General features: G+C 69.5%; 54 protein-coding genes and 2 pseudogenes (2 of these 56 cut by a window edge). 30 read left to right on the top strand and 26 right to left on the bottom strand.

Translation table 11 applies throughout. The annotated features are described in order from the left end of the window. On the top strand, positions 1-315 hold the end of the coding sequence (locus tag ACWBNA_RS05725; protein ID WP_482702932.1) for an SDR family oxidoreductase. Its footprint begins 639 nt before the window's first position; the window shows 315 of its 954 coding nt (coding positions 640-954); the start codon falls outside the window, past its left edge; the stop codon is at positions 313-315. Positions 316-420: 105 nt separating this feature from the next. On the opposite strand, the gene ACWBNA_RS05720 is transcribed toward ACWBNA_RS05725, so the two are convergent. Next, positions 421-1,017 (bottom strand): GAF and ANTAR domain-containing protein, encoded by a 597-nt coding sequence (locus ACWBNA_RS05720; protein ID WP_482702989.1) that lies wholly within the window; start codon positions 1,015-1,017, stop codon positions 421-423. A 27-nt stretch (positions 1,018-1,044) separates the two neighbouring features. Here ACWBNA_RS05720 and ACWBNA_RS05715 point away from each other — a divergent pair, with 27 nt between their 5' ends. Beyond that, a complete protein-coding gene (locus ACWBNA_RS05715) occupies positions 1,045-1,827 on the top strand; it encodes a phosphotransferase enzyme family protein (RefSeq protein ID WP_482702930.1) in 783 nt (260 codons plus the stop codon). Positions 1,828-2,038: 211 nt separating this feature from the next. Then, a pseudogene (locus ACWBNA_RS05710) lies at positions 2,039-3,435 on the top strand (NF041680 family putative transposase); the annotation flags it as partial. Here the strand turns inward: ACWBNA_RS05710 and ACWBNA_RS05705 are convergent. After that, positions 3,366-3,644, bottom strand: coding sequence for a hypothetical protein (locus ACWBNA_RS05705; protein WP_482702995.1), 279 nt, complete (start codon positions 3,642-3,644; stop codon positions 3,366-3,368). The pseudogene ACWBNA_RS05710 and the gene ACWBNA_RS05705 overlap by 70 nt on opposite strands. Before the next feature lie 310 nt (positions 3,645-3,954). Between ACWBNA_RS05705 and ACWBNA_RS05700 the strand changes: the two genes are divergently transcribed. Continuing rightward, complete coding sequence (locus ACWBNA_RS05700) at positions 3,955-4,593, top strand: hypothetical protein (protein WP_482702928.1); 639 nt, start codon at positions 3,955-3,957, stop codon at positions 4,591-4,593. Here ACWBNA_RS05700 and ACWBNA_RS05695 read toward each other — a convergent pair. The 4 genes from ACWBNA_RS05695 to ACWBNA_RS05680 form a co-directional block, all read right to left on the bottom strand. Then, positions 4,526-5,332 carry a DUF6461 domain-containing protein gene (locus ACWBNA_RS05695; protein ID WP_482702926.1) on the bottom strand — a complete coding sequence of 269 codons (807 nt, stop codon included), beginning with the start codon at positions 5,330-5,332 and terminating at the stop codon, positions 4,526-4,528. The genes ACWBNA_RS05700 and ACWBNA_RS05695 overlap by 68 nt on opposite strands. 82 nt (positions 5,333-5,414) lie before the next feature. Continuing rightward, a complete protein-coding gene (locus tag ACWBNA_RS05690; RefSeq protein WP_482702924.1) occupies positions 5,415-5,639 on the bottom strand; it encodes a hypothetical protein in 225 nt (74 codons plus the stop codon). A gap of 135 nt (positions 5,640-5,774) precedes the next feature. Beyond that, complete coding sequence (locus ACWBNA_RS05685) at positions 5,775-5,921, bottom strand: hypothetical protein (protein WP_482702923.1); 147 nt, start codon at positions 5,919-5,921, stop codon at positions 5,775-5,777. A gap of 329 nt (positions 5,922-6,250) precedes the next feature. Continuing rightward, on the bottom strand, positions 6,251-7,123 hold the full coding sequence (locus ACWBNA_RS05680; protein ID WP_482702921.1) for an alpha/beta fold hydrolase: 873 nt from the start codon (positions 7,121-7,123) through the stop codon (positions 6,251-6,253). Between the two features lie 245 nt (positions 7,124-7,368). On the opposite strand from ACWBNA_RS05680, the gene ACWBNA_RS05675 reads away from it, so the two are divergent. Both ACWBNA_RS05675 and ACWBNA_RS05670 read left to right on the top strand, forming a co-directional pair. Next, positions 7,369-7,527 carry a hypothetical protein gene (locus ACWBNA_RS05675; protein ID WP_482702920.1) on the top strand — a complete coding sequence of 53 codons (159 nt, stop codon included), beginning with the start codon at positions 7,369-7,371 and terminating at the stop codon, positions 7,525-7,527. Then, a pseudogene (locus ACWBNA_RS05670) lies at positions 7,467-7,661 on the top strand (GNAT family N-acetyltransferase); the annotation flags it as partial. The gene ACWBNA_RS05675 and the pseudogene ACWBNA_RS05670, both read left to right, overlap by 61 nt. Before the next feature lie 91 nt (positions 7,662-7,752). Here ACWBNA_RS05670 and ACWBNA_RS05665 read toward each other — a convergent pair. Together ACWBNA_RS05665 and pip are read right to left on the bottom strand one after the other, a co-directional pair. Beyond that, a complete protein-coding gene (locus ACWBNA_RS05665; protein ID WP_482702918.1) occupies positions 7,753-8,232 on the bottom strand; it encodes an HIT family protein in 480 nt (159 codons plus the stop codon). Positions 8,233-8,486: 254 nt separating this feature from the next. Next, complete coding sequence (gene pip / locus ACWBNA_RS05660) at positions 8,487-9,491, bottom strand: prolyl aminopeptidase (protein WP_482702916.1); 1,005 nt, start codon at positions 9,489-9,491, stop codon at positions 8,487-8,489. 46 nt (positions 9,492-9,537) lie between these two features. On the opposite strand from pip, the gene ACWBNA_RS05655 reads away from it, so the two are divergent. The 5 genes from ACWBNA_RS05655 to ACWBNA_RS05635 all read left to right on the top strand — a co-directional run bounded on the left by ACWBNA_RS05655 (position 9,538) and on the right by ACWBNA_RS05635 (position 12,421). Further along, positions 9,538-10,035 carry a MarR family winged helix-turn-helix transcriptional regulator gene (locus ACWBNA_RS05655; RefSeq protein ID WP_482702914.1) on the top strand — a complete coding sequence of 166 codons (498 nt, stop codon included), beginning with the start codon at positions 9,538-9,540 and terminating at the stop codon, positions 10,033-10,035. A gap of 78 nt (positions 10,036-10,113) precedes the next feature. After that, complete coding sequence (locus ACWBNA_RS05650; RefSeq protein WP_482702912.1) at positions 10,114-10,542, top strand: hypothetical protein; 429 nt, start codon at positions 10,114-10,116, stop codon at positions 10,540-10,542. After that, entirely contained in the window at positions 10,536-10,787 is a 252-nt protein-coding gene (locus ACWBNA_RS05645) for a helix-turn-helix transcriptional regulator (protein ID WP_482702910.1), read from the top strand. The genes ACWBNA_RS05650 and ACWBNA_RS05645 overlap by 7 nt, the downstream gene beginning before the upstream one ends. Then, positions 10,784-11,764: an NAD(P)-dependent alcohol dehydrogenase gene (locus ACWBNA_RS05640; protein ID WP_482702908.1), complete on the top strand. Its 981-nt coding sequence runs from the start codon at positions 10,784-10,786 to the stop codon at positions 11,762-11,764. The genes ACWBNA_RS05645 and ACWBNA_RS05640 overlap by 4 nt, the downstream gene beginning before the upstream one ends. 123 nt (positions 11,765-11,887) lie before the next feature. Then, positions 11,888-12,421, top strand: coding sequence for a hypothetical protein (locus ACWBNA_RS05635; protein ID WP_482702906.1), 534 nt, complete (start codon positions 11,888-11,890; stop codon positions 12,419-12,421). Positions 12,422-12,460: 39 nt separating this feature from the next. Here the strand turns inward: ACWBNA_RS05635 and ACWBNA_RS05630 are convergent, their stop codons facing one another. Next, positions 12,461-13,978 carry a hypothetical protein gene (locus tag ACWBNA_RS05630; RefSeq protein WP_482702904.1) on the bottom strand — a complete coding sequence of 506 codons (1,518 nt, stop codon included), beginning with the start codon at positions 13,976-13,978 and terminating at the stop codon, positions 12,461-12,463. 261 nt (positions 13,979-14,239) lie between these two features. Beyond that, a complete protein-coding gene (locus ACWBNA_RS05625; RefSeq protein WP_482702902.1) occupies positions 14,240-15,469 on the bottom strand; it encodes a PP2C family protein-serine/threonine phosphatase in 1,230 nt (409 codons plus the stop codon). Positions 15,470-15,943: 474 nt separating this feature from the next. On the opposite strand from ACWBNA_RS05625, the gene ACWBNA_RS05620 reads away from it, so the two are divergent. The 5 genes from ACWBNA_RS05620 (at position 15,944) to ACWBNA_RS05600 (ending at position 20,577) form a co-directional block, all read left to right on the top strand. Then, positions 15,944-16,714, top strand: coding sequence for an SDR family NAD(P)-dependent oxidoreductase (locus ACWBNA_RS05620; RefSeq protein WP_482702901.1), 771 nt, complete (start codon positions 15,944-15,946; stop codon positions 16,712-16,714). A gap of 126 nt (positions 16,715-16,840) precedes the next feature. Next, positions 16,841-17,458, top strand: coding sequence for a TOPRIM nucleotidyl transferase/hydrolase domain-containing protein (locus ACWBNA_RS05615; protein ID WP_482702899.1), 618 nt, complete (start codon positions 16,841-16,843; stop codon positions 17,456-17,458). A gap of 178 nt (positions 17,459-17,636) precedes the next feature. Further along, positions 17,637-18,311, top strand: coding sequence for a ribonuclease FAU-1 family protein (locus ACWBNA_RS05610; protein ID WP_482702897.1), 675 nt, complete (start codon positions 17,637-17,639; stop codon positions 18,309-18,311). A 128-nt stretch (positions 18,312-18,439) separates the two neighbouring features. Continuing rightward, positions 18,440-19,225: a hypothetical protein gene (locus tag ACWBNA_RS05605; protein WP_482702895.1), complete on the top strand. Its 786-nt coding sequence runs from the start codon at positions 18,440-18,442 to the stop codon at positions 19,223-19,225. Positions 19,226-19,233: 8 nt separating this feature from the next. Then, on the top strand, positions 19,234-20,577 hold the full coding sequence (locus ACWBNA_RS05600; protein WP_482702893.1) for an alpha/beta fold hydrolase: 1,344 nt from the start codon (positions 19,234-19,236) through the stop codon (positions 20,575-20,577). A 58-nt stretch (positions 20,578-20,635) separates the two neighbouring features. Here ACWBNA_RS05600 and ACWBNA_RS05595 read toward each other — a convergent pair whose 3' ends face one another. The 3 genes from ACWBNA_RS05595 to ACWBNA_RS05585 all read right to left on the bottom strand — a co-directional run bounded on the left by ACWBNA_RS05595 (position 20,636) and on the right by ACWBNA_RS05585 (position 26,633). Beyond that, complete coding sequence (locus ACWBNA_RS05595) at positions 20,636-22,129, bottom strand: family 43 glycosylhydrolase (protein ID WP_482702891.1); 1,494 nt, start codon at positions 22,127-22,129, stop codon at positions 20,636-20,638. Beyond that, positions 22,126-25,416 carry a discoidin domain-containing protein gene (locus ACWBNA_RS05590; protein ID WP_482702890.1) on the bottom strand — a complete coding sequence of 1,097 codons (3,291 nt, stop codon included), beginning with the start codon at positions 25,414-25,416 and terminating at the stop codon, positions 22,126-22,128. Before ACWBNA_RS05590 ends, ACWBNA_RS05595 begins: the two co-directional genes overlap by 4 nt. Before the next feature lie 188 nt (positions 25,417-25,604). Next, a complete protein-coding gene (locus ACWBNA_RS05585; RefSeq protein ID WP_482702888.1) occupies positions 25,605-26,633 on the bottom strand; it encodes a LacI family DNA-binding transcriptional regulator in 1,029 nt (342 codons plus the stop codon). Positions 26,634-26,916: 283 nt separating this feature from the next. Here ACWBNA_RS05585 and ACWBNA_RS05580 point away from each other — a divergent pair, with 283 nt between their 5' ends. The 4 genes from ACWBNA_RS05580 to ACWBNA_RS05565 all read left to right on the top strand — a co-directional run bounded on the left by ACWBNA_RS05580 (position 26,917) and on the right by ACWBNA_RS05565 (position 32,148). Further along, positions 26,917-28,230, top strand: a complete 1,314-nt coding sequence (locus ACWBNA_RS05580) for an ABC transporter substrate-binding protein (RefSeq protein ID WP_482702886.1) — start codon at positions 26,917-26,919, stop codon at positions 28,228-28,230. Positions 28,231-28,316: 86 nt separating this feature from the next. After that, positions 28,317-29,279 (top strand): carbohydrate ABC transporter permease, encoded by a 963-nt coding sequence (locus ACWBNA_RS05575; RefSeq protein WP_482702884.1) that lies wholly within the window; start codon positions 28,317-28,319, stop codon positions 29,277-29,279. A gap of 14 nt (positions 29,280-29,293) precedes the next feature. After that, positions 29,294-30,115 (top strand): carbohydrate ABC transporter permease, encoded by an 822-nt coding sequence (locus ACWBNA_RS05570; protein ID WP_383864138.1) that lies wholly within the window; start codon positions 29,294-29,296, stop codon positions 30,113-30,115. A gap of 107 nt (positions 30,116-30,222) precedes the next feature. Continuing rightward, positions 30,223-32,148 (top strand): glycoside hydrolase family 127 protein, encoded by a 1,926-nt coding sequence (locus tag ACWBNA_RS05565; protein ID WP_482702987.1) that lies wholly within the window; start codon positions 30,223-30,225, stop codon positions 32,146-32,148. Positions 32,149-32,227: 79 nt separating this feature from the next. Here the strand turns inward: ACWBNA_RS05565 and ACWBNA_RS05560 are convergent, their stop codons facing one another. Next, positions 32,228-33,004: a polysaccharide lyase family 7 protein gene (locus tag ACWBNA_RS05560; RefSeq protein ID WP_482702882.1), complete on the bottom strand. Its 777-nt coding sequence runs from the start codon at positions 33,002-33,004 to the stop codon at positions 32,228-32,230. Between the two features lie 236 nt (positions 33,005-33,240). Between ACWBNA_RS05560 and ACWBNA_RS05555 the strand changes: the two genes are divergently transcribed. Then, complete coding sequence (locus ACWBNA_RS05555; RefSeq protein ID WP_482702880.1) at positions 33,241-36,255, top strand: glycosyl hydrolase; 3,015 nt, start codon at positions 33,241-33,243, stop codon at positions 36,253-36,255. A gap of 402 nt (positions 36,256-36,657) precedes the next feature. Continuing rightward, the gene (locus tag ACWBNA_RS05550; RefSeq protein WP_482702879.1) at positions 36,658-37,512 is read left to right on the top strand and encodes a maleylpyruvate isomerase family mycothiol-dependent enzyme; all 855 of its coding nucleotides are present in this window, start codon (positions 36,658-36,660) and stop codon (positions 37,510-37,512) included. Positions 37,513-37,627: 115 nt separating this feature from the next. Here ACWBNA_RS05550 and ACWBNA_RS05545 read toward each other — a convergent pair whose 3' ends face one another. Beyond that, positions 37,628-38,005 (bottom strand): winged helix-turn-helix transcriptional regulator, encoded by a 378-nt coding sequence (locus ACWBNA_RS05545; RefSeq protein ID WP_482702877.1) that lies wholly within the window; start codon positions 38,003-38,005, stop codon positions 37,628-37,630. A 121-nt stretch (positions 38,006-38,126) separates the two neighbouring features. On the opposite strand from ACWBNA_RS05545, the gene ACWBNA_RS05540 reads away from it, so the two are divergent. After that, positions 38,127-39,026, top strand: a complete 900-nt coding sequence (locus ACWBNA_RS05540; RefSeq protein ID WP_482702875.1) for an NAD(P)-dependent oxidoreductase — start codon at positions 38,127-38,129, stop codon at positions 39,024-39,026. A 69-nt stretch (positions 39,027-39,095) separates the two neighbouring features. Next, positions 39,096-40,463: a pyridoxal phosphate-dependent decarboxylase family protein gene (locus tag ACWBNA_RS05535; protein WP_482702873.1), complete on the top strand. Its 1,368-nt coding sequence runs from the start codon at positions 39,096-39,098 to the stop codon at positions 40,461-40,463. A gap of 40 nt (positions 40,464-40,503) precedes the next feature. Here the strand turns inward: ACWBNA_RS05535 and ACWBNA_RS05530 are convergent, their stop codons facing one another. The 4 genes from ACWBNA_RS05530 to ACWBNA_RS05515 all read right to left on the bottom strand — a co-directional run bounded on the left by ACWBNA_RS05530 (position 40,504) and on the right by ACWBNA_RS05515 (position 44,519). Beyond that, the gene (locus ACWBNA_RS05530; protein ID WP_482702871.1) at positions 40,504-41,469 is read right to left on the bottom strand and encodes a YihY/virulence factor BrkB family protein; all 966 of its coding nucleotides are present in this window, start codon (positions 41,467-41,469) and stop codon (positions 40,504-40,506) included. 172 nt (positions 41,470-41,641) lie between these two features. Continuing rightward, entirely contained in the window at positions 41,642-42,109 is a 468-nt protein-coding gene (locus ACWBNA_RS05525; protein ID WP_482702869.1) for an SRPBCC family protein, read from the bottom strand. A gap of 170 nt (positions 42,110-42,279) precedes the next feature. Then, positions 42,280-43,347, bottom strand: coding sequence for a tetratricopeptide repeat protein (locus ACWBNA_RS05520; RefSeq protein WP_482702867.1), 1,068 nt, complete (start codon positions 43,345-43,347; stop codon positions 42,280-42,282). Continuing rightward, a complete protein-coding gene (locus ACWBNA_RS05515; RefSeq protein ID WP_482702865.1) occupies positions 43,344-44,519 on the bottom strand; it encodes a DUF4331 family protein in 1,176 nt (391 codons plus the stop codon). Before ACWBNA_RS05515 ends, ACWBNA_RS05520 begins: the two co-directional genes overlap by 4 nt. Before the next feature lie 300 nt (positions 44,520-44,819). Between ACWBNA_RS05515 and ACWBNA_RS05510 the strand changes: the two genes are divergently transcribed. Beyond that, entirely contained in the window at positions 44,820-45,428 is a 609-nt protein-coding gene (locus ACWBNA_RS05510; RefSeq protein WP_482702863.1) for a hypothetical protein, read from the top strand. 11 nt (positions 45,429-45,439) lie between these two features. Further along, positions 45,440-46,774: a Dyp-type peroxidase gene (locus ACWBNA_RS05505; RefSeq protein WP_482702861.1), complete on the top strand. Its 1,335-nt coding sequence runs from the start codon at positions 45,440-45,442 to the stop codon at positions 46,772-46,774. Between the two features lie 199 nt (positions 46,775-46,973). Here ACWBNA_RS05505 and ACWBNA_RS05500 read toward each other — a convergent pair whose 3' ends face one another. Further along, positions 46,974-47,996, bottom strand: coding sequence for an ArsR/SmtB family transcription factor (locus ACWBNA_RS05500; RefSeq protein WP_482702859.1), 1,023 nt, complete (start codon positions 47,994-47,996; stop codon positions 46,974-46,976). Between the two features lie 68 nt (positions 47,997-48,064). On the opposite strand from ACWBNA_RS05500, the gene ACWBNA_RS05495 reads away from it, so the two are divergent. Then, positions 48,065-49,285 (top strand): MFS transporter, encoded by a 1,221-nt coding sequence (locus ACWBNA_RS05495; RefSeq protein ID WP_482702857.1) that lies wholly within the window; start codon positions 48,065-48,067, stop codon positions 49,283-49,285. Positions 49,286-49,476: 191 nt separating this feature from the next. Here the strand turns inward: ACWBNA_RS05495 and ACWBNA_RS05490 are convergent, their stop codons facing one another. The 3 genes from ACWBNA_RS05490 to ACWBNA_RS05480 all read right to left on the bottom strand — a co-directional run bounded on the left by ACWBNA_RS05490 (position 49,477) and on the right by ACWBNA_RS05480 (position 51,427). Continuing rightward, entirely contained in the window at positions 49,477-49,737 is a 261-nt protein-coding gene (locus tag ACWBNA_RS05490) for a hypothetical protein (RefSeq protein WP_217238459.1), read from the bottom strand. 244 nt (positions 49,738-49,981) lie between these two features. After that, positions 49,982-50,371, bottom strand: a complete 390-nt coding sequence (locus ACWBNA_RS05485) for a VOC family protein (RefSeq protein WP_482702855.1) — start codon at positions 50,369-50,371, stop codon at positions 49,982-49,984. Between the two features lie 252 nt (positions 50,372-50,623). Further along, complete coding sequence (locus tag ACWBNA_RS05480) at positions 50,624-51,427, bottom strand: SDR family oxidoreductase (RefSeq protein WP_482702853.1); 804 nt, start codon at positions 51,425-51,427, stop codon at positions 50,624-50,626. A gap of 117 nt (positions 51,428-51,544) precedes the next feature. Here ACWBNA_RS05480 and ACWBNA_RS05475 point away from each other — a divergent pair, with 117 nt between their 5' ends. Continuing rightward, positions 51,545-51,913 carry a MerR family transcriptional regulator gene (locus ACWBNA_RS05475; RefSeq protein ID WP_099946741.1) on the top strand — a complete coding sequence of 123 codons (369 nt, stop codon included), beginning with the start codon at positions 51,545-51,547 and terminating at the stop codon, positions 51,911-51,913. 70 nt (positions 51,914-51,983) lie between these two features. On the opposite strand, the gene ACWBNA_RS05470 is transcribed toward ACWBNA_RS05475, so the two are convergent. After that, positions 51,984-52,826: an IS5 family transposase gene (locus ACWBNA_RS05470; protein ID WP_482702851.1), complete on the bottom strand. Its 843-nt coding sequence runs from the start codon at positions 52,824-52,826 to the stop codon at positions 51,984-51,986. Between the two features lie 614 nt (positions 52,827-53,440). On the opposite strand from ACWBNA_RS05470, the gene ACWBNA_RS05465 reads away from it, so the two are divergent. After that, positions 53,441-54,283, top strand: a complete 843-nt coding sequence (locus ACWBNA_RS05465; RefSeq protein WP_482702849.1) for a hypothetical protein — start codon at positions 53,441-53,443, stop codon at positions 54,281-54,283. Positions 54,284-54,482: 199 nt separating this feature from the next. Next, positions 54,483-54,617 (top strand): hypothetical protein, encoded by a 135-nt coding sequence (locus ACWBNA_RS05460; protein WP_482702847.1) that lies wholly within the window; start codon positions 54,483-54,485, stop codon positions 54,615-54,617. 174 nt (positions 54,618-54,791) lie between these two features. Here the strand turns inward: ACWBNA_RS05460 and ACWBNA_RS05455 are convergent, their stop codons facing one another. Together ACWBNA_RS05455 and ACWBNA_RS05450 are read right to left on the bottom strand one after the other, a co-directional pair. Further along, a complete protein-coding gene (locus ACWBNA_RS05455) occupies positions 54,792-55,271 on the bottom strand; it encodes a hypothetical protein (protein WP_482702845.1) in 480 nt (159 codons plus the stop codon). 253 nt (positions 55,272-55,524) lie between these two features. Next, a protein-coding gene (locus tag ACWBNA_RS05450; RefSeq protein ID WP_482702844.1) for a protein kinase family protein crosses the window boundary here: on the bottom strand, positions 55,525-56,155 show its 3' portion. Its footprint extends 452 nt past the window's final position; only the last 631 of its 1,083 coding nucleotides appear in the window; its start codon lies off the right edge, out of view; it ends in the stop codon at positions 55,525-55,527.

The following is a 56,155-nucleotide window of genomic DNA, read 5'->3' as shown; positions in this document are numbered from 1 at the left end:
GTGCATCCGGTCGACCGGGTCGCCGCGCGCCTGGCATGGGCCGTGGAGCACCGCCGTACCGCCGTATACATGCCCGCCTGGCTGCGCCTCGTCCAGGCGGGGCGCGCCGCGCTGCCGCCCCTCGTGCTCCGGGTGTCCCGTCGTCAGCTGCCCCGACTGGAGGCCGACGCAGCACTCCGCTCCACCGGCCCACTCGGCGCGGGCGGACGCGCCGACGAGTTGTCGGCACGTCAGGGCGAAGGCGGAGAAGACCCGGGGCACGCCGACGAGTACCCAGGGCCGGGGGAGGGCCGCCTGCGGGGTGTCCGATCATGAGAGTACGTACAGCGACTGCGTCGACACACAGGTCCCCGTGGACGGGCACGAGTACGAGTACGAGTACGAGTACGAGTCGCACGGGAAACGCGTGGGACCGTCCTGTCAGGGGCGGGGACGCAGTTCCGGAGCGGTCGGTGGCCGGCCCGTGAGGTTGGTGATCAGCTCGGTGCACAGGTCGCGGAGTTTGATGTTGCGGTGCTCAGAGGCGAACCGCAGGATGCCGAAGGCTTCGTCGGCGGAACAGCGGCGCTGTCCCATGACCACACCGAGGGCTTGGTCGATGACGCTGCGGTACCGCATGGCGTCCTGGAGCTGGTCGGCGAATTCCTGGGTGTCGGCGATGCGTTGGGCCAACGAGATGGCGCCGGTGGCTTGCGCGGCAAGTGAACGCAAGGCCGTGAGATCCGCCTGTTCGAACGCGTCCGGCGGGGCGGCGTACAGGTTGATGGCGCATGCCGTGTGGGTGTGGGCGGCGATCGGCAGCGAGAGGGAGGAGCGGATCCCGCAGACGGCGGCGTAGGGGGGATAGTCGCCCCACCGGGACTCCAGGAGCATGTCCCTGATGAGCAGTTCCTCGCCGGTGCGCAGACCCTCCAGGCAGGGGCGGTCGTCCTGGCCGTACTGCTTCTGGTCCAGCTTCTCAGCTTGTTCTTCAACCTCCGTCCCTTCTCTGACGCTCCCCCTTAATGGGGTGATCATGACGAGCTGATCCGACATACTGGTTCGATGCGGCACGATGATGAACAGCCTTTGTCCGGTGGCAACGTCAGTGATGGTGTCGTTCGCGTCGGGGACACCGTTCGCCGTCCGACCGGACCATGGACTCCCGCTGTGCATGCCCTGCTTGCCCACCTGCACGAGGTGGGATTCGGCGCGGCGCCTCGTCCGCTCGGCATTGACGATCAGGGGCGTGAGGTCCTGACCTTCATGCCGGGAGATGTGGTCTGGCCCCACCGGTTCTCGCTGATGGAACCCGCTCGACAACTGGCTCGCGTGGCACGGCTGATCCGGGACTTCCACGACGCCGTGCAGGACTTCACGGCGCCCTCCGATGCACGGTGGCAGACGCTGATCCCCGCTGAGGGCAGTGACATCATCGCCCATAACGACCTGGCCCCCTGGAACCTTGTGGTCGCGGACGAGGCGCGGTGGGCCTTCATCGACTGGGACGCTGCAGGTCCCGGCTCGCGCCTGTGGGATGTCGCATACGCCATTCACGGGTTCATCCCGCTGTCCGCGCATCCGGACTGGCAGAGCCCGGACGCGGCGGACCGACTGCGAGTCTTCGCCGACGCCTACGGTCTGGCTGAGTCCGAACGCCGTCGGTTGGTGCCTCTACTGGGGCGCCGTACGCGTTCCATGCACGACTTCCTGCGCGACCAGGCAGCCCAAGGAGCCCAGCCCTGGGCAAGGCTGTGGGCTGAAGGCCACGGCGACGCTTGGCGAAACGACGCCGAATACATCGAGCAACGCGAAGACCAGTGGATGCAGGCCCTGCTCGCTGGCTGAGGCATCAGCGCCCGTGCCTGGCTCCTGGCATCGAACGACATCTCGAACTGGATCACTCACCTGGGCATTCGCCGGACATTGAAGCGGCCTTCGCCTGATCATGTGCTCCGACCAAGGTGCACCGATCGAGACGAAGGCCGAGGGTGAGTCTGCTGCCTGCCACCGGTCCCGGGGGCGCGTTCGCGCAAGCGTCACGCTTCCCTACGTTGTTCTGCGGGACGACCTATTCGACTGCCTGACCGCGCGCGGGGACGGACTGTGCGACCTCGTGGACGCGTTGTTGTGCGCGGACGGTCCGGTGACCTCGCCGGTGGACCTGACGCTGGTGGCCGAGCACCGGCGCGGGCACGGCGCTATGTATGAGGCGTTGAACTGCGGGAGTGTGGACGTGCCCCGGCTGCGGCAGGTGCTGGCCGGTCTGCCGATGCCGCGGGCCGCCGACGGCCGCCTGGTCCTGGCGGCCGACGTCGGCAACTGACTCCGCCCCGACCAGCGCGGACCGCCTGTTCTGCCACGTCTACGGCCGCAGCGGACGCTCCTTGGACCAGTTCATCCCCGGCCGGCCGTCCTCCTTCGTCGCCGCCCTCGAATCGGGCCGCACATCCTGGTGCCAGCTCCTGGACGCCGTGCGTCTCGGACCCGAGGACGACATCGCCGAGGTCACTGCCGCCCAGCTGCGCCGGCTGGTCGAGGACCTGATCGAGATGGGCCGCTGGCACTTGGGCGACCGCGACATCCTCATCGTCTTCGACGCCGGCTACGACGCCCCGCGCATGGCCCACCTCCTGACCGGCCTCCCGGTCGAGGTACTGGGACGGATGCGCTCCGACCGCGTCATGCGACGGCCGACGCCCTCGCTCAAGGAGTACGCCCTGGCCTATCCCCAGGGCGGGCGACTGCCGAAGCACGGCAAGGAGTTCCGCTTCGCCAGGCCGGAGACCTGGGGCGAGCCGGACGCGGCAACCGTGCAGGTCACCGACCGGTACGGCACCGACCGCGCGATGGCCTTGGACCGCATCCACCCCCCGCCTGACCACCCGCTCCGCAGGGATCGACCACACCGGCGAACTCCCCATCATCGAAGGCACGCTGATCCGCCTCCAGGTCGACCGCCTGCCCGGCGGAGGCGATCCCCTCCCGCTCTGGCTCTGGTCGTCCGCGACCGGCCTGAACAGCGAGGACACCGACGTGCGCTGGCAGGCGTTCCCGAGGAGGTTCGACATCGAGCCTCTCTTCAGGCTGATGAAACAGACCCTCGGGTGGACCCGTCCGAAGCTGCGCACCCCCGAAGCCGGCGAGCGCTGGACCTGGCTGATCATCGCCGCGCACACCCAGATCCGCCTTCTGCGCGGCGCGGCCGCCGACCTGCGGCGGGCGTGGGAGAAGCCTGCCGAGCCCGGCCGGCTCACCCCGGCCCGCGTCCGCCGGGGGTTTCGGAACCTCCGGCCGCACCTGTCCTGCCCCGCCCGTGCACCGAAACCCTCAACACCCGGCCCGGGAAGGCCACCTGGCTCGAAGAACCGGCGGCCCGCCACCCGCTACGACGTGGGCAAGACCGTGAAACGACCCGAGAGCATCACCGAACGAAACCGACTCAGACCATCAAGAACAAGCTCAGCCTCGGTTCCCGCACTGACCACGGTCAGCGGCCGCCCGTCGCGTTCCAGGGTGAGACCGGCGCCTTGGGCGCGGGACATGTCGAGGGCGGCGTCGGCCAGTGTCTGCAGGAAGTCTTCCAGCGAGTCGGTCTCCAGCAGGCGCTGAGTGAGGTGGCTGCTGCCGTATGCGTCGTCGGCGCTCAGCTCAAGTTGCTTCACGGGGCCGCGGCCCTGTTGTCGGCATCTCGTCGTGCCTCCGGGGCGACGGAGTCCAACGTCCGAAGGAACCCTCCAGTGCGGCCGCCACTGACGTCGGCACAGTCACCAGCGCAGCGTGTGTTCCTCCTTCGAACGCTATGCCACCGGAGCTCAGGAGGCCGATCACGCTCGCTGTCAGGAGCACCGAGCGCACAGCCACCTCGCTGACCTGCGTGGACGGCCTGGCTCCCGGCTGCTCCAGGAGGTCAGGAGGGGAGAGCCCACGGGTCTGTGACTTCCTGGTCTCCTGACCCTGCTAGAACAGCTGTCGATGGGCATCCGAGAGCGCGACCGTAAGGTGTACCGGCCGCTGTGGCGGGCCGGCCTCGAGGTGATCCCGAACGCCGTGCCTGACGGCACGATGCCGTTCGTCCACGGATACGGTGCCGAGGAGGTGGGCGGCGGCTTCTCCCACCGGTACGACACCCCGCGGCTCGTCGAGCGGCTCAACGAGGACTGGTACGACCTCGCCGTCTCCTCGGGGCTGCTCGACCATCGGCGCGAGTTCCTCGCGCAGCTGCCGCAGGGCACCCGGACGCACCGGGCTGCCCTGCACCACCTGCACAGCGGCCGCCACGCCGCGCCGGCGCTCTGGACCCGGGTTCGGCTCCTTGAGCGCTGGGACATCATGGGGCGGGGCTCGGCATCAGCGTTCCTCGGCGTGCACGCCGGTCACCCAGGCTTCTCCATGATGGCGCTCGACAGCAGCGTGTATGTCCATGCCTCGACGGGCGAGACCGGCGTCGGTGTGCTCGCGGTACCCCACCCGGACCGCTCGGAGAACATCCTGCGGCACCTGGAGTGGATCACACGTCACGACAGCCCCTACGTCCACCGCGAGTTCAAGGAGCGGATAGCCGTCTGGCTCGCGGCCCGCGCTCGGAGCGCCGTGAGCCCTCCAGACCGTTGACGACGCCACCCGCCTCGCGAGGGATCTCCTTGACGACACGTTGCCCGTGAGCGTCGGTGATGTCGATGACGATGCCTGTCCACTCCTCGACGGGCTCCTCCGGCACGTGCCCGAGCCGGTACTCGGCATCCCGGAGCAGTTCCTCCGTCACCCGCACACCGGTCAGCCGCTCGGTGAGGGCAAGGACCGCCGCCTTGGTGTCGAAGAGCGAACCGGTATCGCCCTCGCCCTCGCCGTCGCAGAGCTCGAGACCGACCTCGCTCATCACGGCGTTCAGGTCGTCGGGGGTGCTGCCCTCCCTGACCGTGGGAGCTTCGAAGGTGGTTCGAAGTTCCCCGTCCTCGTACCAGTGGAACAAGTGGATGGGCTTGCCTCCGTTACTGGAATGCACCACGGCGCGTCCGCCTGCCGACAGGGCCTCCAGGAAACGCGGTGGCATCCCCACGCCGGCGTCGAATTGCAGGACGAGCGTGTGGTCGCCGCCGGTGCCCGGCACGGTGAACGCACCCGCGACGAAGGACTCGTCCCAGTAACCCGCCGCGTAGAGCAGTTCACTCTGCAGCTCGATCAACGCGCCCACCCCCGCGCACGTGCCCTGCGGCTCCGCCTCCATCAGCCGCAGCACCTCCCCGGGAGCGAGGCCCCGCACCACGGTCAGGGTGTATCCGTTCTCCAGCGCGTGGCGGAAGACCGGGGAGTCACGTATCCAGGCGTAGTCATGTGCGGTCACCGAAGTCATGCACCACAGTCTGCCCGCCACCACTGACAATCTCTCCGGTCCGCGAGGAAGGCTCCGGACCGAGTCCGGCGTCGGCCATTACTCAGCCGTCCGGCTCCGGTGTCCAGTACTGAGGGCCTGAGCCGCGCCAGTCGACGAGAGGGGAGTGGGGCAGCTCGGCGGGATCGATGTCCAACCCGGCGCGTCGAAGGAACTCGGCAATGTCGGCGAGGCTGTGGGCCAGGCCGAGGATCTCGCCGTCGACGCGCACGCGTCGGCCGCCCGTCGGCGACGGCGGATACACAATGACGCGCAGCTGTCCGGCCATGGCTCCAGGATCATCCGAGCTGTACGGGCCCGCATCCGCGCAGCCCATGCGGGGCTGCGCGGATGCGGGCGGCGGCTCGTAGGTGCGTGATGCCCAGTGTGAAACCCTGACTGACCCTCGACCTGGCCGTGGCCGTCAGGGAGAGATCGATTGTTTGTCGTCGGCTGGAGGTGTCACGTCACCCGCCCCTGTCAGGCGGGGAAAGAGGTGTTCCTCGAGAGCGTCCATGGCAAAAAGGAACGCCATCATCACGGCGGGCGCGAGCAGAGCAAGCAGGATCACAGGACCTCCCGGGGGATGGTCGGCCTGTGCAGCCGATGGTGCTGCTTCTCAGCATGGAGCCGAACGGCGTAGTGCGCATGTCATGCGCTGGGGCGCGCCATGTGCTAGAGGATGCTAGAGGACGTTTTGTGAGCTTCCGAGTGGGTCTGCTGAAGTGGTCAATGACGTCGCGTGTGCGTCGTTCCCCCAGGTCAGGAATGCTTCGGTTCGTGCGCTGCAGAGGCCGGGCGGCCGAGTCCCAGACTGAGGCTCGGCAACGGGGCGGCCACCGAGCCAACCCGTCGCTGGTTGCATGGCGAACGAGCAACGGCCACCGACCCTCGCGCCCGTCAGTATTTGGCGGTGTGATCCAGGATCGCGACGGTGAGCGGCGTGTGGATCGCACGGGGGAGTGCGTGCCCCATGCCGGGGATGTCGACGATGCGTGAGCCGTGGATCGCCTGGGCGAGGTGATGAGGGTGCGGCGGCGGGAAGACCGGCTCGGCGGGGGCGGAGATGACGAGGGTGGGCACCGTGGTGCGGGCGAGCTGTTCGGTGCGGTCCATGCCGGCGGTGTCGGCGCGGGCGTGCGCGGTGCTGGTGGCATAGTGCCCGGTGTGCTCGATGACCCTCCGCTCAAGAGCGCGGGCGTACTCGGCATCGAAGGGAAGCTGATCACCGCCCAGCAGGCGCCAGTGCTCGACCCGCCGGTCCAACTCGGCCTCGAGGCCGAGGTCCGCCACCGGGCGGGACCATATCTCCAGCAGGCTGGGGGCGATGCCGGGGAGTTCCTCGGGCGCGGTCCGGGTTCCGTCGGGCTGGGCGTACGGGACGGTGCTGAGTGCGCCGGTGCCGATCAGGGTCGCGCTGAGCAACCGGTCGGGATGGTCGGCGACAAGGAGTTGCGCCAACATGCCGCCAAGTGACAAGCCCACTATGTGGGCGCGTTCGATGCCGAGGCCGTCCAGCACCGCAAGGGCGTCTTTCGCGAGCTCGACGATGGGATAGGGCCGCTGGTCGTACGCCCAGGTGGAGCGGCCGGTGTCGCGGTGGTCGTAGCGGATCACGCGATGGTGTGGGGTGAGCAGGTCCACCAGCTCGTCGGGCCAGCCCAGGCCGGATGCTTGGGCACCCATGATCAGGAGCAGTGGAGACGCATCGGCGGCACCGCGGTCTTCCACCCAGAGGCGTACGCCGGGTGCTGCGTCGATGAAGCGTTCCATGATGCTCCTTCTGCAGGAAGCTAACGAGACAAAGGCGAGACGAGACGTATCGTATCGCATCGACTTCGCGGACGACAACTCCTTTCCCGCCCTCAGCGTCTGAGATGCGATGGGCGCCGATCGAGGCCGTCGCCAGGGCAGTTACCGTGACGTGCTGCGTCGATGCTCGTCGACACCCCCCGGCTTTGCTTGCGGCGCTTTCAGCCTGGCGATGCGCTGACGCTCGCGGCCTACCGCTCGGCCCGGTGATCGCCCGCTATCAGGAGTGGACTGCTCCCGTATCGCCTGAAGCCGCTGCCTCGCTGCTCCAGGAGTTCACCGCGAGTGACCCCGGGCAGCCTGAATGGTTCCAGTACGCGATCGAACTCAAGGCGGACGGCTGCCTGGTCGGCGATGTCGGCTGAAGCTGCACGACAACCGCATGCGGGCTGAGCTCGGCTTCACTCTGGCTCCGGGTCGGCGTGGGTACGGGTACGCCACCGAAGCCGTGCGCGTTGTGCTGGACGGTCTTTTCGCGCGAGGGCTTCGCCGCGTGTCCGCAAAGTGCGATGCCCGTAACGTGCGTTCGGTCAGGCTTCTGGAGCGAGTGGGTTTCCAACTGCAGGGCAGGCGTCCCGAATTCACCTGGATCAGGGCGAGTCGACCGACGACCTGCTCTTCGGTCTGCTCGCAGAGAGCTGGAGGCAGCAGACCGCCTGAAGCGGGTGGCAGACGGCCGGCAGCAGGGTGCCTCCGTTGCCGGGCAGGGGCGTTGAGCCGCCGGGCGGGAGTCGGTGACAGCTTGCATGGAACTGCTGGCGCTCGTATGGGACGCCGGGTGGCAGCCCTGCGATGTGCCAGTGCACGTGCGCGTTCCCCTGCTGGCTTCCCAGCGACAGCAGATACGTCCGTTCCGGCGCGAAGACTGCTTCCACAGCCAGAGCCACCGTGCGCACGACGAGCATGAGAGCACTGAACGCGGCCTCGTCCAGGTCGCGCACCACGTTCTCGACGTGCGCTTTCGGCGCCACCAGCACCTTGCCCGGCAAGGTGGGCCACCGGTCCAGGAAGGCCACGTGCGCCTCGTCCTCGTAGACCGTCTCATGCTGGTAGTCCGGGTCTCCGGCCACATACGCACAGACGAAACAGGGGCTGTTACGAGCCCTGGCTGCATAAGCCTCGAGATCCATTGCCTCCCGCTCCCCGGCGTCTCTTGTGCGTGCCCGCCCTGACGAGCGTCCGCGACGACCTCAACTGACGCACCCCTACGACCGTGAGCGTGCGGAGGGCAAACGCCACGCCAAGGTCATGATTTCCCTCGTCGGCCGCACAGTCAGCGCCCTGTTGCGGCTGTTTTTCGGTGACGGCAACGTTCGCAGTCGCCTCACCCCAGCCCACCGGCTGGATCCCTGCGGCTCTGTTCGCCGTCGTGCCCCTGCCGGAACCGGTCCGTAGCCGCCAGCAGCGCCTGTGTCGTCGCATCCCCCGACAGTCCGTGCCCCTCCTCATCGATCAGCACGAGTTCCGCATCCGACCACACTTGAGCCAGCCGCCACGCGACGTCCGGAGGCCCGCTGATGTCCATCCGTCCGTGAACCATCACGCCGGGGATGCCGAGGAGCTTCCCGGCGTCACGCAGCAGCGCCCCGTCCTCCAGGAAGCCGGCGTGCCGCCAGTAGTGCGTGACGAGGCGGGCGAAGCGCAGCCGGAAATGCGGGTCCTCGAAACGAGGATCGGGCCTGTGCCCTCTGTGAGTGGACACGTGCACGTCCTCCCACCGACACCACTCCCGTGCCGCGCGCTCCCGTACGGCCGGGTCGGGGTCGTCCAGCAGCCGGGCGTACGCCTCCACCAGGTTGCCGTCCCGCTCCCGCTCCGGTACGGCGTCGCGGAACCGGGCCCATTCCTCGGGAAAGACGCGCCCCATGTCCCGGGTGACCCACTCCACCTCGCGGCGGGTGGTGTTGGTGACGCTGAAGAGCACCAACTCGGCTACGTGTCCGGGGTGCTGCTCGGCGTACGCCAGCGCGAGGGTCACGCCCCAGGAGCCGCCGAGGACCAGCCATGCGTCGATGCCGAGGTGCTGCCGCAGCAGTTCGATGTCGGCGATCAGATGCGCGGTGGTGTTGGCGGCGAGCGAGGTCTGTGGATCGGCGGCGTCCGGCGTGCTTCTCCCGCACCCGCGCTGGTCGAAGAGCACGACGCGGTACGCCGCGGGATCGAACAGCCGACGCCAGAACGGCCCCGCCCCGGACCCCGGCCCGCCGTGCAGGACGACGGCGGGCTTGCCCGCGGGATTCCCGCAGGCCTCCCAGTACACGCGGTTGCCGTCGCCGACGTCGAGCATGCCGTGCTCGTACGGCTCGACAGGGGGATAGAGCTCGGTCACTGAGACGCACCCTCCTCATATCTGACAGTGCTGTTAGATTAACTCCATGAGGAACCACCCGGACCCGGTCGCCGTAGGTACCCTGCTCCGCCACGTTCTCGAACTGCTCGACGGCGACGTGGCCAAGGTCTACGAGGAACAGGGCCTCGCCGAGTATCGGCCCCGTTTCTCCCCGGTCGTGAGGGCTCTCCTGTCCGATGGCCCGCTTTCGATTCGCGACCTGGCCGCGGCGGTGGGTGTGACGCACTCCGCCGCCAGTCAGACGGCGGCCCAGATGGCCCGCGCCGGCCTGGTCACCCACACCCCTGACCCGCGAGACGCCCGCCGCCGGCTGATCGAGCTCACGCCCAAGGCCCATGCCCTGCTGCCGCAGATCACGGCGGAGTGGGACGCGACGGTGGCGGCGATGGCCGAGCTGGACGCGGAACTCTCGATGCCGCTGGCGGCCCTGCTGGCGGAGGTCACGGATGCGGTACGCCGCCGCCCGTTCCGGGATCGGATCGCGGCGGTGTATCGGCCCCGGCCGGGTTCGGGCTCCCGCTGACCACGCCTCAGTCGTGTGGAGAAGTCGGCCGTGTAAAGAAATCTTGACACCATGTCAACGCTACTTTACATTCGTGGCATGCCATTCGAAGAGAAGAGCGCGTGGATCATGGCGGTCCTCGCGATCGGTACATATGCGGCCTACGGCGCCGTCATTCTCGGGCGGGCAAGCGACGTTCCTCTCGCCGAAGTGGCGTACGTGTCGACGTTGTTGTGGGCCGTCGGCGCCTCGATCGCCGCGTCGATCGTTCTGCACGTCCTCGTCGCGACCTTCTCGCCGAAGGACGCCCGCAGGAAGGACCAGCGCGACAAGGAGATCACTCGGTTCGGCGAGTACATCGGCCAGTCGTTCCTCGTCGTGGGCGCAGTGGCGGCCCTCGGGATGTCGATGGCCGAGCTGGACTACTTCTGGATCTCCAACGCGATCTACCTGGCGTTCGTCCTGTCCGCGATCCTCGGGTCCGTCGCGAGGATCGTCGCCTACCGCCGTGGCTTCCAGCCGTGGTGAAGCCCAAGCCGAAGCCCAGGCCCACCCGCGTCACGAACTCGATCCGTTCCCTCCGCTTCACGCACGGAGAAATGACCCAGGCACAGCTGGCGGACCGGATCGGCGTATCCCGCCAGACCGTCATCGCCATCGAGCAGGGCCGCTATTCGCCCTCCCTGGAAATGGCATTCCAGATCGCCAAGGTGTTCCACGTCCCGCTGGACGACGTGTTCCAGTACTCGGACCATGAAGAGGAGACACCATGAAGGCAGTTGTTCAGGACACGTACGGCCCGGTGGAAGTCCTGGAACTCAGGGACATCGACACACCGGAGCCCGGGCCCGACGACGTGCTCGTGCAGGTCCTCGCGGCGGGAGTCAACCCGGCCGACTGGCACTGCATGACGGGCATGCCCTATCTGATGCGCCTGATGGGATACGGGCTCCGCGCGCCCAGGAACCGCGTCCGTGGCCTGGACGTCGCGGGGCGGGTCGAGGCGGTGGGCACGAACGTGACGCGCTTCCGTCCGGGCGACGAGGTGTACGGAGCCTGCGACGGCTCCTTCGCCGAGTACGCCCGTGGCCGGCACGACAGGCTGGCACCGAAGCCGGCCAACCTCACCTTCGAGCAGGCGGCGGCCGTCCCCACCGCTGCCTTCGCGGCCCTCCAGGGCCTTCGCGACACAGGACAAGTCCGGCCAGGGCACAGGGTGCTGGTCATCGGCGCGGCAGGAGGCATAGGAACGTACGCCGTGCAGCTGGCCAAGGCCTTCGGGGCGGAGGTCACGGGCCTGTGCAGTACGACGAAGACGGAACTGGTCCGGTCGATCGGCGCGGACGACGTCATCGACTACACCCGCGAGAACTTCTCGGCCTTCACGGACGGGGCCCGCCGCTACGACCTCATCCTCGACACCGCGGGCAACCGCCCCTTGGCACTCCTGCGACGCGCCCTCGCCCCTGACGGAACCCTCGTCCTGGTGGGCGGCGAAGGAGACGGACGGTGGCTGCAAGGCGTGGACCGCACGCTGCAGGCGATAATGCTGTCGCCGTTCACCACGCAGAAGCTGCGCGGCCTGATGTCCGCGGAACGTCTCGCGGACCTTGAGCTCCTGACGAAACTCATCGAGGCCGGCCAGGTCACGCCGGTCATCGAGAGGACGTACTCGCTGGGCGAGGTTCCGGAAGCCATCCGGCATCTGGAGCAGGGCCATGCGCGCGGCAAGATCGTCGTCACCATGTGAGGCGACGGTCCACGCCCCACGGATCGGTGATCAGGGGTGAACCGCCGCCGGGGTTCACTCGTACCCCTTGTCGTACGCCTGGCCGCTCATGTGAGTAGGAACAGCCGGAATACGGAGAGGTACGTGTCGCAGCACTACAAGCAGTCACAGCAGTCACCGCAGCCACAGCGAGCGCGTACCGGCCGCGGCTCGCCCACACTTCGCCTGCTACGCGGTGCCGCGCTGGCCGCAAGCCTGGCGTTTCTTTCCCTGGCCACGGCCTGCAGCGGTGGCGATGAGGTCGGCGCTTCGGGGAGCGGTAAGCCGTCGGAGATCTCCGCCGCCCCAGCGGCCGGTGTGATGGCCCCGGCGAAGGTCGAGGTGATCGCTTCTCTGACCGGGTGCAAGGCCAAGATCCGCATCGAGGCCGATGAACTGCGCCAGGGTCTCTGCCACACGCCGAAGGTCGACTATCTCGTCACCACCTTCCCCGAGGAGCGGTACAAGCAGGCCTGGCTGGAGTCCGCCGCCATCTACGGCGGCAAGTACCTGGTCGGCTCCCGCTGGGTGGTCAGCGCGAAAGAGCCGGAGATGCTGGAGCAGTTCCGCGACAAGCTCGGCGGCACCATCCGGCAACTGCGGGGTATCGGCCCGACCGCGGCGCCGAGCACGTCGTAGCGGCGCCCTCTCTGTCGAACCACGAGGTGACAACGGCACTTACCCGTGGGGCACGAGATCCGCCATCACGGAACGCGGCAGCGACGGATTGGCAGCCGCTGCCCCCGCCACCTGGCAGTCGGCGTCGGTGAGCAGTTCCACGATGACCGGCGGCGGGAGTGCCGGATGGCCGGCGGCCACGGGCCTTGCCTGTCTGTCCGCCAAGCAGGCGAGCAGGGCCTGGGCCGTCGCGTTTCGATGCCGCGCGATCTCGCGAAGCGCCTTCTGTGCTGATGCTTCGTGCCGGGCCAGATCCGTCAGCAGCGCCGGGCCGGCGTCCGGGTTGGACACCACCTTCGCCAACACCCGGACTCCGTGCCGGTCGACCATGGCGCGCAGCTGTGCTTCGGTGAGGCCCGGGTGTGGAGCGATGGACTTGACCACTTTCGCGTCGGGGTCGGTGGCCAGCGCGTCGCGGATCTCCGGTGGCAGATCGCGGCGTTGGGCCAGGAGCATGCGCGCGGCCGGGTTCGGCGACTGGGCCAACTTCTGAACCTCGGCAGGAGATGCGGCGGCGATCCGGGGCAGCAGGGTGGCCCCGATCTTGGTGGCGCCGGCCAGTTGGGTGAGCACGTCGAGCGGCACGTGTGGGTTGTGCGCGAGCCTGCGCTGTACGTCGTGGCCGTGGTCGCCGGCCAGTGCGCGGATGAGCGCGTCGTCGATCGCGGGATTCTCGGCGAGGTCGCCTCGGACACCGGGAACAGGGTCTGTGGCCAGCCGCCGGTACACCTCCGGGGGCAGATCGAGGCGGGCGGCGAGCGCCCAGCGCACGAGATTCGAAGGGTGGTACGCGAAGTCGACGACGGCTTCGGCGGGTGTCGACGGGTTCCGCAGTGCGGCCTCCTGTATGTCCTGCATCGTGGACTCGTGGGATCCGTCGCAGGAAGCACCTGACACCAACTCGCAGTCGGGCCGCGGGCATTGCGGATCGTGCACGAACGGCGTCGCTCCATGGTCACAGACCAGGCATCGCCGCGCCGCAGGCAGCCCCTCGCCGGTGATGAGCGCCGCCAGTACGTCCGGAGGCGTCGCCTCGTTGGCGGCCACCGCGCGGCGAACCTCGGCATGCGGATGCCCGGCAAGCCCGGCGGCCACGTCGGGTGTGCTCCACAACGCCAGTTCCGCGACGACGCGTACGTCCGGGTCCGCGGCGAGCGCCTCCACGACGTCGTCCGGGAGACCGGAGCAGCCGGCCAGCTTCTCCCGGCGCTCCGGGACCGGATCCACTGCGAAGAAGCGCGCCCACTCCGGGTTGCCGGCGCGCTCGTCGAGCAGGGCGAGGGCGGTGTCCGGCTGTGCCGCCGGATCGACGTCGGCGGCGGTCAGCCTCCCCTCGTAAGCAAGTTGCACACCCCTCTCCTCGACGCGCGAGACCAGCGCAACGGCCTGCGCATGGCTGAGGTCTGCCCGACCGGCGAGGTACAAGGCGATGTCGGCGTCCGCGATCGCGATCAGCCGGTCGACCAGCTCGGACGGCAGGGCCGTATTGGCAGCGAGCCCGCACAGGACATGATTCACCAGGGCATCCTGCCTGAACCGCGACCAGTTGGCTCACCATTTCGACGCCGATGCGTTCTGGTCGGCAGGGCGGCGAAAGCGTGTCGTCGTCGGGGCGGGCAGAACCAGTGGCCACCTGGTCAGTGGAACAGTGCGGTGAGCAGGTCGTCGCCGATGCGGCGTACCGACCGGATGCCACTGCATCCGGTCGTACCGTGATGACGGTGAGTCGGCGCTCCCACACGGCCTCTCCTGCCGAGCGGGCCACCGACCGTGGCCGGCTCACAGGCGGATGACGATCAGGGCCGTGTCGTCCGTGTTGCCGGTGGGGGGCAGGAGGTCGGCCAGGAGGGCGTCGGCCAGGTCCTCGGGGGCGGCGAGCCGATGGCGGGTGAGGGAGTCGGCGAGGCGGTTCAGGCCGGTGTCGATGTCCTCGCTACGGCGTTCGATCAGGCCGTCGGTGTACAGGACCAGGTGGGACCCTTCGGTGAAGGGCGCGCGGGCTTGAGGGCGGGGCACCGGTTCGGGCCGGGCGCCGAGCGGCGGGTCGGTGGCCTGGTCGAGGAAGACCACGCTGCCGTCGGGGTGGAGCAGGGCGGGCGGCGGGTGGCCGGCGCAGCTGTAGGTGATGGAGCGGTCGTCCCAGTCGATGAAGGTCGTCGCCGCGGTGGCCGATTCGGCACCTTCGACGAAGCGGGCGTACAGACCGAGGGCGTCCAGGGCCTGGGCCGGGCCGTCGGCGACGCGGCAGGCAGCGCTCAGGGCACTGCGCAACTGTCCCATCACGCAGGCGGCGGCGAGGCCGTGGCCGACGACATCGCCGACGGCGACGGCGAGCCTTCCGCCGGACAGCTCGACCAGGTCGTACCAGTCGCCGCACACGTTCAGGGCGCCGATGGCGGGCTGGTAGCGCACGGCCGCCTGGTGGTGGTCGAGGGGTCTGGGAGCGGGCAGCATCGCCGCCTGCAGGGCCAGGGCGACCTCGCGTTCGTGCGCGTGGGCCTTGCGCAGGCGTTCGTTGACCTCCTGCAGTTCGCGGGCGCGGGTGTAGAGCTCGGCCTCCAGTACGCGAGCCCGGCTGTCGCTGCCAGGGCCGCCCCGGGCGCGGATGAGCTCGGTGATCTCCTCGACGCGGTGCACGATGAGCGCCACCTGGCCGTCGGGGCCGAGGACGGGTGCGTTGACCGGGCTCCAGTAGTGCTCATGCCAGTGACCGGACCGCTGGGGATCCTCGATGTCGTAGCGGAGCAGCGCCATGGTGTCGCGCTCGCCGGTGGCCACCACCCGCAGCATCGACTCCCGGGTCTCCCGCATGCCGGCCGCGGCCGGATCATTCGGGTTCTCGGGGAAGACGTCGAAGATGTAGCGGCCCAGCAGCTGTTCGCGGGTACGCCCGGCCAGTCGCAGGAAGTCGTCGTTGGCGTCGGCGTACACCAGGTCAGGGGTGAGCAGCGCCACCATGCCGGGCAGGGCCCGGAAGACCACCGCATAGTCGATGTGCGGTTCCGTCATGTATTGCCTGCCTCGGCGCCGAGCGTCACTGTGCCGTTCCACGATAGGAGCGAACACGTCACGGAGCCCGCCGGGCGTTGCTCTCTCCGCGGCCGGGAAGCCCCACCCGCTGAGTGTAGAGCGAGCCGGGGGGGACGAAGATCTGAAACCCGGAAGTCCCCCGTGTGCGGGTGGAGCCGGGGCCGGTCGGCGTGGCGCTGTAAGACGGGGGCAGGGCACTCGTAGGCACGGCCTGAGGTCTGTCTCTCAGTCCCCGAACGGGGTCCGATGGCAGCCTGATGTTGACTTTTCCGCACGCGCATCCCGTTCGTGGTTCGCCGGAAGGGTGACGACCGACCCGCGCGGCAGGGGCAACGGGGTTGCCGGCACCGTACCCAAGAACCGCGCGGAGACGTCACACTGCCCGTGACACTGTGATACCCGTGTCGCCTGTGGCTGCTGTGACGAGGCACGGGCTTCGAGCGAAGGAACGCCATGGCGCGCATCACCGGCAGAACCATCCTGATTGTCGGCGCCTCGTCGGGGATCGGCGCAGAGGTGGCGCGCCGCCTCGCCCCCGGTGGCAACCGATTCGTCATCACCGCACGGCGTGCCCCCGAGCTGGCCGCCGTCGCGCAGGCGATACGAGCCGCGGGCAGCGACTGCCTGCACATCGCCGCCGACGCACTGGAACCGCGGGCGGCCGCCGATGTCGTAGCGGCCGCGGCGGCGGAGTACGGCTCCATCGACGTCGCGCTGCTCAACGCCGGCCAGGGACCGGACATGTCCATGGATCAGGTCACCGTGGACGATGTCTCACGGATCATGGCGTTGAACTACGACGTCGTCGTCAACTACCTCGTCCCTCTGATCGGACAGATGGGAAGCCAGAGGGGCGGGGGACTGATCGCCCACACCAGCTCACTGGCCGGGCTGCTGGGCATCCCCCGCCAGGGACCGTACTCGGCGGCGAAGGCGGCAGCGCGTACGCTCATCGACGCCGCGCGCGTCGAACTGGCGCCCCGGGGCATCCGGTTCACGACGATCCATCCCGGCTTCGTCGCCACCGAGCGCATCAGCGAAGACGGTCTGCCCAAGCCCTTCCAGATCAGCCAGGAGCAGGCGGCCCGGCATGTCGTACGCGCCCTGGAGAAGGAACCGGCGCAGGCGTACTTCCCCTGGCCCACAGCGGCGCTGGCCCGCACCCTGCGCGCCCTGCCCACACCGGTCTCCGCAGTGCTCCTGCGCAAACTGGCTTCCCTCTAGTCGTCCCGGTCGGTGCGGTCCCACCCGGCCGAGCTCCCGGCCCGGTGGGAGTGACGACCGGGCCCGACGAGCGGAGCCGTCGAATATGCGGTGCGGTGCCGGTCGGTGGGAGTGCAGACTCGCTCCATGGCGGACATGCGCGCATTCCGGGACGAGGTCGGCCGCTGGGCGGCCGGCGGTCCCGGCGAACCGGCGAGTGATCTGGCGATACAACTGGGAGTGCGGACAGCGGTGCTGCTGGAAGGGCCGAGCGACCTCGCGGCCGTCGAGGCACTGGCCGCACGGCGTGGCCGGGACCTGGCCGCCGAAGGGGTGTGCGTCATGCCGATGGGCGGGGCGATGAGTGTCGGCCGCTACGCCGGACTTCTCGGGCCACCCGGCCTCGGCCTGCACCTGCGAGGGCTGTGCGATGAGGGTGAGCAGCGCTTCTATGACCGCGGCCTGAAGCGGGCCCGGGCGCCGCACCGGGGGTTCTTCGTGTGCGCCGCTGACCTGGAGGACGAGCTCATCCGCGCACTGGGTACGGCGCGGGTCGAGGAGATCATCGGGGCCGAGGGTGACTCGCGGGCCTGGCAGACGTTCCAGCGCCAGCCCGCACAGCACGGTCGGCCCCGGCACCAGCAGTTGCGGCGCTTCCTGGGTACGAAGAAGGGCCGCAAGATCCGTTACGGCCATCTCCTGGTGGAGGCCCTGGACCCCGGACAGGTACCGGCCCCGCTCGACGACCTCCTCACGAGCCTGTGACCGACGCGGAAAGCGCGGTGGGGTCCCCGCAGTCGGCCAGTCGGCCAGTCGGCCAGTCAGAGGGTCGGTATTGGCCATCCCCCGGACAGGTCCGCGCGGCGGCTTGCCCAGGCGCCCGAGTCGGCGCTGGACTGCTGCCCGTCGTCGGGCACATCCCGGCCGGGACGGAGGAAGAGCGGTGTGCGTCTTCGAGGCAGGGCGGACGGTGGTACGGCGCGACGTGCACCGCTCCGGGCGGGTGTGGAGCGAGCAGGCCATGCGGGTCATCGCCGACACGAGCGAAGCCCTGGTGACCGCCTGCGCACCGGGAGCGGAGGCCCGTTGGCCCGCCCTGTACGCCAAGGCCCGCGCCGACGGCGACCGCTCGGTACGTACCGAGGCGTTCGACGCGTTGGCCACGGGGGAGTGGGACCTCTCGCCCGGGGCGTGGCAGGACACCGAGCTGCTGCTGTGGAAGCCGCCGGCCGGATGGTTCAGCATCAACGCCTTCTTCACGCCCGCCGGGCTGCGGAACTGGTACGTGAACTTCGAACACCCCACGCTCCGGACCGTCGACGGGTTCGACACCTTCGACCTGATCGTGGACCTCGTCGTCGACCCTGATCTGACCATCCTTACGTGGAAGGACGAAGACGAGTACGCCCACGTGCGACGGCTGGGCATCGTCACCGACAGCGAGCACCAGGCCGTGGACGTCGCTCGCGCGCAGGTCCTGGCGATGATCGAGGAACGTTCCGGCCCCTTCGCGGAGGCCGACGTCTGGGCCGGCTGGAGGTGGGACCCGGCCTGGCCGACTCCGCGCCTGCCGCGATCTGCTCCCGCCGCGAAGGGGGCTGCGCCGACAGGGAGTTGAACCGTTGGCTACAAGAACAGGCGCGAGTAAGCAAGGGAGGCGGGCGCCCAAGTGCTGGGCAGCACTGGGCCTTTGCTGATGAGGGGCGCACTGTGTGAGCGTTGTGACGCATGTTGCAGACTGACCGCATGACTCGCATGAGGAAGGTCGCCGCCGCTCTGCTAGCCGCATCGGCCGCGCTGCTCGCGATACCCCCCACCGCCTCCGCCTCCACCGCTCCGACCCCGCACACCGCCCTCTTCAGGGAGAGTTTCGACCGTCTCCCTCTCGGCCCGGTGACCGCGGGGCGTGGCTGGTCCGCCGACACCGCGGACGGTTCGCTGACCGTCGAGCCCAGCACCACCGGCCGCGGCCGCGAACTACGGCTCCACACCGAGGGCAACGGCCGCGCCTTCATGGTCCTGTCCGACCTCGCTCCCCGCGGCAACAGTTTCTGGGCCCGGTTGCGCCTGCGCGTGAACGAGTTCCCGACGGCCCCGGACTGGGCGCACTGGACCCTCGCGGAGGCATCCGGTTCCGATGCCCCCACCCTGGTACGCCCGTTGGGCGGTCAGTACGTTCCCACCTCACGGGCCAACTTCCTGGGAGTCGGCTCCGATCTGGGTGCCACCGGGGACTGGACCGCCTGGAAGACCTCCGCCCCCGCCACCGCCGCCACATGGCAGTGCGTCGAGTTCCACCTCGACGCGAGGGACAACCGCGTCACCGTCTACCTGGACGGCTCGGAGCAGTCCGAGTTGACGGTGTCCACGAAGGAACACGGCGGCACGAGCGACGACTTCGTCTTCCCGCGCTTCGACACCCTCAAGCTGGGCTGGCAGCTGTACCAGTCCGACCCCACGCCGTCCTCCTACGACGTCCGCATGGACGACGTGGCGCTGAGCAGTGAGCGGGTCGGCGGGTGCACCTCATGACGCGACGCATGCCTCGCAGAGCGGTGTTGGGCGGGATCGTCGGCGGGCTCGCCCTCACGTCCCTGCCGGCCGGCCCGGCCGTCGCCGCCGGACGGGACCGCGAGCCGTACGTCCCGCTGGCGGTGGCCGGCGGGGGCGGTCCGGCAGGATCGGACCGGGTCCATGTGCTCCAGGTCGGTCCGGACACGGCAGACACGGTCGTGGTGCTGGTCCCGGGGATGTTCGGGGCGGCGGGCGACTTCCGCCTGCTCGCCCGGGACCTCGTCCAGGCCGTGCCCGGTGTGCAGGTGTGGGCGTTCGACCGACGCGAGGAGAACCTGGCCGACCGCTCCGGGTTCACCACCGCGGACCCCCTCGGGTACTACCTGGACGGCCACTACCGCTCCCAGGACCCCGCCGCCTCCGCCTTCGCCGCCCGTTGGGGCCTTGCCCGCACGGTGCAGGACCTGCGCACCGTCGTAGCCGCCGCGGGCCGCGGCGGCCGGCGACGGGTGGTGCTCGGCGGCCACTCCTGGGGTGCGACCACCGCGATGGCCTACGCGGCCTGGGACTTCGACGGGCGCCCCGGGTACCGGGACCTCACCGCGCTCGTCCTGATCGACGGTGGCGTGCACGGGGCTTTCGAGGGGACCGGACAGCCGGTGCACAACGCGCCGGAGGAGGTGCGGGAGCGGCTGGCCGCCATCGAGGGCGGGGCGGTGTTCGACATGACCCTGAGCGGAGTCGGGCTGGGCGGCCGGGCGGAGAGCACACAGATCTGGTACCAGCTGGCGGGCTGGTACGCCCACCGCGACCCGAACGGCCGATCGGTCCTCCAGCCCCGGATGCCCGACGCGCTGCGGACGCCGTATCCCGTCACCAATGCCGGTCTGCTGGGCACCTTGGTGGACGCCGGATTCGGCTGGCCGAACGACATCAGCGTCCACTCGGGGCATCTTGCCGACAGCGGTGAGGTGCGCGGCTGGGTCGACACGGGCATCACGCCCATCAGCCGTGTCGCGGCGGCGTACGCCGGTGGCCCGGAGCCGGCCGTGTGGGAGTGGTACTGGCCGTCCCGGCTGTCGGTGGACCTCGACGTCGTCGATCCCTACGCCGACACCGACCTGGCCCGCTCACTGGGCCTGCGGCTGCGGCACACCGGGGGCCTGGACGTTCCGCTGTGTGCCTTCGAGACGAGCTACGCGAAGGGGACGATCGTGTCGTCCGCGCGCGAGGTCGTGGCCAACTCCCGCATCCCTTACGCAAGCTACGCGTCGGACGACGCGATGAACCATCTCGACCCGCTGTTCGCCGACGCGCGGCACAACACCCTGACCCACACCCTCGAACCGTTCCTCACCGGACTGCGCTGAGGAGTGACGACAGGCATCGGCGGGGCATCGCAGGGATGCCCCGCCGATGACGGGCGGGCTATTCCCCCGACGGTGAGGTCAGCGGGACACCCAGGGCGACCGGTGTGCCGAAGTTCGGTGTGCCGTCGGCGTTCCAGGTGAACTTCTGCGCTCTGGTGCTGCGGTTCATGTCGCAGCCTCCGCTCGCCGAGTTGTTGGCGTGGTAGACCATCCAGTCCTCGGTCCCGTCGGGTGACTTGAAGAAGCCGTTGTGGCCGGGCCCGTAAACGCCGGCCGCGTTGGACCGCTGAAAGACCGGATTCGGTGACTTGACCCAGGAGGAGGAACTCAGTGGGTCGCCGCCGTTGTAGGTGAGCATCCCCAGCTTGTAGTCGGGCGTCGAGCAGTGGCTGGCGGAGTAGACGATGAACGTCTTGCCACCCCGCTGGAGGACCTCGGCCCCTTCGTTGACCGCGCCGCCCACCGTCTCCCAGCCCAAGGTCGGGGTCGACAGCACCCGCCGGGTCCCGGCGGCGGTCCACGGGTTCGACAGCGGGCGGATGAACATGGGCTGAGAACCGTTGTAGAAAGTGCCCAACAGATAGAGACGGCCGTCGAGTTGCAGGATGCCCGGATCCAGTTCCCAGGTGTTGTCCTGGGTGGGGTCGAGCAGGTCGGCCTTGAAGCTGTAGGGGCCCATCGGGTCCAGGCCGGCGCTCTCGAGGACATGGATGCGCTGGGTGCCCAGGTCGTACGGTTCCCGCCCGGCCGTGTAGTAGAAGTACCACCGTTTCCCGTTCGGGCCGTCGAGCAGGTGGAACTCCGGGGCCCACATCGTGCCCGCCCCGTTGGGCCGGGTCAGGTTGAAGATCACCTGGTCGGTGGCCGTGGCGAGCCCGGCCAGCGTGCTCGCCTTGCGCATGGTGATCGTCGAGTTCCAGGTCGTGGTGGCGAGGTAGTAGAAGCCGTCGTAGTAGGTCAGCCAGGGGTCCGGACCGTGTGCGGAGAGCGGGTTGGTGAACGTGTGCGGGCTCGTGCCGCCGCCGGTGAAGGCGGGCAGGCGCCACACCCTGCCGTTCGAGGCGGCGCACGGCAGTTGCACCAGGTCGGTGTTCGAGGCCGAGGAACCGCCGCTCGGGGCGACGCACTTGCCGGAGCCGACCGACACCAGGTTGAAGGTCTTGTCGGTGCCGGTGACCGGCACGGGGACGAGCCGCCACCGCTGGTTCGTCGCGCCGTGGCAGGGCCACTGGATGATCGCCGCGTTGTCCGCCGTGGACGCGCCGGAGACGTCGACGCACTGGCCGGACCGGGTGGTGATCGTGTACGTGTCGGTCGTTCCCGCCACCAGGGTGTAGCCGAAGCTCTGGTCGGCTCCGGAGCCGCAGGTGAAGGCGCGCAGCTGTGTGCCGTTGGCCGACGAACCACCGGGGAGGTCGAGGCAGTTGCCGCCGTTCTGGTTCACTCCCGTCGATGTGAACGCGACGGCGGCGGAGGCGGGCGGCGCCACGAGGAGGGCGACCGCCACGGTGAGCAGGGCGAGGAGCGCGGACAGGCATCTGGAACGGGTCACGGGCCGTACACCTTTGCTTCGAGGAGGCCGACGGAGTTCGTGCCGTTGCTCGTGAGCAGCACCCGCAGTCGCGTGGTGTTCGTGGCGGGGAAAGTGACGCTGTTGTACTGGTTCTTGGCCAGGGGGTAGCCGCTCGCGCCGGGCACGTCGACGTAGGCGCTGCCGTTCCAGTACTGGAGCTTCCACGCGGCGGGCATGTCGATCCCCTGGTCGTCGTCGAAGAAGTACACCTGGGCCCTGTTCAGGGATTTCGCCGACGGCCAGGTCAGCTCGGCCCACTGCTGACCGGTCTCCGGCCAGGTCCCCCAGCGCGGGTTGACGGTGTCGTTGGACGACGGCGGGTCGATGCCGTCGTTGACCGCGGTGACGCTCTCCCAGGGGGAGGTGTACGACGCGGACACCGCGGCGGATGCCGCGTGGTTGGCCGGTGGCTGGACGCCGCCCCGGTTGAAGACCTTGACCTCGGTGAGGCCGGTCTTGGCTCCGGAGGCGTTGGTGGCCAGGACGCGTATGCGCTGGGCGCTGATCGCCGGGAACCGCACCAGGTTGTAGTTGGCCCGCGGAGCTGTCGGACTCCTGGTCTGGCCGGGCACGGTCACCCATGAACCGCCGTTGTAGGACTGGATGGTGTACGAGGCGGGGGCCCGGTAGGTGGTGCTCGCCGGGCGGCTGTCCTTGAAGTGCAGGCGCACCTCGTCGAGCGTGCGGGCGGTGCCGAAATCGAGCTCGTACCAGTCCTGGCCGTTGGGGGAGCCGCCCGCGCCCCAGAAGGGCTCGTTGGTGGGGTAGCCGTCGACCGCGCCCGTGACGTTGCTGCCGGATGCGGTGTGGGAGGCGGACACGGTCGCACCGGAGGCGAGGTTGGTGAGGTCGGCGGTCAGGTCCACGCCCGCCTTGGCGAGCATGTCGACCATCCGAGGGCTGTTCTGCACGACCTGCCGGGGAGCTTTCAGCCCGGCGACGGCCGTGTGGTGGGTGACCGTCCCGCTGGTCGTCACGTCACCGGTGGCCGGATCCCACGTGAAGGGCACCAGCGAGCCGACGGTCGCGGCCCGGCTGTCGTTGACGTAGATCGAGTAGCCCTCCGGGACGCCGGGGTAGCGCACCACACCGTCGGCGGGGTCGTCCCAGACGACGGACAGGTCGGCGCCCCGGTAGCGGAGGTTGTTGACGGTGAAGTGACTCCAGCCGATGTCGATGGGGGAGAGCTCGACCTTGGCGTCGTTGCGGGGCCGCAGACCGGCCACGTCCTCGATCACCGTCCAGTTGCTGCTGCCGAGGATGTTGTGGTGGATCCAGGAGCGGTAGTCGATCGAGCTGCCGTTCCAGTCGGCCCAGAACTCGTTGGCGTCGGGCCACTGGGTGTTGCCGCCGATGTACTGCGCCCAGGTGTTCCAGTAGAGGAGCTTCTTGTAGTCGGTCGCGGTCATCCACGAGTTGGGGTAGTTGCGCAGCACCGAGGAGTAGAGGCGGAACTGGACGGTCGAGTTGATGGTGGAGAAGTTGTTGGAGCCCGGTTCCCCGGCGTCGGCCGCCGCCTTCTTGTCGACCTGGTTGGCCGTGTAGAACGGGAAGATCGGGTACTGGGCCGGGTCGTCGTACAGGCGCAGCGCCCGCTTGTACGTCGCGTTGTCGGGGACGGCCCCTACGGAGAACGGGTAGTAGTTGTTGATCTCCTTCCAGGGCACCCATTCGTCGGTCGACTTCAGCCGGTGCTCGAACAGTTGCCGGTCGGGGTTCCACAGCACGTTGACGATGGCGTCCTTGATCTGCGTCGCGAGGGTGCGCATCTCGTTCGCCTTGGCCGTGTTGCCGGTCGCCTCGTAGGCCTGCGCGGCCGCCATCGCGCCGCTGTACTGGTAGGCGGACTCGGCGCGGTCCATGGTGCCGGGCTTCCAGTGGAAGGAGACCGCGTCGGCGTCGTTCCCGGTGAGTGCGCCCCAGTCGTACTCGATGAGCTTGTTGTTGTCGTGGTCGTAGTGGGCGAGTTGGCCCTTGACGTCACCCTCGGCGTAGTGGGCCAGACTGGCGGCCACGGCCGGCTGGCCGCCGTGGATCTGGTAGCTCTTCCACGCCGCCTCGGCGATGTACTGGGTGTAGCTGTTGGACCAGTTCTCCGGGTCGCCGGGGTTGTCGAGGAAGCGACCGCCCTTGGAGGTCTGGCCGACGCCGAGCCAGTCGCCGTACGCGTAGGCGGGATCGCGCAGGTACTTGAGGTCGTCGATGTGCATGGGCTGGGTGAGCGCGATCGCGTTGTTGTAGCCGAGGACGCCCTCGGTCGAGGTCGGGAACTGGAAGGTCTGGCCGGGGATGTCGGCGTCGAGGTTGTTGAAGCGCATCAGCCACCAGCGGTAGTAGACGCTCTTCTTGATGGCGGGCTCGGGCACGTCGATGTAGGGCACGTTCTGCGCCCACCACAGGTTGTAGGCCTTCACATGGGTCGCGAACGCGGTCGCGGGGGAGTGGCCCGCGTAGGCGTTGTACTCCGTGAGGGACGCGGGGATCTCGTCGGTGACGAAGCCCATCACCACTTTGACGGTCACCGTGGCTCCGGCCGCGATCGTCACCGACCGGTTGAGCCCGCCGTCCGAGACCGTGAAGCCGTCGCCGGTGAGGCGTGGGCGGATGGTGGTGAGGTTGTTGTAGGCGTTCACCTGGCCGGTGAGTTCGCTGCCGGTGCCCGTGGTGGCGTACGGCGAAGTCGCCCGCAGTTGCAAGGTGGTGGAGGCGGAGCCGTTGTTCTTGACCGACAGGTTGGTCACGGCGACGTTGTTGTCGGTGACGAACTTGGTCTGGTCGACGGTGATCGAGCCGCTGGTGTGCACGCTCTTCCAGTGGCTGGGCGTCTGCCGGCGCTGGGAGACCTGCTCGGTGAACGTGCCCGGGCTGATCGCCACGGTGTAGGCGTTGTTGTCGCTGATGCTCTCCCAGTAGGCGACGTGGCCGCCGAAGCCGAGCACCGCGGGGTTGTGCGTCTTCATGAACAGCGCGCGGCCGCGGCTCATCAGCCAGGGCCCGGCCGGGTCGTCTCCGGAGCGGGCCAGCAGGCGGTCCATCCAGAAGTCGGTCCCCGAGCTCTCCGCGTCGTAGATGCTGCGCATCATGTCGCCCGGTGTGTAGGCGACGGGCGGGGCCGGGATCGCGGGTCCGCCGAAGGTGGGGAACCCGATGGTCTGCGCGGCGCTCGCCGGGGTCGCGGTGAGGACGGAACAGACGCTGAGCACCAGGGCGACGAAAAGGCATCTGAGGCGCCTGAGCCGTGGCAGAAGGGCGTGCGGTCTTCTCATCGGATGCTCCCTGTCCGGTTGACGACAAGCGTTCGCTCGCGCGAGGGCGCCGGCGTTCATGACCCCGAGGAGTGCGAAAAGCGACCTAAAAGGTTTTCGCAACGTAGGAGCGAGCTGATGGAGTGTCAAGAGGGTTGAGAGAGAACCCGGTTGGGGACACGAGCGGTTCAGGACACCGGTGAGGTGAGTCAGGACAGCGGTGCTGTGGATCCCCTGATCACCAGGCGGCAGGGCAGGGCCTCCACCCCCGAGCGCCGCCCGCCGGCGATCGCCGTGAACAAGGCGCGCGCGGCCATCCGCCCGACCTGCTCCAGGTTCATGTCGATACTGGTCAGCGGCGGCCGGGAAGCGGAGGTCAGGACCTGCCAGTTGTCGAAGCCCATGACCGCCACGTCCTCCGGCACCCGGTGCCCGCGCTCGCGCAGCACCTCGATGACGCCGCGCGCGATCTGGTCACTGCCGCACAGGACGGCGTCCACGTCGGGGTGCTGATCCAGTAGCATCGCGGTGGCCGCCCGCCCCCACCCCTCCGACCAGGCGCCGAACCGTGGTTCGCCGACCAGGGCGAGACCGGCGCCGGCGAGCGCGGTACGGGCCCCTTCGGCCCGCTCCCGCGCCGCGAGGTACGCGGGGTCACCGGTGATGTGCGCGATCCGGGTGCGGCCGCACGCGATCAGGTGCTCCACCGCCATACGGCCGGCGTCGACGTTGTCGGGAACGATGGACAGATCCTCCGGATCCTCCGACGGGGCGTACGCGTAGACGACGGGCACGGGCAGTTCCCGGCCCAGGGACGGGCGGGGGTCGGTGCGGCTGCCCACCACGATGAGCCCGTCGACCCGGCGCCCGAGCAGCGCGCGCACGTGGTGCTGCTCGCGGATCGCGTCGCCGCGCGCGTCACACAGGAACACCGCGACCTCGCCCGCGCCGAAGGCGTCCTCGGCGCCCATCAGGATCGGGATGCTGAACCGGCCCTCCAGGTCGCTGGTGAGCAGACCGACGGTGCCCGTCCGCCCCGCGAGCAGACCACGGGCCACCTGGTTGGGCTGGAACGACAGCCGCTCGGCCGCCTCGACCACCCGCTGCCGCGTCTCGGCGCGCACCTGGCTGCGGCCGTTGAGGGCCTTGGACGCGGTGGCGATGGACACGCCCGCCAGCCGGGCCACGTCGCTGAGCGTGGAGGGCTGCGAACGCGAGGAACCGGCGGCCTGGGGCATGGGCGTTCTCCTGTCTCGCTGCGCGTGCCGAGGCCGGCGAGGATGGCACGTCGTACATAAAACCGTACGCGAGTTGTTTCGGCCGAGGGGCGGGCAGGCGGCTTTCACGGGTTTCGGTTGGTCTCCTGGAGCCGCTCCCTGCAAGGGGATTGACGGGCAGTCAGCCGGGTTCTAGCTTTTTTGAAAGCCTTTTCGGTTCATTTCCGTCGAGTTCAGCGCCACCACATCCATCGTCCCGAACGGCCGGGCCACCACGGCCCGCCGCCACACCAGGGGGATCGCCATGGGGAGTACGGCCGGACCACGTGGACGCATACACCGACTCGCCACCGGGGCCATCGCGTTGCTCGCCGCCGCGAGCCTGGTCACGGCCTGTGGGTCCGGGGACGGCGGTTCGGACGGCGAGGGAGGCGCAGCGGCCGACGTCAGGGGAGCCGACGACGGCACCACGCTGACGATGTGGACCCGCGCCGCGACCCGCCCGCAGAGCGAGGCCCTGGTCGAGGCGTACAACGCGAGCCACAAGAACAAGATCGAACTCACGGTCGTCCCCACCGACGACTACCAGGCCAAGGTCGGTGCCGCCGCCGGATCCCGCGACCTCCCGGACCTCTTCGCCTCCGACGTGGTGTTCGTGCCGAACTACACCACCAGCCGTCTCTTCACCGACCTGACCGAACGCATCGACGCCCTGCCCTACGCCAAGCACCTGGCCCAGTCGCACATCAAGGCCGGTACCCACGAGGGGAAGAAGTACGTCGTGCCGCACACCCTCGACCTGTCGGTGCTCTTCTACAACAAGGACCTCTACCGCAAGGCGAAGCTCGACCCCGACGAGCCGCCCACCAGCCTGGGCGAGTGGGACCGGCAGGCGCGCGCCGTGGACGCACTGGGCGCAGGCGTCAACGGCACGTTCTTCGGCGGCAATTGCGGCGGCTGCGGCGTCTTCACCTGGTGGCCGTCCATCTGGGCCGCGGGCGACGAGGTGATGAACACGGAGGGCACCGAGGCCGCCCTCGCCTCCGACACCGCGAAGAAGGTCTACGACACCTACCGCGGCTGGGTGGACGACGACATCGTGGCCCCCGGCGCACGCGACGAGACGGGCACCACCTGGACCGGCATCTTCCCGAAGGGCAAGGTCGGCGTGATGCCCATGCCGTCCACCACCCTGGGCCTGATGCCCAAGAACCTCGACCTGGGCGTCGCGCCCATCCCCGGCCCCGACGGCGGCAAATCCACCTTCGTCGGCGGTGACGCCATCGGCATCTCCGCCACCAGCAAGTCGGCCGACCAGGCCTGGAACTTCCTCGCCTGGTCCCTGGGCGACAAGGCACAGGTCGAGGTGGTCGCCGCGCACAAGGACGTGGTGGCGCGCACCGACCTCGCCTCCAACAAGTACTCCAAGGCCGACCCGAGGCTGGTGACGATCAACGAGCTCGTCGCGGTCGGCCGTACCCCGTACGCGCTGAAGTTCGGCCAGACCTACAACGACCCCAACGGGCCCTGGCTCACGCTGATGCGCAACGCCGTCTTCGGTGACGCGGCGTCCGTCGACAAGGACAACGAGGCGGTCAGCGCTTCGCTGGCCGACTGACGGGACGATGGTGAGCGCAAGCGCTCCGCGCTCCCGCACGTCGTACGGCCGACCCCTCGCACGTCACACGGCAGCAGAGGAGAGCCATGCAGGTGAAGGCGCCCGACCGGGCGGCCGCCGAGCAACGGGTCCGTCCGCAGCAGCCGGCGCGTCGGCGCCCTGCCGCCACAGCCCTGTGGCACTCGCGCAGGGTCCAGGGCCTCGGTTACGCCGCCCCCACGGCCCTGTTCGTCGCGGTCTTCTTCCTGCTGCCCCTGCTGCTCGTCGGCAAGATGTCGCTCAACGACTGGCCGCTGCTCGCGGGCGACCAGGGCGGCAACGCTCCCGAGAACTACACCGACGTCACCGACAGCACACTGTTCTGGCCCGCGGTCCGCTTCACCCTCCTCTACACCGTGATCGTGACGGTCGTCCTCCTCGCACTGGCGCTCCTCCTCGCCCTGCTGGTGCAGGAGTCCCGCCCCGGCGCGGGCTTCTTCCGCACCGTCTACTTCCTGCCCGGCGCCCTGGGACTGGCCTCCGCCTCCCTGCTGTTCTGGGGCCTGTACAGCCCCACCACCGGCCCTCTCAGCCGTGTGCCGGAAAGACTCGGCCTCGCCGACGATCCGGTTTCCTTCCTCGGCACCCCGACCTCCGCCCTGCTGTCGACGGTGTTCCTCGTCGTGTGGAAGTTCGCCGGCTTCTACATGCTCATCCTCCTCGTCGGTCTCCAGCGCATCCCCCACGAGGTGTACGAGGCGGCGCGCATGGACGGCGCGGGCCGCGGCCAGATCTTCCGCTCCATCACCCTGCCGCTCCTGCGACCGTCCCTGGCCCTGTCCCTGCTGCTCTGCGTGACCGGATCACTGCTCGCCTTCGACCAGTTCTTCATCCTGACCAAGGGCGGACCGGACAACAGCACCGTCACCATCGTGCAGCTGATCTACCGCGAGGCCTTCCAACGCCTGAACCTCGGCACCGCGGCGGCCCTCTCGATCATCGTGCTGGCCGCGCTGCTCCTGCTCAACGCCCTGCAGTTCCGCGGCCTGCGCCGCGCCGACGAATCCTGAGGAGGGATGCCACGGTGCTCACCCGAGCCCTGGGCCGGACACCCCACTACGTCGTCGCCGCCGGACTGGCCGTCATCTTCCTCTTCCCCCTGCTGTGGAACGCCTGGGCATCGGTCAGCGCCCAGCCCGGCACCGCACAGGAGTCCGGCTACGGCCTCGGCAACTACCGGACACTGCTCGACTACGACGCCGGCCTGTGGCGCTACCTCCTCAACAGCACCCTCGTCTCGGCGCTCACCGTCGCCCTGACCCTCACCGTGTCCCTGCTCGGCGGCTACGCCTTCGCCCGCTTCGACTTCCCGGGCAAGAACCTGCTGTTCCTGCTGACACTGGCCATCCTCATGGTCCCCTACGCCACCCTGCTCATCCCGCTCTACGTGCTGCTCGGCAGGCTGCACCTGCAGAACTCGCTGATCGGGCTGAGCCTGGTCCTGGCCATGTTCCAACTGCCGTTCGCCACCTTCATGATGCGGATCTCCTTCGAGGCGGTACCGCGCGAACTGGAGGAGTCGGCGCTCGTCGACGGCTGCGGCACGGCGGGCGCACTGCGCCGGGTCCTGCTCCCGGCGGTCCGGCCGGGGCTGATCACCGTGGGGCTCTTCGCCTTCCTCGCCGCCTGGAACGACTTCATCGCCCCGCTGATCCTCATATCCGACAGCGAGAAGGCGCCCCTGCCGCTGGCCGTCGCGAACCTGCGCCAGCAGAGCATGGGCGCCGTCGACTACGGCGCCACCGAGGCCGGTGTGGTGGTCCTCGCCGTGCCCTGCCTCCTCCTCTTTCTCCTGCTGCAACGCCACTACGTACGGGGCTTCATGTCGGGCGCGCTCAAGGGCTGAACACGGAGGGCTCCGGGTGGCTCGCAAGCCCGCTACAGATACGGACAACCGAAGGGACGTACCGAAGGCATGAACTGGTGAGGGAGAACACGGCACGATCACACGTCCTGCCGGTGGCACCGACCCGGGGCCGGCTGCGACCGCTCGGCCTCGACGAGGTCAGGATCACCGGCGGCTTCTGGGCCGGACGCCGGCAGACCAACGCCACCGCCACACTCGGCCACTGCCACGACTGGATGGAACGCGTCGGCTGGATCGGCAACTTCCGCGCCGTCGTCGGGGGCCGCATCCAGCACGACCGGAGTGGCCGCGAGTTCGCCGACTCCGACGTCTACAAGCTGCTCGAAGCCATGGCCTGGGAGTTCGGCCGCAGCGGTGGTACAACGCTCGACGCGGAGATCGCCGCGCTCACCGAGTCCATCGCCCCCGCCCAGGAACCGGACGGCTACCTGAACACCGCCTTCGGCCGCCCCGGACAGCAGCCCCGCTACAGCGACCTCGAATGGGGCCACGAACTGTACTGCTACGGCCACTTGATCCAGGCCGGAGTGGCCCAGCTCCGGACCACAGGCGAGCAGGAGCTCGCGAAGATCGCCCGGCAGGCCGCCGACCACGTGTGCGCCACCTTCGGTCCCGGCGGCATCGAGCGGGTCTGCGGACACCCCGAGATCGAGACGGCGCTCGTCGAACTGGCCAGGGCGACGGGGGAGCAGCGGTACCTCGACCAGGCCGCGCTGTTCGTCGAACGCCGCGGACACCGCACGCTCGCCGACATCGAGTTCGGCCGGGCCTACTACCAGGACGACCTGCCCGTACGCCGAGCCACCGTCCTGCGCGGGCACGCCGTCCGCGCCCTCTACCTCGCCGCCGGGGCGGTCGACGTGGCCGTCGAGACCGGCGACGACGCTCTGCTCGCCGCCGTCGTACGGCAGTGGGAGACGACGGTCGCCCGCCGGACCTACCTGACCGGCGGCATGGGCTCCCACCACCGCGACGAGTCCTTCGGCGACGACTTCGTCCTGCCGCCCGACCGCGCCTACTCGGAGACCTGCGCCGGCGTCGCCTCCGTGATGCTCAGCTGGCGGCTGCTGCTGGCCACCGGCGAACCGCGCTTCGCCGACCTGGCCGAACGCACCATGTACAACGTGATCGCCACCTCCCCGTCCGACGACGGCCGGGCCTTCTTCTACGCCAACACCCTGCACCGGCGCCGCCGCGGAACCGTACCCGCGCCGGACGCCGAGAGCCCGCGAGCCGAATCGAGCCTGCGCGCCCCCTGGTTCGCGGTGTCCTGCTGCCCGACCAACGTGGCGCGCACACTGGCCCAGCTGCCCACGTACCTGGCGACGGCGGACGACCACGGCATCCAACTGCACCAGTACGCCGACGCGGAGATCACCACCTCCCTCACCGCGGACCGGCCTCTGGCCCTGCGGGTCCGCACCGACTACCCGGCCGGCGGCCACGTGACCGTGCGGATCGACCGGTCACCGCCCGACGCCTGGACTCTCTCGCTGCGTGTCCCCGCGTGGACCGAGGGCGCCACCGCATGGCTCGTCGACGCCGACGGCGCGCGCAGCGCCGTCGCGCCAGGCACCGCCAGAATCACCCGCGTCTTCCTGCCCGGCGACGAGATACGGCTCGAACTGCCCGTGGCACCGCGCTGGACCGGTGCCGATCCGCGCATCGACGCGATACGCGGCACCGCGGCCGTCGAACGCGGGCCACTGGTGTACTGCGCCGAGTCCGTCGACCTTCCGGGTGGACACGACGTCGACGCGATCCGGGTGGAGCCGGGGGCCGAGCTCCAGGACGGACCGGACGGCGCTGTCGTCGCGCCCGGCGGACTCGCGGTAGCGGGTGGTCCGAGCGAGACCGCATGGCCCTACCGCCCGCTCGACCGAGCCACCCCCACGCCCGCCGACAGCGATGGCATCGTCCTTATCCCCTACCACTCCTGGGCGAACCGCGGCCCCTCGACGATGCGGGTCTGGCTGCCGACGACGGAATCGGACGACGCCACGGGGGGATAGCCGTCCAAGGGGACGGTCGGCAGGACGGGACCTCGACGACCGCCCCGTCGACACCGGAGATCACCCCCGCGCCGCCCTGTCAGCCGTGGGAGACGTTCAGCCCGTAGAACGCGACCCGCGCCCCCTTCGTGGTGCTGTCGGAGGACGACTGGTTGTAGGAACCGGCCTTGAAGTACTGCTTGTACGGGAAGAACGACGAGGGAATCGCGTAGTGCGTGGTGCTGCCGTCGACCGTCAGGTCGATGGTGTCGCCGCCGGAGACGGCGATGGTGTAGCTCCATGTCTTTCCGACCGGGACATGTCCCACGGTGTGCAGGGTCTGGCCGCCCGCGGGCGAGTTCTCGGTGCCGACGACGATGTCACCGCTCGCCCGGTAGTACAGCTCCACCAGCGGTTTGGTGGAGGAGCCGCCGGAGCCGAGGTGGATCTGCCCCACGCACACGTTGGAGGTCATCGAGACCACGCGCAGGGTCGCACTCAGCCGGTGGCTGCCGCGCAGCGGCCAGTCGGCCGCGCCGCCGTCGCGGTTCATCTCGCGCAGTTCGGAGCGGGCGTACTTGGAGTTGGGAGTGGTGACGCCCTTCTCGGGTGCCCAGAAGGTCATCGCACCGTCGCGGGTGTCGGTGTAGAAGTACGCGTCCTGGTAGCCGGCGGGCCCCTGCAGCCGGGACGAGGAGATGGTCGTGGGCTTGCCGGGGGAGCCCACGGGTTCCTGCAACTGCCAGACCGACAGATCGAAGTTGCCGCCGGGGGCGACCTTCGGATCGGCGGCCTCGGCGGTGGAGCCGCCCAGGAAGGCCGCGGTGGTGATGGTGGCCATGACGGTGGCCGTCGCGAGAACTCTGGTTCGGGTCATGGGGCCGTCCTTCAGTGATCGTGGGGGAGGAGAAGGCGCCGTTCAGATGGATGAACACGGAGCGCACCCGTGAATTGGTGTGCGTGTCGCGACGGTAAAGGTCTGGACCAAGCTCGTCAAGTGTCCGCGCCCGGCGAGGAATTGGGGCACGGATCTTGACCCTCACGGATTCCGGGCTTAACGTTCCCGCGTTTGCAGAGAATTGAAACGATTCAATCAATTACTTGGGGCGACACATGCAGAAGTCCATTCCGCGGCGTGGCGGGATACCCCGGCGCACGGTGCTCGCGGCCTCCCTGGCCGCCGGCGCCACCACGGCGTTCGCCGCCGTCGGCTCGACGGATGCCGGCGCCTTCCCCCTGACAGGTCGTCAGGGCCTGTCCGGCGACTGGTTCGCCGGCCCGCCGCGGTCCGTGCGCCCCAAGTTCCGCTGGTGGTGGCCGGACGGTCTGGTCGACCCGGCGGAGGTCGCCCGTGAGATCGACCAGATCGCCGACGCCGGCTTCGGCGGAGCCGAGATCGCCGCCGTCCACCACAGCATCAAGGACAAGTCCGCCCTCGACACGGCCCACCACGGCTGGGGCAGCACCGCCTGGCGTGACGGCGTCGAGGCGGCCCTGCGCCAGGCCGCCCGACGCGGCCTGACCATCGACCTCACCCTCGGCCCCAGCTGGCCCGTCGCCGTCCCCGGCGTCACCCCCGACGACGACACCGCCGCCCAGGAACTCGCCTACGGCCGTGCCTCCGTCCCCGCCGGCACCACCTACCAGGGACCGGTCCCCGAACCCGTGCACAAGGCCGCCTCCAGCGTCACCCGGCGCCGCCTGCTCGCCGTCCAGGCCGCCCGCGTCGAGCCCGCCAACGCCACCCGCAAGGAGACCGGCCTCGACCTCGCAGGCGTCCGCGACCTCACCACCACCGTCCGCGACGGCACCCTGACCTGGACCGCCCCCGCGGAGGGCGACTGGGTACTGATCTCCTACTGGCAGCGCGGCACCGCCCAGCAGCCCGAGTCCGGCCCGCACTCCTCCCCGGCCGCCTACGTCGTCGACCACTTCAGTCCCGCCGGCACCGCCGCCGTCACCGGCTTCTGGGAACGCGCCGTCCTGACCGGCACGGTGCGGCGACTGCTCAAGGCCGGGGGCGGCGCCTTCTTCGAGGACTCCATCGAACTGGAGACCGATTCCCTCGTGTGGACCTCCGCCCTGCCCGACGCCTTCGAGCAGCGCACCGGCCGCTCCCTCCTGCCGTACCTGCCCGCGCTTGTCCTCGACAAGAGCAACCCCGTCTTCGCTTTCGAGGCGCAGCTCACCCGGCAGATCCGGCACGACTTCTGGGAGACCGTCTCCCACCTCTTCAACACCCACCACGTCACCGCCCTGCGCGACTGGGCGCACTCGCTCGGCATGTCGCTGCGCGCGCAGCCGTACGGCCTGCAGACCGACGCCATCGCCTCCGCGGCGATCCTGGACATCGCGGAGGGCGAGTCGCTCGGCTTCAAGAACCTGGACGACTACCGATGCCTGGCCGGCGGTCGGGACATGGCCGGGCACACCGTGCTGTCCTGCGAATCGGGCGCCTACAACGGCTCCGCGTACAGCACGACGTGGGACAGGTTCCTGCGCACCATGGGCGGCGCCTACGCGGCCGGTGTCAACCAGACGGTCGTGCACGGCTTCTCGTACGCCACCGCCCCCGGGGTGAGCTGGCCCGGCTTCGCCGCCTTCAGCCCCTACAACGGTACGGCCGGCTACGGCGAGTCCTGGGGGCCCCGCCAGCCCGCCTGGCGGCACGCCGAGGACATCACCGGCTACCTCGGCCGCGTGCACCAGGTCCTGCAGACCGGTACCCCGCGCGCCGACGTCGCCATCTTCCGCCAGACCGGCTACACCGCCACCGGCATCGGCGCCTCCTGGTTCACGGCGACCGGCGTACCGCTCGGCTGGACCCACCAGTTCCTCAGCGGACCGCTCCTCGACCTGCCGGCCGCCCGCGTCTCCGGCGGCCGCCTCGCGCCCAACGGCCCTGCCTACAAAGCCCTGTTCGTCGAGGGGGACTTCTTCTACGGCTCCACCGCGACCCTCGCACTCGACGACGCCCGCAAGCTGCTGAGCCTGGCCCGGGCAGGACTGCCGATGGTCCTGCTCGGCGCCTTCGACCAGGCGCTCACCCCGGGCGTGCCCGATCAGGGCGAGACGGACGCACTGCGCGAGGTCCTGACACGCCTCCTTGCCCTGCCGCACGTCACCGCCGTCACCGACAAGGCCGCCGTCGGGGACGCCCTCACCGCCCTCGGCATCACCCCCGACGCGCGCTACGCCACCCCTTCCACCCTCCTCAACAACCACCGGGTCAGCGCCGACACCGACTTCTACTACCTCTGCAACGGCAAACACGCCGAGACCGTCAAGCCGCCCGTCGCGACCATCGACCACGACGTCACCCTGCGCCGCACTCGGCGCGGCGCCACCGTGCCCTACCAGCTCGATCCGTGGACGGGCGAGGCGACGCGCATCGCCCGCTACACCCAGGTCGGCGACGCCATCACCGTGCGTGTCACCCTCGACCCCGGCCAGGCCGCGGTCGTCGCGCTCGGCAGACCGGGACTCTTCGGCGACCGAAACGGCAGCAGCCCGCACGCCGTGTCCGGCGACGCCGACCGGGTGCTCTTCACCGACCGCGGCCTGGCCGTGCGCGTCTCGGCACCGGGCACCTACACCACCCGTCTCTCCCAGGGCCGTACGGTGACCACCAGGGTGCCCGCGGTGCCCGGCCCCGTCACCCCGGACCGCTGGCAGCTCGACGTCGAGGACTGGTACCCCGGCGCGGATGCGACCAGCACAGACATCGTCCGGCGTACGCTCACCCTCGACGCCCTGCTGCCCTGGTCGCAGATCCCCGAACTGGCCGACTCCGCCGGCATCGGCCGCTACCGCACCACCGTCGTCCTGCCCTCCGACTGGACCTCGTCCCACGGCGCGTACCTCGAACTGGGCCAGGTCAGCGACACCTTCCGGGTCTCCGTCAACGGTACCCGGACGGGCCCCGCCGACCGACTCCACCCGGTCGTCGACCTGGGCGGTCACCTGCGGCGCGGCGTCAACGTGATCGAGGTCGAGGTGGCGACCCCACTCATCAACCGCCTCCGCGTCGCCCAGCCGGCCGTCTTCGGCGCCACCGCCCGCCAGGCGTACGGGCTCACGGGCCCCGTCCGGCTGGTGCCGTACGTCCAGGCCGCGGTGCGCCCGTGACGTGAGGCCCTGGGGGCGGTAACCGGCCCGCCCCCCAGGGGTACTTCCTGGCGCTTCCTGCGCTTCCTGCGCTTCCTGTGGTTACGCCAGAGCGCGGCCCCGGCCAGATCGCGGCCGCGGCCAGGGCGAGGATGTGCTGGGCGAGTCGGACAGCGCCGCCCTCGCTTGGTCCGGCCCGCCGTGCGTGCACAGCGAAGCGCGGACTCACGCGGGTCCGGTATCGGGCCCACCTGGTCGACGGCTGCCCGGCTTGCACCGGCCTGATCGGGCTTGCCTTGGCGTGTACTGACTCACACGGGCCCGGCTATGAGTTGGCTGACAGCCATGACCACTTCCCTGCGTGCAATGCGGGGGGTGGGAATTCGGTGGAAGACGGAGCCGCCCGGCTGAGACGCTCTGACCATGAGTCGCCACCAGCCCGACGACGCGTCCCACCCCTCCTGGCTGGGAGAGCCGATCGACGCTCGCCCGCTGTTCGGGCAAGAGCTGGCCTCGCTCCTCGACCTGCTACGCGGTCTGCGGCGCAGTGAGTGGAGCAGAACCGCGGTCCCGGGCTGGACCGTGCACGATCTTGCCGCCCACATCCTCGGCGACTACCACGGCCGCCTCGGCTGGAGCACAGAGGGCCACCAGCGCGCCATGGCGACCGGAGAGACGCTGGAAGCGTTCATCCACCGGGTCAACCAGGAATGGATCGACCTCCACACGGATCACCGCCCCGCCGAGCTCATCGAGGCCCTGGAACGAGCCGGGACCCAGGTCACGCGTCAATTCGAGGGCACCGACCTCGGCGCAGCGGGCCTGGGAGTGTCCTGGGCAGGGGTCGACCCGGCGCCCAAGTGGCTGGACACCGCCCGGGAGTTCACCGAGTACTGGACCCACCGCCAGCAGATCCGCCTCGCCACCGGCCGGGGCACCGACCCGGAGCCCAACGCTCTGTCCGCGGTTCTGGACACCTTCATGCGGGCCTTGCCCCACACATTGCGTCACACACCCGCACCCGCCGGGACGCAACTCCAGGTGGTCATCGGTGAGCCGGTCGTCGGCGCCTGGACCGTGACCGCCACGGCGGAGCGCTGGTCACTGGCCGAAGCACCCAGTGGCCGGCCGACCGCATCGATACGGCTGGACCCAGAGACCGCCTGGCGACTCTGCACCCGCGGCATTGAGCCTGACACCGCCCTCGCCCGGGCCCACATCGGCGGAGAGCGCCAGATCGCCGAAGCCGCCTGTCAGATCGTGTCCATCGTCTACTGACGACGTTGCGCAGAAAGGTAGTTGGCCAGAGGTCCGGTCGCACTCGTCCCGGAAGCCGGGGGACGGTGACGCCGCTTCCCGGCTCCCGCCGCCCCTACGCGCGGGACATCCGCTTCTAGCGGCGGACTGTCCCGCCGACGTCGACGGAGACCTTCTCGGCCCCGATCCGCCGCATGCGCTCAGTGCCCCATTCTCCCAACGAGGTCAGGGCCGTGTTGAGCGAGACGCCGTGCTCCGTCAACGAGTACTCGACCTTCGGTGGCACTTCCCGGTACACCTCACGATGCACGAGCCCGTCATCTTCCATCTCCCGAAGATGCTGAATCAGCATCTTCTCGCTGACGCCCGGCAGACCGCGTCGAAGCTCGGCGAACCGGCGGGTCCCGTAGTGGTGCAACTCCCAGAGGATCAGCGACTTCCACTTGCCGGCGACCACGTCCATCGCCGCGTCGATGCCGCAGAAATAGGGACCACGTCGTGCTGATGTCGCCATCCGCCCCTCCTGGACGTGCTTACCCGCGAGTGAGTACCTCACTAATTAGTCCGTACTGGTCAACCCTACCGGCGGCGAAGAGGATTCAGTTGAAGGACGAACACGAGGGGGAATCCCAAACATGACAACCGACAACAGCGTCCAGGTGAGTGTGCTCGGGCTGGGGGCGATGGGCGGTGCGCTCGCGGGCGCCCTGGTGAAGGCCGGGTACCCGACAACGGTCTGGAACCGCTCACCGGGGAAGGCGGACGACCTCGTTGCGCAGGGCGCCGAAGCCGCTGCCACGGCCGGCGACGCGGTCCGCTCCAGCCGGTTGGTGATCGCGTGCCTGCTGGACCACGCGTCGGTCCACGAGGTGCTCGACCCGCTTTTCACCGAGCTGGCCGGACGAACCCTGGTCAACGTGACCACGATGTCCCCGGCCCAGTCACGGGAGTTGGCCGCCTGGGCCGCCCACGCCGGGATCGCGTATCTGGACGGCGGCATCATGGCCGTACCGCACATGATCGGCGGGCCCGGAGCCTCGATCCTCTACAGCGGATCGGCCGAGGTCTTCAGTCGGTACAAGCCGCTGCTCGACGTGTGGGGAACCAGCACCTACTTCGGTGAGGATGCCGGACTGGCGTCCCTGTACGACCTCGCCCTGCTCGCGGGGATGTACGTCATGTTCGCCGGATTCATGCACGGCGCCGCCATGGTCGCCCCGGCCGGGGTGACGGCGGTCGAGTTCGCCGCTCAGGCCACGCCTTGGCTGACTGCCATGACCAGCGCCTTCCATGGATTCGCCGCAGTCATCGACGGCGGGGACTACACCGTCGAAGGGCAACAGAGCCTGCGGTTCTCCGACCTCAGTGACCTCCTGGCCGCCAGTTCCGACCAGGGCGTCAGCACCGAGGTGATCGCCATGGTCCAGCGGCTCATCCAACGGCAGACTGATGCAGGCCATGGAGAGGAAGGCTTCGCCCGCATCATCGAGAGCATCAAGCAACCGGGCCGGGCCGCTTCTCTCAGCCGTTCGTGATCAGGGCAGGGGAGCTGCCGACCACGTCATGGCTTGCATGGCCGCGGTGACTGTCCCATAGTCCGAGGTATGGACGAGCGCGAGGCGGCGCTCCGACAGGCACACGGCCATGCCGTCAGCTGGCTGGCCAGCCTGTCCGACCGCCGCGTTCCCGCCCGCGCCTCGGTCGACGAGATCGTGCGCGCGCTCGGTGCCGAGCTGCCCGACGGTCCCAGCGCGCCCGCCGACGTCGTCGACCTGCTGGCCACGGCCTGTGAGCCGGGGCTCACCGCGTTCCCCAGCGGCCGCTTCTACGGCTTCGTGGTCGGTGGTACCGAGCCGGCCGCGCTGGCCGCGGACTGGCTGGTCAGTGCCTGGGATCAGAACTGTGTGATGCGTGCTGTCTCGCCCGCCTACACGGCGGCGGAGGACGTCGCGAGCACGTGGCTGCTCGATGTGCTCAGCCTGCCCAGCGACAGCGCCGTGGGTTTCACCACGGGTGCCACGATGGCGAACTTCACCTGCCTCGCCGCCGGGCGCGACGCGGTGCTGCGGCGCGCCGGCCGGGACGTCGCCCGCGACGGACTCGCGGGCGGGCCGGCCGTGCGCGTCATCGTCGGCGAGGCCCGCCACATGGCCATCGACCTGACGCTGCGCTACCTGGGACTGGGCAGACCCGAGCTGGTGAAGGCGGACGATCAAGGTCGCATCGAGCCCGACGCCCTGCGGCACACCCTGGCAGCCGGCGGCCAGAGCCCCACGATCGTGATCCTTCAGGCCGGAGACATCCACTCCGGCGCCTTCGACCCCTTCGTCGAGACCATCCGGGCCGCACGCGACGCGAACGCATGGGTGCACATCGACGGCGCCTTCGGATTGTGGGCCGCCGCCTCCCCGATCCACGCCCATCTGACGTCGGGCTGCGCGAACGCCGACTCCTGGGCGACGGATGCCCACAAGACCCTGAACGTCCCCTACGACTGCGGCCTCGCCGTCGTGCGTGACCAGTCCGCGATGCGGGCGGCGATGGGCCTGCACGGTGACTACCTCATCCAGGACGAACACGGCGACCCCATCGACAAGGTCCCCGAGCTCTCCCGGCGCGGCCGGGCCTTCACCGTGTGGGCAGCACTCAGGTCCCTCGGCCGATCAGGTGTGGCCGACCTCGTCGAGCGGCTGTGCCGACACGCCTCCGCGTTCGCCGCCGGCATCGCCGGGATCGACGGTGCGACAGTCCTCAACGACGTGGTGTTCACCCAGGTCTGCGCCGAGTTCGGCGACGACGAGCGCACGGAACGGGTACTCGCCCGGCTGCTCGACGACGGCACGGCGTGGATCAGCGGCTCCACCTGGCAGGGTCGCCGTGTCATGCGGATCTCGGTGAGCAACTGGTCGACGACCGACGACGACGTGACGCGTGCCCTCGACGCGATCAGGCGCGCCTCCCTCGGTGCCTGATATGAAAGCCGCTGTCTCGAGGGGACGTGCGGAAGACACTTCACGCACCCGGGCCGGGATCCGGATGCACGGCCGACTCGATGCCGGCGCGGGCCGCTTCGAGCTGGGCGGCGAACGCGATGCCGAGGAAGAGCGCGACGGCCGTGAGGTTGGCCCACAGCAACAGGGCGATGAAAGCGGTGAGCGGTCCGTACACGGCGCCGAAGGCACCGCTCTTTTCGACATACAGGGCGAGCAGCCATGTGGCCGACACCCACAGCAGGAGGTGGACGGCAGAGCCGAAGGCCAGCCACGTGTAGCCCGGCTGCACGCGACGCGGTGACCACCGGAAGATCACGGCGGACGCCAACCAGGCCAGCGCAAGTCCCACCGGGATGTCGAGCACGCCCCACCATGCGGGTCCGCCGCCCTCCCGCCCGGTGGAATCCGCGACCGCGTCGCCGACGGCCTCGCCGGCGACGAGTACGACGAAGCCCAGAACCAAGGGCAGACCGGCCGAGAGGGCCAGGATCAGTGCCCTGGCGTACTTGCGCGGGAAGGGACGGTCGCGCTCGATGCCGTAGATGCGGTTGGCGCCACGCTCGATCTGCCCCATGGCCGAGGCCAGGTTCAGCAGCGCGAACGCCAGACCGAGCCAGAGGGCGAGCGTGCTCCACACGTCGCCTTGGGCACTGCGCCGGGTGCCGTCGAAAGCGTCCTCGACGATGTCGGCGCTGGCACCCGGCACGACCCGGCCGAGGGTGAGCTCGATGATCCGGCCCACGCCCTCCGTGTGCACCGAGGTGGCCAGCCCGACGAGCGCCACGGTGCACGGCACCAGGCCGAGCACCACTTGGAATGCCAGCGCGCGGGCGTTGGTGAAGCCGTCCGCGTAACGGAACCGGGCGAAGGAGTCGGTCAGCAGCCGCAGGCCTCCGTAGTGGCGCAGCGCGGTGAACGCTTCGTCTCCGGAGAGTTCCTCTCCGATCATGTCCCGGGTCTGGGGGACGTGGACAGCGGTTCCCATGGCGTGGACGCTCCCTTGTCGTGCGGTTGCTTCCTGTCCGGTTGCCCCGTGAACCTTCCTGTCCGACTGCGTACTACGTACTCCTGTGCATGTGCCGCGGGACGGGCTGAATGTCCAGGGCAGCCATCTTCGGTCACTCGCGTCCCGGAGGTACACGTACGTACGGTTCGGGTCAGCGGGCCGTTTCGACGTACGACGCCAGGTTGGCCAGCGAGGAGGCCATCCCGGCTTCGTGGACCGCCTGGTCGATGCCGGGTGGCACGTCCGTGGCGGTGACGGTCACCTCGGTCCCGTCGCCGGCGGCAGCGAGGTACCAGGTCATCGTCATGGTGCCCGCGTACGACGGATCATCGGCCTCGAACACCGCCCGCTGCACCACGCGCTCCGGTGGCACCAGCTCGGCGAACGCGACATCGACGACATCCGTCGCAGCTGAGGTCTTGCCAGGGCTGTCGGCGGGGTCGAGGTAGGTGAGGACCATCCGGAACCCGCCACCAGGCCGGGGATCCCACCGCTCCAGCCGCCCGCGCATACCGTCCGGCGGCAGCCAGGCCTCGAGCGAATCCCGGTCGAGGAGGGCGCTGTAGACGGTCGCCGGTGGTGCCGCGATCACCTGGCTGGCGCGGTCGATCCTGCTCATGGTCCGATCCTAGGACCGAAGTGGTTGCACTGAGGCCCGGGCGACCGGTGGTTCGGTGGTCAGGCCGGATTCCGGCGCCGGCTCGCCCCCGGTTCGGCTCGCAGCTCCGACACAGGGCCGCTTTCCGCGAAGCGGGACTCGGCTCCCATGTTTCGCGGGGTTGCCGCTTCCTACGGCGTGTCCTGTGCCGGCTGGTTGCTTGCCGCGCGGGCTCGCCGGACCAGGGCGTACGAGCGGGTGGTCTGACGCATGACCAGGTTCTGCAGCGCCAGTTGGAGTCCTCGGTCGACGTTCGCTCCCACCATGAGCCAGAAGTCGGCGGCGTGGTCGGCGTACGCCTCCGGGTGACGTAGCACCAGGTGGTCGTAGCGTTCCGCCGCACGGTCCCGCCACTGCTGGGCCTCCTGGTGCCGGCCCGCGACCCGGAGGACGAGCGCGAGATGGGAGGTGTACTCGGGATCGTCGCTCGTCTCCACCAGGGGGCGCAGGTGGGCGATGGCGGCATCGAGGGCTCCCAGGGAGAGGTCGACCTCGGCGAGGTGGCCGGTCGCGGGGGCGTAGCCCGGGACCCGGCGCCGGGCTGCCTCGAACCACCCCCGGGCCGTGGGCAGATCGCCCTGGCGCAGCCACATCACACCGCGCCGGAAATCCAGTTGGGCGAGAGGGAAGGGTGAGACACCTCGGTAGCTGCGCTGCGCCTCGTGGAACACATGCTCCGCCTCGTCGGTCTCGCCCTGTTCCGCATGGAAGACGGCCAGGGCACTCAGCCTCGTGAGGTCCGACTGGTGAGGGGCCGCTTTCGTGAGCAAGGACCGGGCTTCGGCGTAACAGCCCACCGCCTGCAGGATCGCGGCCCGTTCTCCGTCCAGGGTGGCCTGCGCCGCTCCCATGCGCCCCGCCGCGTCGAGGTCGGCCATGGCTTCGGCGAACCGGTGCAGGGTCGCCCCTGATCGGGCTCGGGCCAGCAGGGCGATGCTGTCCTCGGGCGCGTCGCATACGAGCCGGTCGGCGAGCTGCGCGGCATGGTCGTAGTCGGTGACGCGGCCCAGGAGATGGCCGCGCAGGGTGAGCAGGTCGACCAGGACCGCCTGCTGTGCGACGGCGAAGGGGGTGGCGGATTCGGATCCCGGCCGCTGTTGTGCCGCCAGGCCGTCGATCTGGGCCGACAGGTTGATCAGGGCTATGGTGCCGTTCGTCGTGACCGGCCAGTGGTCGTCACGGACGGGCCGGGTCGTCATGCGACTTCCTCCTGCGGCTGCTGCGGCGCCGACACTGCGGCGAGCAAGGTCATGATGTCCGGCGGGTTCGGGTTCGGGGCCACCAGGTAGGGGAACTCGTGCGTGGCCGGCTGGGTCGCATGGTCGACGCCGTCACTGATGCGGGGTCCGTCGACGCCGTTCACGAGAAGCGTGTAGAGGGTGTCCACGATGTCGTCGTTGGGTGCCCGGCCGCCGCAGGTGGTGTGTTCGCGTCCGGCGAGCAGAGCGGTCTCGATCTCGAAGCAGCTGTTCTCGGAGAACGGCTTCGAGGCGTCGACGACGAGGAAGTCGGCCAGGAACAGCTCGGTCAGCGGGTGTGCGGCCTGCTCGTCCAGCGGCCAGACGGTCTCACCGTCGAGGCGGTCGAAGAAGGCCAGATTGGCGTTGAACCGCGCCCGGTAGGCCCCGGCGTAGTCCTGTCGTACGGCGAAGGCGTCCTCCTCGTTGTAGAGGTCGCGGACGTCGATGTCGCTGTTGACGGGGTCGAACTTCTTGCTCGCGAGGATGACGTTCTTGATCTCCGGCCGGCCCACGCGCTCCAGCCGGACAGGGCGTCCGCCGGAGGTCACGGTCTCACCCACGATGCCGAACAGGGGGCCGCTGTCCGGGCCGAACACCGCCTCGGTGTCGACCTCGATGACGATGCTCAGAACGTTCATGCCATGCACGGGGTTGGCCGCGTCGGGCTGGAAAGCCAGTTTCTCCGTGGCTTCCGTGGCCACGACGCCCGCGAGGTTCATGAAGAACGGGTCGAGCCGTGGCCCGGCGAAGATCCTCAGCCCCGCTGCCTCGGTGGGCGCCTCGTCGCCGACGGGGAAGAGGACATGGTCGCCGTTCGGCGCCGTGCAGGTGCCTGTCTGCAACGGTTCGTCGCCGCCGGGGACCTGGCCGGGAGCGGCGAAGGTGAAGTCGAATGCGTACTTGGTGTCGCCGACGGTGAACGCGGCCCCCTCGGCCGCCCGCGCGACCGGCCGGCCCCGCAGGCGGTAGGTGATCGCGTCGGAGAACAGCGCCGTGGGAGCGGCGGCCGGGAACATGTCGAGGACGATCACCAGTCGGCCGGGCCGGTCCGGGCTGGGGAAGGCGAAGACGTCGGTGACGTCGGACGCGGGATCGAAGAGGATGCGCGGTCCGGAGAAGTGATCCGCCATCGAGGACTCCTTGGGGTGGGAGGCAGGACGAGCCCTTTTTGAGGCAAGGGAACTCACAGCCGGAACGGCATGCGGCGGAATGCGAAGGGGGTGCGTTGACAAACCGTAAACAGCAAACTGATGATGTAATCAGTTATGTGGAAATGCTCAGATGGTGGGCCCAGTCAAACTGCGCGCAGGCTGGAAAAACCTGGTGTGTGGCGTATGCGCAATGTCCCGTAACCGCATCGGCCTGGCTTGTTCGAGCTGCCGCACCGCGCCGGCCCGCAAGGGGGGCGCGAGACTCCAAGGAGAGGTGCCATGAGCGAGAAGGATCTGCACGCGAGGTTCCACGAGCTGCCCGAGGCCGTCCGCGAGAAGGTCGACTCCGCGTTGGCGGACGCCAAGATCGCGCTCAAGCTCCGTGTCGCCGAGATTCTGGCCGACAAGGAGGACATGGCCGAGCACGCCGTCACGACGGCCGGGCACGTCGGCGCCAAGAGCGGCGAGGTGTCCGAGCTGACGACGATCCTGCCGCTCAAGCCGAACGGCGCCGAGCGGCTGCGGAAGTTCTTCAGGCTGCTGGGCGGAAACCTGGCCGGCGCCGGCCAGGTCGGCACGCTGCACAACATGCGGTTCGTGTTCCTCGACGACGACACGAAGCTGCTGTTCGCGACCGCCTTCGACGGCGAGTGGGACCCGTACATCGACGACTTCGCGACCAAGATCCCCGAGATGATGGACTACATGTTCAACAACGTCGAGGGCTGGCCCGGCATCGCCTCGCCCGACGTGAAGGACTTCATCGTCAAGTACCAGATCCCGGCCGAGGCATGGTTCGTCGCCCATCCCCACCTCACCGTCGCGGAGGCCGGCCGGCTCAAGCGGCAGGACGCCGCGCTGCAGACCTTCCTGACCGAACTCAACTGAGGCAGCGCTCCATGCCCTCCCCCTTCCGGCGCCTGCGCCGACCCCCCACCCTGGATCTTGGCGACATCCAGGCGACCTTGCTGCGGGCCCGGCCCGAGCCCTACTTCGGCACCCACGCGATCCTGGAGATCACCGAGCCGGCCGCGGGCAAGGACCTGCTGCGCCGGCTGGCGCCGCGGGTGACCTCGGCGGACCGCTGGGACGAACCGCAGGCGTCCTGGCTGGCCCTCGCCCTCAGCTGCCAAGGACTGGTGGCGCTGGGCGTGCCGCAGGAGTCCCTGGCCTCCTTCCCGGCCAACTTCCGTGCCGGGATGACCGCCCGCGCCGAGCGGCTGCGAGACACCGGCCCGAACGCGCCGGAGCGCTGGGAGTTCCCGTTCGGGAGCCCGCGCGTGCATGTCGCAGTCAGTGTCTACGCCGCGAGCGAGGACGACTGGCGTCGCGAAGTCGCGGCATACGAGAAGAAGTTGGGTGACGTGCCCGGGGTGCGGCTGCTGTCGCACCAGGACTTCGCGGCCGACGGGTTCAATGTGTTCGGCTACCGGGACGGGTTCAGTCAGCCGGTGGTCGAGGGGAGCGGGGCGGAGCCGCTGCCGGGCGACGGGAGGCCGATCAGGGCCGGCGAGTTCGTCCTGGGTCGCCCGAGCGAGACGGGTCTTCAGCTGCCCGTGCCGGCTCCGGACGTCCTCGGCCGCAACGGCACGTACGTGGTCTTCCGCAAGTACCACTCCCACGTCGCCGCCTTCAACAGGTTCCTGGACGACAACGCCTCCACCGAGGCCGAACGCGAGTTGCTGGCCGCCAAGTTGGTGGGACGCTGGCGCAGTGGCGCCCCACTGGCCCTGGCCCCGGAACGCGACAACCCGGCCATCGGCGGGGATCCGAACCGGATCAACGACTTCGACTACGCCGTCGACCCGCGCGGGCTGCGCACCCCGCTGGGCTCCCACATCCGCCGGATGAACCCGCGCGACACGAAACTGACGGTGCTCACCGACGTCAACATCCGCCGGATCATCCGGCGTGGCACCTCCTACGGCAGTCCGCTGCCCACGGACCGGCTCAAGGACGACGGCCAGGCGCGCGGCCTGGACTTCATCGCCCTGGGCGCCCGTGCGATCGACAACGTCGAGTTCCTGCAGAGCGAGTGGGTCGGCTCCGGCAACTTCGTGGGCCTCGGCAAGGAGAAGGACCCGATGATCTCGTCGCAGGACAAGGGCGCGTACTTCACCGTGCCCGGGACCCCGCCCCGCAGGGTGCAGGGCATCCAGTCCTTCAACACCCTGCTCGGCGGCGAGTACTTCTTCATGCCGAGCCTGTCCGCCATCCGCTGGCTGAGCACCTGACCCGCCCCATCGAACGGCTGTCGGCGGGCGCTGCCACCACACCTTCCACGGTGCCCGGTACGAAGCATGGATACGCGGTCCGCTGTCGCCCCCCGGAGACCGACGTCGCGTTCTACCGGAGGCTCCTTCTCCTGCCCGAGCCCAAGGCGCAAGGACAGGGGAGCGCTGGGTCCTGCCTGACGCGGGATGTCTGCGACGCTTACGGGGCCGAGGCCGAGGGAGGGGTATGCGGTTCCGGCTCCCGGGCACCGGCACCGGCCCCCGACGCCTCCACCAGTACCTCCCCGGCCGCCCTCCGCACGTACAACACCGACCGCCCGGCCCGCCGCCGCTCGACCAGCCCCGCGTCCAACAGCACCCGCAGATGCCGCCCCACCGACCCCAGTCCCTGCCCGGTCACGGCGACCAACTGCGTCGTACTCATGGGAGTCCCCAGCAGCACCAGCAATCCGGCCCGCGCAGTCCCGATGAGCGCGCCGAGCCCGGCCGGGACGGGCCGCCGGTCGTGGTCCTCGGCGAGCACCCCGAGACACGGGTAGACGACGGCGTAGCGCTCCTGTCCCTCCCACGAGACCCACCCGGCCCCCGTCGTCACCGGCATGAACAGCAACTCGGCCCCGGCGGCGACCTCCCGCGGGGGATACGCGTGCGGGTTGACCTGGAACCGGTTCTCCCCGAGCCACCGCGTCCACGGCCGCAGCTCGTCCAGCAGGGCCGCCCAACCGCTCTGGCCCACCCGCGCGGTCCGCGCGACCATGTCGGCCTCCAGGACGCGCCGCCGCCGCTCCCAGTACGGCCGTACGGTCTCCTCCCACACGTAGGTCAGGAGCGCGGCCGCCCGCTCGGGCAGGTCGTCCCGCTCCAGGGCGGCAGGGAGCGGGCTCCTGAGGGACACGAGGAGGTTGGCCCTCGCCTCCTCGGCCCTGGCCGCCCGCACCCGGGCCACGGTCTGCTCGAAGCTCTCCCCCTCGCACGAGGTGGGGCAGAAGAAGTCGGCGATCCAGGACGTGCCGAGTGCCGCCCGCACGAGCAGCGCGGCCACCGGGTCGGCCGCGAGGCGCGCGCTGTAGCCGGGCAGGTGCGCGCGCAGCCAGGTCTTCTCGCCCGGATGGGCGCCGGTCCCCGCGTGCAGCAGTTTCAGGCTCGCGAAGGTCTCGGCGAACGGCGAGAGCACGAACCGACTGCGGGCCAGGGTGTCGGTGTCGATCTGCCACAAGCCCATGCGTACGACCTTTCGCGTGTCGGCGAAACAGTAAACACGGCTCCTGGGACGCTCCGATACTTCGGCGCATGCGCAGCTACCGCTCCCTGCTCCGCGCCCCGGAGTTCACCCCGTTTCTGCTCTCGTTCGCCGCTTTCGCCGCGGCCCAGACGATCGGGGGCCTGGCCCTCGCCACGCTGGTGTTCCGGGCCACCGGCTCCCCGCTGCTGTCGGCGGTGAGCATGTTCGGCCCGCAGCTGGCGCAGTTGCTGGGGGGCGCGTTCCTGCTCTCGGGCGCCGACCGCCTGCCCCCGCGCGCGGCCCTGTCCGCGCTCGCCCTCGCCTTCGCGGCCGGCACGGCGGTGCTGGCGCTGCCCGGCCTCCCCATCCGGGCGGTCTTCGCCGTCGTACTCCTGCAGGGCCTGGTCGCGTCGCTGGGCGGGGGAGTGCGCGGGGGACTGCTCAACGAGATCCTGCCCAAGGACGGCTATGTCCTGGGCCGTTCGGTGTTCAACATGCTCTGGGGCCTGACACAGATGGCCGGATTCGCGACGGGCGGCGCGCTGCTGGCGCTCCTGTCCCCCCGGACCTGCCTGCTCCTCGCGGCGGGGCTGTACGTGATGTCGGCCCTCGTCACCCGCCTGGGCCTCACGGCCCGCCCGCCGCGCTCGTCCGGCCGCCCGTCCGTCTCGGCGACCTGGCGCACCAACGCCCTCCTGTGGTCCTCACGTCCCCGCCGCCTGACGTACCTGGGCCTGTGGGTCCCCAACGGCCTGATCGTCGGCAGCGATTCGCTCTACGTCTCCTACGCCCCCGCGGCCGCCGGCATGCTGTACGCGTTCGGGGCACTGGGCATGTTCGTGGGCGACATGGCGGTGGGCCGCCTCGTACCACCCGCGGCGCGCCCCCGTCTGGCGACCCCGCTGCGCCTGCTGCTGGCGGTTCCCTACCTGTTCTTCGTCCTACGGCCGGGAGTGGCGCTGTCGGCCGTGGCCGTCACCGTCGCCTCCGTCGGCTTCGCCGCGAGCCTGGTCCTGCAGGAACGCCTGATGTCCCTCACCCCCGACGACCTCGCGGGCCAGGCCCTCGGCCTGCACGCCACCGGCATGGCCGCCCTGCAAGGCGTCGGTGCCGTCCTCGCGGGCACGCTGGCCCAACTGTCCTCCCCGGCAACGGCGATGACGCTGATGGCGGCCGGATCGGTCACCGTGACCCTGACCCTCGCGGCGCTGGGCAGGCGAGAGGAACGACAGCCGGCCGTCCCCGGTGCCCGTCCGGGCGCCGTGTCGGAACCCGCCCCCACGGACTAGGGTCTGCCCGCGGATCGGGCTCTACAGCCGGCCGTGTCGACCGTGTGCGGCGGGCTGACGTGGGCGACCCACTGGACGAACGCCAGTGCCCGGAGGGCCGGATCCTTCTGGACGGTCCACGCCACCCCCGGGTGGCCCGGCAGGAGCAGCGTCCTGCCGGGCAGGCGCGCCGCCCATCGCTCGCGCGGACCTCAGTCGCCGGATTGCTGCTCATGCCGGTGGGTCCCACGGGCAAGCTCTTGCAGGATGTCGTGCTCGCTCTTCCCGGTCATCCGGGCCATCGTGCGCAACAGCTGCGCGCACAGGGCCGCGGTTCCGTCCATGAGGGCCTCGGTCGCCATGGGGTCCTCGCGTCGCCGTTCGGCAACGTACTCGGACAGCAGGTCATCTCCTGACACGTAGGCGGTCATGAACTCGATGCCGGCGCGGATGCGGTCGTAGTCGCTACTCATGGGCGAACGATCGCATAGTGGGGCCGTCATGGCTGAGCCTGCCCTGCTTTTTCGCAGCGTGGCCGGAGGCGGTCGTTCGTAAGATCGCCCGACGGGGGTTTCGGGTGTGGCCCCTGAGCTTGTCGCCGGTCGATGGCCCGATGGCCCCACATGACTACTGGCAGGGGCCAAGGGGCCAAGGGGCCAAGGGGCCCGCACCCTGGAATTCGTCGTGCGGGGTGCGGGCTGCCCTTGGCGCGTGTGCTTACGAGGTCCAGCCGCCGTACGGCACGGTGATGAGTTCCATGGCGTGGCCCGCCGGGTCCATGAAGTACACGCCGCGGCCGCCGTCGTTGTGGTTGACCGTGCCGGGCTGCTTGCGCTGAGGGTCGGCGTAGTGCTCGATGCCGCGCTGCTGGATCTGCGCGTACGCCGCGTCGAACTCCTCCTCCGAGACCAGGAAGGCGTAGTGCTGGGGAGTGATCCGGTCTGCGGGGATCGTGGCGAAGTCCAAGGTGACGCCGTTGCTCAGGTCCACCGCGATGAACGGGCCCCACTCGGCTGTGATGGAAAGGCTGAGCAGGTTCGCGAAGAACTCCGCGGACTCCCGGTTGTCCCGGGCGTGGACGATCGTGTGGTTCAACTGGACTGACAAGGAATGCCTCCGAAGGCATCTCCCGACACCTCCATGCCTCACCCAGCCGGTGACCGACACGCGATGTCGCCGTAGATCTTAGAGAGCCCGGCGGTAGGCGTCACTTGAGTCTTCTGGTGGTGGGTAGGCGTCCCAGCGGTAGCGCGGCGGACACGCGTGCGGAGCGTGACGAGTGCGCATGGCCGCGCCCGGCTGATCCGTAGATTCTCGAACGTCGGCTGAAGCCTGGCCGGGCGGGCGGCTGCTGAAGGGTCAGGCGGCGGGAACCGCCTGCGGATAGAGCACGCTCGGGTCGGCGGACAGGGCCGCCTTGAGCTGGACGCTGTTGTTGTCGGCGAGGATCTCCATCTTCCCGGCCTCGATACCGTCGAGGGCGGCGCGCACGACATCGGCGGGGTCGTTCTTCTCCACGTCCCACCCGGCCATCATGTCGGTGCCGGTGCTGGCCAGGTGCAGGCCCGTCACCGCGGTTCCCTGGCCCGCGAGTTCGAGGCGGATGCCGTTGGTGAGGCTCCACGCCGCCGCCTTCGACGCGCTGTAGGCGTTGGCCCCGTCGTAGGCGAGCCAGGACATCGCCGACAGGACGTTGAGGATGGCCCCACCGCCGTTGGCGGCCAGGACGGGAGTGAACGCCCGGACCACGTTGAGGGTGCCGAAGTAGTTGGTGTCCATCTCCAGCCGGATCTTCTCGGGGTCCCCGGTGACGAGGTTCTGCTGGGTGAAGACGCCGGCATTGTTGATCANGCCGAAGTAGTTGGTGTCCATCTCCAGCCGGATCTTCTCGGGGTCCCCGGTGACGAGGTTCTGCTGGGTGAAGACGCCGGCATTGTTGATCAAGAGGGTGACGTCCGAGGCGGCGCCCGCCGCGGCGGCGACCGAAGCCGGATCGGTGATGTCGAGCCGCAGTACCTCCACACCGGGGAGGTCGACGAGGTGGGGGGTGCGCGCGGTCGCGTAGACCTTGGTGGCGCCCCGGTGCAGGAGCTGTTGGGCGAAGTGCCTGCCGATGCCGCGGTTGGCGCCGGTGACGAGGGCGACGGAACCGGTGATCTTCATGGGGAGTCTCCTGGCAGTGGTGAGGTGATTCCTGTCCGGGCTGTTCACGGGCTACGCTAAAACCTGACGTTGACGTCAGAGGCAAGGAATGTGATCCAGGTCATGGAGGGGGCGTTGATGCGCATCGGTGAGCTGGCCTCAAGGGTGGGCGTGAGCGTGCGGGCACTGCGCTACTACGAAGAGCAGGACCTGCTGGCCTCGGCGCGCAGCCCCAGCGGCCAGCGGCAGTACCCGGACAGCGCGGTCGACCGCGTCCAGCTGATTCAGCAGCTGTACTCCGCAGGGCTGCCGAGCAGGGCGATCCTGGAACTGCTGCCGTGCGTCGAGACCGGTGACGTGACCCCCGCGCTGCTCGACCGGCTGTCGGCCGAGCGGGACCGCATCGATACGCAGGTCAGCACACTGGTGAAAACCCGGGACCGGCTCGACGCCATCATCACCACAGCCTCCACAGCCAGGAGCGCGGGCCGGCCCTGCCCTCGTTGAGCAGCGCGCCTTCCCCAGGCGTGCGGCAGTGCTTGTCCGCCCGACGCAGACGGACGCCCGTCAGCAGGCGTCACTTGAGTCTCTTGGTGGTGGGCCGTCCGTCCCAGCGGTAGAGCGGGGTCGCGCGGCGGATGAGCATGCGGAGCGTGACGATTGCGGCGGACAGGTAGAGGTAGAAGTCCACAGCGCACTGGCGCTTCTCGGTGCAGCGGCAGAGCTTGCCGAAGCCGTTCGTCCATGCGTGGCTCCGCTCCACGACCCACCTCTTGCCGGCCTGGATCGGTGCGGGCACGCCCTTGCGGGCGATCTCGCCGGTGAAGCCCAGTTCCTCGAGCGCGGCTCGGGTCTTGTCACTGTCGTAGCCCCGGTCCAAGTTGACGTTGACCTGCTCGGGAAACACACCGATCTGCTTCTTCGCGGCCTCCAGGGTGGGCACGAGCAGCGGGGAGTCATGACGGTTGGCCCCGGCCGAGACGAGACCGATCGGGACGCCGCGGGCTTCGGTGGCCACTGAGCGCTTCAGGCCCTGCTTGCCCCGGTCGACCGGGGAGCGTCCGGCTCTCTCGCCGCCGCAGGGAGCCTTGGTGATGCACCCGTCGACGGACAGCTCATGGAGTTGGAGGCCGATCATGCGGTCGTACGCCTGCACGGCCAGCCCGTGGACCTGCTCGGCCATGCCCAGCTGTGACCAGTACTTGACGCGGCGTCGGATGGTGCGGTCGGAGCACTGGCGGTCGGCGATCCGCTCGTATCCGGAGCCGTGCACCAGGGCGGCGATGACGCGCTCGAAGACAATCCGGTCCGGGATGCGCGGGTTGTGGCAGCCGAGCGGATGGGTATCGACATGCTCGGGCAGCAGCGCTGCGAACTGGGCCCACAGGGGTTCGAGCAGGCATGATGGCAGGACAGGCACGAGCCCTCCGGTGATCACTGAGCGTCAAGAACTCCATGATCACCCAGGCTCGTGCCTGTCTTGCCTCCGGGTCGTCACACGGCCATTCGCCACACCTACCGCCGGGCTCTCTTAGCCCGCTGCCACCGGGGAGTACATCGCCGATCAGGTGGCCGCCGCCCGTGGCGCGGGTGCTGTTGCGAATGCCGCGGATCCCCGGAGCGCGAGTCCGAACGCCATCGCCGCGGCTGCCGCCGTAGCCTGACGCACGATCAGCGCACTGCCCCACGTCCGAGGCCGAACCCCGCGCAAGTAGGGTGACCGCGTTGCGAACGGAACAACGAGAATCCAGGGGGATGCACATGCGGACGCGCAGAACAATGGCCGGTATCGCGGGGACTGGGATGCTTGCGCTGGTCGTCACGGCGTGCGGGTCGGGCGGCTCGGACTCTGCCGGTTCCGATGGGGGGACGGGCTCGGGTTCCGGCAAGGGAACGAGCAAAGCCGCCACGGCGCTGCCCATAGAGTCGACGGCGCGGAAGGCGACCTGGTCCGACCGGGACGCGACGCACGAGCTGAGGCTCGCGCCCAGCCGGCTTGCGCGCGGCACGGCGGCAGACCTGGAAGATGTACAGGTGGACGCGGACCTGAAGGGGATGGTCCCGTACTACCTGACCGTCGCTTACACGAACACCGGCTCGGCGCCCCTGGAACAGCCGGACCCGGAGGCGAACTTCACGGTCACCCTCGCGGACGGAACGCCCGGCAGGGCGGTCTCCTTGTGGAACTCCAACTCCCTTTCCACCGAGTCTAGTTCGTCCCTCCCCGACAACTGTGACAAGGCAGGCCCCGCCTCCGTGGCGGCCGGCGCCACGGCCACGGTGTGCCGGCTGGTGATGGTGCCCAAGGGGCACGAGCCCGCCACGGTGGCGTACGCCGACGAGGCGGGCGACACCCTTCTGTGGAAGGTCGGCGACGGCAAGGGCGATGACGACGGGGGCCGGTTGCTGGCCGCGGGCACGACCGCCGACTCGACGTACGAGAACGCCACCACCAAGGGCGGCGCGGTGCCGATCCGCGTCACCCCGAAGAGCGTGCGCGCCGGGAGCCTCAAGGACCTGGGAGACTACGAACTGAGCGACTCCCAGAAGAACATGGTGCCCTGGTACGTGACCTTGGCGTACCGCAACGCCGGCACGGAGAAGCTCCTGCCGACCATGGACGACGGCGTCAACCTGCGCAGCGCCGGAGGCCGCGATGTGCAGCCCTTGACGCTGCTCGACCTCTCCTTCTCCAACACCTCGGAGGGCGAGGGCATCGACGAATGCCGGGGCAGCGTCCCCAACACGCGCCTGGAGCCGAAGTCGGCGCTCACCCTGTGCACGGTCCACCTGCTCCCGAAGGGCGACAAGCCGGCGATGGTGTCGTTCCAGGGAGAGGGCAAAGGCGCGAAGACGTTGACCTGGCGCGCCAACTAAAGAGGGACCGGGAGCCCGGTCCGGCCTGCCATCGTCGCAAACCGCCCGGAGCGAACGTGGCGTGGATGGCCACTTGGACCGGGCCCGAGTACACGCGGGAGAGTCACCGCCCAGGCACCTGAGGAGCGCGGGATGGTGCGCTCTCCCCTCGGTGCACTCCTGCATCAGGGTGCTCACCGCGCCGAGCGCAAGGGAGACCATGAAAACCGCTGCTGACTCGATGACGTTGATCAGCATGCCGTTGAAGGTCCCGGCCTTCCGGCGGTTCATCATGCTGGCCCACGCGGACTACACGTTCGTGGATACTCCCCTCAGCTGCGCCGCATCCTGGTAGATCCACCCGCGGGACCTGGCCGAACGCAACTTCGAGAACGTGCGGATCGACATACAGGCATATGTATGACACCTACGCAGAGTGTTCATCACGGGCCAGCAACTGAACCGTCACTGCGCGCCTCACTCGGGTGGTCACCCGCCTGCCGGCCGGTGACCACGCGTCGGCAGAGGGCTACTCCGGCTGTGTCACGGTCAGCGCCCACCGAATCGAGTCGGTAGAAGCGTCGACAGCCACAGAGAAGGATCCCGGCCGAACCACGCCGGCCGCCATGGTTACCGAACCCACCCCGGCATCTCCGGCCGGGCAATCGACCGAGAACGCGGCAACTTCCCCTTGCTGCGACTCCATCGTCACCCGCACGTTGCCGCCACCCTCGCAGGCCACGGTGAGTACGGTCGGCAGCCCTTCCCACGCGCCCCCCGACACGAGACCGCCATCTCCCGTGCGTTCCTCCACCCACACCAAGCCCTCGGGGCCAGGGTGGGGCAGTAAGACATCGTTCGATGCGGCGGCAGGCGCCGCCCCCACACCCGTCAGCCCTGACGCCGCCAGTGCCGTCGCGGCCAGAACTGTCCTCATCCGTCCCACGTTCGCTCCTTCTTGATCCGTCATGGACACCACAGTCTGACCAAGACGAATGACCTCGCGCATGAGTTCTTGTACTCAGGAGACTTCGGCGAGGTCTTACTGATGGGCATACCGATCCGGTCGACGCCGAGCGCGCCGGCAAACGCCGACCCACTCACACAGAGGGGCCGGTCACCAGATCTCGCTGGCCGTCGGCAGATCCTCGCAGCAGCAGCTCAAGGAGTAAGCCCCCGTGCGTTGTCTACCGCCTTGCCTGTACCGGAGTGCCGGATGAACGCGCGCCGCGGTCGGCTCCCCAGAGCGGAGTGATCAACCCTCACGCTCCTGGCCCTGATGCGCCTGTCAGGGCCCGCTGGATTTCAGCCGTGGGGAAGGGAGTGTGCTTGGTCTGCGTGAGCAGTCGATGCTGGAAGTCGTCCAGGACGATTGCGTGCGGGGCGTGACGGTCGATGATCGCGGCGAGATCGGGTGGAACGCCGACGGGTTGGTGACCTTCCACCCAAGCGCGCAGGAAGGCTCCGTGGTCGGTGCCGAGACGCACGCCGTCGGGCAGGTGGTGGCGAAGCAGGTGACTGGGTGCGTAGGTGCGGTCGTACAGGAGGTGATCGGCGAGGAAGTCGTTCTCCTCCGCCGAGAGTTCGAAGTCGCGGCTCGACGCGAGACCGAAGTCCGCGAAGTACACCCGGTGGCCGTCGGTGAGCAGGTTGGCGAAGTGCGCGTCGAAGTGGACCATTCCGCGCCCGCTCATGAACTCCGTCCCTCGCAGCAGCGCATTCTCGACCCACCCATGAGGTGACGCGACGTCCGGCTCCGGCAGGGCCGCATCACGGATGTCGCTGAGCCACGCTGCGAGCGTCTGGGGCACATGCTCCAGGAAGAGCACCAGGCTGAAGGAGGACCTTCCGATGGCCTCCAGCCGGCGGCGTACCGCCGGCGAACCGTCCCAA

Source organism: Streptomyces sp. Q2 (genome assembly GCF_056820935.1).
This window is presented reverse-complemented; position numbering and strand designations above follow the sequence as displayed.

Coding starts and splice junctions, on each gene's coding strand:
- ACWBNA_RS05545 (WP_482702877.1), bottom strand. CDS start 38,005: ATGGCGACATCAGCACGACGTGGTCCCTATTTCTGCGGCATCGACGCG.
- ACWBNA_RS05510 (WP_482702863.1), top strand. CDS start 44,820: ATGAGCGAGAAGGATCTGCACGCGAGGTTCCACGAGCTGCCCGAGGCC.
- ACWBNA_RS05500 (WP_482702859.1), bottom strand. CDS start 47,996: ATGGGCTTGTGGCAGATCGACACCGACACCCTGGCCCGCAGTCGGTTC.
- ACWBNA_RS05600 (WP_482702893.1), top strand. CDS start 19,234: ATGCCTCGCAGAGCGGTGTTGGGCGGGATCGTCGGCGGGCTCGCCCTC.
- ACWBNA_RS05650 (WP_482702912.1), top strand. CDS start 10,114: ATGCCATTCGAAGAGAAGAGCGCGTGGATCATGGCGGTCCTCGCGATC.
- ACWBNA_RS05555 (WP_482702880.1), top strand. CDS start 33,241: ATGCAGAAGTCCATTCCGCGGCGTGGCGGGATACCCCGGCGCACGGTG.
- ACWBNA_RS05715 (WP_482702930.1), top strand. CDS start 1,045: ATGCGGCACGATGATGAACAGCCTTTGTCCGGTGGCAACGTCAGTGAT.
- ACWBNA_RS05695 (WP_482702926.1), bottom strand. CDS start 5,332: ATGACTTCGGTGACCGCACATGACTACGCCTGGATACGTGACTCCCCG.
- ACWBNA_RS05585 (WP_482702888.1), bottom strand. CDS start 26,633: ATGCCCCAGGCCGCCGGTTCCTCGCGTTCGCAGCCCTCCACGCTCAGC.
- ACWBNA_RS05700 (WP_482702928.1), top strand. CDS start 3,955: ATGGGCATCCGAGAGCGCGACCGTAAGGTGTACCGGCCGCTGTGGCGG.
- ACWBNA_RS05475 (WP_099946741.1), top strand. CDS start 51,545: ATGCGCATCGGTGAGCTGGCCTCAAGGGTGGGCGTGAGCGTGCGGGCA.
- ACWBNA_RS05575 (WP_482702884.1), top strand. CDS start 28,317: ATGCAGGTGAAGGCGCCCGACCGGGCGGCCGCCGAGCAACGGGTCCGT.
- ACWBNA_RS05655 (WP_482702914.1), top strand. CDS start 9,538: ATGAGGAACCACCCGGACCCGGTCGCCGTAGGTACCCTGCTCCGCCAC.
- ACWBNA_RS05535 (WP_482702873.1), top strand. CDS start 39,096: ATGGACGAGCGCGAGGCGGCGCTCCGACAGGCACACGGCCATGCCGTC.
- ACWBNA_RS05690 (WP_482702924.1), bottom strand. CDS start 5,639: ATGGCCGGACAGCTGCGCGTCATTGTGTATCCGCCGTCGCCGACGGGC.
- ACWBNA_RS05455 (WP_482702845.1), bottom strand. CDS start 55,271: ATGCGCGAGGTCATTCGTCTTGGTCAGACTGTGGTGTCCATGACGGAT.
- ACWBNA_RS05590 (WP_482702890.1), bottom strand. CDS start 25,416: ATGAGAAGACCGCACGCCCTTCTGCCACGGCTCAGGCGCCTCAGATGC.
- ACWBNA_RS05550 (WP_482702879.1), top strand. CDS start 36,658: ATGAGTCGCCACCAGCCCGACGACGCGTCCCACCCCTCCTGGCTGGGA.
- ACWBNA_RS05640 (WP_482702908.1), top strand. CDS start 10,784: ATGAAGGCAGTTGTTCAGGACACGTACGGCCCGGTGGAAGTCCTGGAA.
- ACWBNA_RS05615 (WP_482702899.1), top strand. CDS start 16,841: ATGGCGGACATGCGCGCATTCCGGGACGAGGTCGGCCGCTGGGCGGCC.
- ACWBNA_RS05620 (WP_482702901.1), top strand. CDS start 15,944: ATGGCGCGCATCACCGGCAGAACCATCCTGATTGTCGGCGCCTCGTCG.
- ACWBNA_RS05540 (WP_482702875.1), top strand. CDS start 38,127: ATGACAACCGACAACAGCGTCCAGGTGAGTGTGCTCGGGCTGGGGGCG.
- ACWBNA_RS05580 (WP_482702886.1), top strand. CDS start 26,917: ATGGGGAGTACGGCCGGACCACGTGGACGCATACACCGACTCGCCACC.
- ACWBNA_RS05505 (WP_482702861.1), top strand. CDS start 45,440: ATGCCCTCCCCCTTCCGGCGCCTGCGCCGACCCCCCACCCTGGATCTT.
- ACWBNA_RS05520 (WP_482702867.1), bottom strand. CDS start 43,347: ATGACGACCCGGCCCGTCCGTGACGACCACTGGCCGGTCACGACGAAC.
- ACWBNA_RS05495 (WP_482702857.1), top strand. CDS start 48,065: ATGCGCAGCTACCGCTCCCTGCTCCGCGCCCCGGAGTTCACCCCGTTT.
- ACWBNA_RS05605 (WP_482702895.1), top strand. CDS start 18,440: ATGACTCGCATGAGGAAGGTCGCCGCCGCTCTGCTAGCCGCATCGGCC.
- ACWBNA_RS05560 (WP_482702882.1), bottom strand. CDS start 33,004: ATGACCCGAACCAGAGTTCTCGCGACGGCCACCGTCATGGCCACCATC.
- ACWBNA_RS05720 (WP_482702989.1), bottom strand. CDS start 1,017: ATGATCACCCCATTAAGGGGGAGCGTCAGAGAAGGGACGGAGGTTGAA.
- ACWBNA_RS05525 (WP_482702869.1), bottom strand. CDS start 42,109: ATGAGCAGGATCGACCGCGCCAGCCAGGTGATCGCGGCACCACCGGCG.
- ACWBNA_RS05460 (WP_482702847.1), top strand. CDS start 54,483: ATGAAAACCGCTGCTGACTCGATGACGTTGATCAGCATGCCGTTGAAG.
- ACWBNA_RS05530 (WP_482702871.1), bottom strand. CDS start 41,469: ATGGGAACCGCTGTCCACGTCCCCCAGACCCGGGACATGATCGGAGAG.
- ACWBNA_RS05490 (WP_217238459.1), bottom strand. CDS start 49,737: ATGAGTAGCGACTACGACCGCATCCGCGCCGGCATCGAGTTCATGACC.
- ACWBNA_RS05680 (WP_482702921.1), bottom strand. CDS start 7,123: ATGGAACGCTTCATCGACGCAGCACCCGGCGTACGCCTCTGGGTGGAA.
- ACWBNA_RS05515 (WP_482702865.1), bottom strand. CDS start 44,519: ATGGCGGATCACTTCTCCGGACCGCGCATCCTCTTCGATCCCGCGTCC.
- ACWBNA_RS05625 (WP_482702902.1), bottom strand. CDS start 15,469: ATGACGGAACCGCACATCGACTATGCGGTGGTCTTCCGGGCCCTGCCC.